The sequence below is a fragment of the Mycolicibacterium bacteremicum genome (assembly GCF_002086115.1).
GTDB classification, from domain to species: domain Bacteria; phylum Actinomycetota; class Actinomycetes; order Mycobacteriales; family Mycobacteriaceae; genus Mycobacterium; species Mycobacterium bacteremicum.
The window spans coordinates 55140-111247 of the sequence record NZ_MVHJ01000002.1 but is presented as its reverse complement, the minus strand read 5'-3'; the positions used below and the strand labels follow the sequence as shown (position 1 = coordinate 111247).

59 protein-coding genes and 1 tRNA gene (2 of these 60 cut by a window edge) are annotated in these 56108 nt (G+C 68.1%); 24 read left to right on the top strand and 36 right to left on the bottom strand.

Features of this window, described 5'->3' with window-relative positions; translation table 11 throughout:
• Positions 1-411 carry the 3' portion of a cutinase family protein gene (locus BST17_RS02890; RefSeq protein ID WP_083055438.1) on the top strand. Its footprint begins 357 nt before the window's first position, so 411 of the gene's 768 nt are visible here — the last part of the coding sequence; its start codon lies off the left edge, out of view; it ends in the stop codon at positions 409-411.
• A 56-nt stretch (positions 412-467) separates the two neighbouring features.
• On the opposite strand, the gene BST17_RS02885 is transcribed toward BST17_RS02890, so the two are convergent.
• Both BST17_RS02885 and BST17_RS02880 read right to left on the bottom strand, forming a co-directional pair.
• Positions 468-1880 carry a PE-PPE domain-containing protein gene (locus BST17_RS02885; protein ID WP_165762197.1) on the bottom strand — a complete coding sequence of 471 codons (1413 nt, stop codon included), beginning with the start codon at positions 1878-1880 and terminating at the stop codon, positions 468-470.
• Between the two features lie 605 nt (positions 1881-2485).
• Positions 2486-2568, bottom strand: a tRNA-Tyr gene (locus BST17_RS02880).
• Between the two features lie 72 nt (positions 2569-2640).
• Here BST17_RS02880 and BST17_RS02875 point away from each other — a divergent pair.
• A complete protein-coding gene (locus BST17_RS02875) occupies positions 2641-3132 on the top strand; it encodes a YajQ family cyclic di-GMP-binding protein (RefSeq protein ID WP_083055436.1) in 492 nt (163 codons plus the stop codon).
• A gap of 82 nt (positions 3133-3214) precedes the next feature.
• On the opposite strand, the gene BST17_RS02870 is transcribed toward BST17_RS02875, so the two are convergent.
• The 10 genes from BST17_RS02870 to BST17_RS02825 are packed head-to-tail and all read right to left on the bottom strand — an operon-like array spanning position 3215 to position 13594.
• Complete coding sequence (locus BST17_RS02870) at positions 3215-3982, bottom strand: DUF3298 domain-containing protein (RefSeq protein WP_407937725.1); 768 nt, start codon at positions 3980-3982, stop codon at positions 3215-3217.
• 5 nt (positions 3983-3987) lie between these two features.
• Positions 3988-4620 (bottom strand): Rv1363c family protein, encoded by a 633-nt coding sequence (locus BST17_RS02865; RefSeq protein WP_083055435.1) that lies wholly within the window; start codon positions 4618-4620, stop codon positions 3988-3990.
• 12 nt (positions 4621-4632) lie between these two features.
• Positions 4633-5883, bottom strand: a complete 1251-nt coding sequence (locus BST17_RS02860) for an MlaD family protein (RefSeq protein ID WP_083055434.1) — start codon at positions 5881-5883, stop codon at positions 4633-4635.
• The gene (locus BST17_RS02855) at positions 5880-7085 is read right to left on the bottom strand and encodes an MlaD family protein (protein WP_083055433.1); all 1206 of its coding nucleotides are present in this window, start codon (positions 7083-7085) and stop codon (positions 5880-5882) included. Before BST17_RS02855 ends, BST17_RS02860 begins: the two co-directional genes overlap by 4 nt.
• Positions 7085-8197: an MlaD family protein gene (locus BST17_RS02850; protein ID WP_083055432.1), complete on the bottom strand. Its 1113-nt coding sequence runs from the start codon at positions 8195-8197 to the stop codon at positions 7085-7087. Before BST17_RS02850 ends, BST17_RS02855 begins: the two co-directional genes overlap by 1 nt.
• Complete coding sequence (locus tag BST17_RS02845; protein ID WP_083055431.1) at positions 8194-9222, bottom strand: MCE family protein; 1029 nt, start codon at positions 9220-9222, stop codon at positions 8194-8196. The genes BST17_RS02850 and BST17_RS02845 overlap by 4 nt, the downstream gene beginning before the upstream one ends.
• Positions 9215-10270, bottom strand: coding sequence for an MCE family protein (locus BST17_RS02840; RefSeq protein ID WP_083055654.1), 1056 nt, complete (start codon positions 10268-10270; stop codon positions 9215-9217). Before BST17_RS02840 ends, BST17_RS02845 begins: the two co-directional genes overlap by 8 nt.
• Positions 10270-11883 carry an MlaD family protein gene (locus BST17_RS02835; protein ID WP_083055430.1) on the bottom strand — a complete coding sequence of 538 codons (1614 nt, stop codon included), beginning with the start codon at positions 11881-11883 and terminating at the stop codon, positions 10270-10272. The genes BST17_RS02840 and BST17_RS02835 overlap by 1 nt, the downstream gene beginning before the upstream one ends.
• Positions 11884-12741: an ABC transporter permease gene (locus tag BST17_RS02830; protein WP_083055429.1), complete on the bottom strand. Its 858-nt coding sequence runs from the start codon at positions 12739-12741 to the stop codon at positions 11884-11886.
• A gap of 1 nt (position 12742) precedes the next feature.
• Positions 12743-13594: an MlaE family ABC transporter permease gene (locus BST17_RS02825; protein ID WP_083055428.1), complete on the bottom strand. Its 852-nt coding sequence runs from the start codon at positions 13592-13594 to the stop codon at positions 12743-12745.
• Between the two features lie 312 nt (positions 13595-13906).
• Between BST17_RS02825 and BST17_RS02820 the strand changes: the two genes are divergently transcribed.
• A complete protein-coding gene (locus BST17_RS02820) occupies positions 13907-14932 on the top strand; it encodes an NAD(P)H-dependent glycerol-3-phosphate dehydrogenase (RefSeq protein WP_083055427.1) in 1026 nt (341 codons plus the stop codon).
• A gap of 12 nt (positions 14933-14944) precedes the next feature.
• On the opposite strand, the gene BST17_RS02815 is transcribed toward BST17_RS02820, so the two are convergent.
• The gene (locus BST17_RS02815) at positions 14945-15481 is read right to left on the bottom strand and encodes a hypothetical protein (protein ID WP_083055426.1); all 537 of its coding nucleotides are present in this window, start codon (positions 15479-15481) and stop codon (positions 14945-14947) included.
• A 117-nt stretch (positions 15482-15598) separates the two neighbouring features.
• Here BST17_RS02815 and BST17_RS02810 point away from each other — a divergent pair, with 117 nt between their 5' ends.
• A complete protein-coding gene (locus BST17_RS02810; RefSeq protein ID WP_083055425.1) occupies positions 15599-16459 on the top strand; it encodes a type IV toxin-antitoxin system AbiEi family antitoxin domain-containing protein in 861 nt (286 codons plus the stop codon).
• 38 nt (positions 16460-16497) lie between these two features.
• Here the strand turns inward: BST17_RS02810 and htpX are convergent, their stop codons facing one another.
• Positions 16498-17364 (bottom strand): zinc metalloprotease HtpX, encoded by an 867-nt coding sequence (gene htpX, locus BST17_RS02805; RefSeq protein ID WP_083055424.1) that lies wholly within the window; start codon positions 17362-17364, stop codon positions 16498-16500.
• A 63-nt stretch (positions 17365-17427) separates the two neighbouring features.
• A complete protein-coding gene (grcC1, locus tag BST17_RS02800; protein WP_083055423.1) occupies positions 17428-18435 on the bottom strand; it encodes a nonaprenyl/(2E,6E)-farnesyl/geranylgeranyl diphosphat synthase in 1008 nt (335 codons plus the stop codon).
• Between the two features lie 20 nt (positions 18436-18455).
• Here grcC1 and menJ point away from each other — a divergent pair, with 20 nt between their 5' ends.
• A complete protein-coding gene (menJ, locus tag BST17_RS02795) occupies positions 18456-19676 on the top strand; it encodes a menaquinone reductase MenJ (RefSeq protein WP_083055422.1) in 1221 nt (406 codons plus the stop codon).
• Here the strand turns inward: menJ and BST17_RS02790 are convergent.
• The gene (locus BST17_RS02790) at positions 19669-20892 is read right to left on the bottom strand and encodes a TetR/AcrR family transcriptional regulator (protein WP_083055421.1); all 1224 of its coding nucleotides are present in this window, start codon (positions 20890-20892) and stop codon (positions 19669-19671) included. The two genes, menJ and BST17_RS02790, sit on opposite strands and share 8 nt — an antisense overlap.
• A gap of 185 nt (positions 20893-21077) precedes the next feature.
• Between BST17_RS02790 and BST17_RS02785 the strand changes: the two genes are divergently transcribed.
• Positions 21078-21980 carry an oxygenase MpaB family protein gene (locus BST17_RS02785; RefSeq protein ID WP_083055420.1) on the top strand — a complete coding sequence of 301 codons (903 nt, stop codon included), beginning with the start codon at positions 21078-21080 and terminating at the stop codon, positions 21978-21980.
• Here the strand turns inward: BST17_RS02785 and ppnP are convergent.
• From ppnP to BST17_RS02770, 3 genes are read right to left on the bottom strand one after another with little or no spacing between them, the layout of a single operon-like run.
• The gene (ppnP, locus tag BST17_RS02780; RefSeq protein ID WP_083055419.1) at positions 21977-22258 is read right to left on the bottom strand and encodes a pyrimidine/purine nucleoside phosphorylase; all 282 of its coding nucleotides are present in this window, start codon (positions 22256-22258) and stop codon (positions 21977-21979) included. The two genes, BST17_RS02785 and ppnP, sit on opposite strands and share 4 nt — an antisense overlap.
• 35 nt (positions 22259-22293) lie before the next feature.
• Positions 22294-23172, bottom strand: a complete 879-nt coding sequence (locus tag BST17_RS02775; RefSeq protein ID WP_083055418.1) for a dihydrodipicolinate synthase family protein — start codon at positions 23170-23172, stop codon at positions 22294-22296.
• An 11-nt stretch (positions 23173-23183) separates the two neighbouring features.
• Positions 23184-23969 (bottom strand): aldolase, encoded by a 786-nt coding sequence (locus tag BST17_RS02770; RefSeq protein ID WP_083055417.1) that lies wholly within the window; start codon positions 23967-23969, stop codon positions 23184-23186.
• 79 nt (positions 23970-24048) lie between these two features.
• Between BST17_RS02770 and BST17_RS02765 the strand changes: the two genes are divergently transcribed.
• Both BST17_RS02765 and BST17_RS02760 read left to right on the top strand, forming a co-directional pair.
• On the top strand, positions 24049-24576 hold the full coding sequence (locus BST17_RS02765) for a helix-turn-helix domain-containing protein (protein ID WP_083055416.1): 528 nt from the start codon (positions 24049-24051) through the stop codon (positions 24574-24576).
• 93 nt (positions 24577-24669) lie between these two features.
• Positions 24670-25530: a lysophospholipid acyltransferase family protein gene (locus tag BST17_RS02760; protein ID WP_083055415.1), complete on the top strand. Its 861-nt coding sequence runs from the start codon at positions 24670-24672 to the stop codon at positions 25528-25530.
• A gap of 4 nt (positions 25531-25534) precedes the next feature.
• Here BST17_RS02760 and BST17_RS02755 read toward each other — a convergent pair whose 3' ends face one another.
• From BST17_RS02755 to BST17_RS02745, 3 genes are all read right to left on the bottom strand, one after another.
• Positions 25535-26278 carry an SDR family oxidoreductase gene (locus tag BST17_RS02755; RefSeq protein WP_083055653.1) on the bottom strand — a complete coding sequence of 248 codons (744 nt, stop codon included), beginning with the start codon at positions 26276-26278 and terminating at the stop codon, positions 25535-25537.
• 72 nt (positions 26279-26350) lie between these two features.
• Positions 26351-27286 carry a CobW family GTP-binding protein gene (locus BST17_RS02750; RefSeq protein ID WP_083055414.1) on the bottom strand — a complete coding sequence of 312 codons (936 nt, stop codon included), beginning with the start codon at positions 27284-27286 and terminating at the stop codon, positions 26351-26353.
• Positions 27287-27311: 25 nt separating this feature from the next.
• Positions 27312-27998 carry a demethylmenaquinone methyltransferase gene (locus BST17_RS02745; protein WP_083055413.1) on the bottom strand — a complete coding sequence of 229 codons (687 nt, stop codon included), beginning with the start codon at positions 27996-27998 and terminating at the stop codon, positions 27312-27314.
• 160 nt (positions 27999-28158) lie between these two features.
• Here BST17_RS02745 and BST17_RS02740 point away from each other — a divergent pair, with 160 nt between their 5' ends.
• Together BST17_RS02740 and BST17_RS02735 are read left to right on the top strand one after the other, a co-directional pair.
• Positions 28159-28983 carry an SDR family oxidoreductase gene (locus BST17_RS02740; RefSeq protein WP_083055412.1) on the top strand — a complete coding sequence of 275 codons (825 nt, stop codon included), beginning with the start codon at positions 28159-28161 and terminating at the stop codon, positions 28981-28983.
• 47 nt (positions 28984-29030) lie between these two features.
• Entirely contained in the window at positions 29031-30587 is a 1557-nt protein-coding gene (locus tag BST17_RS02735) for a Na+/H+ antiporter (RefSeq protein WP_083055411.1), read from the top strand.
• A gap of 5 nt (positions 30588-30592) precedes the next feature.
• Here BST17_RS02735 and BST17_RS02730 read toward each other — a convergent pair whose 3' ends face one another.
• From BST17_RS02730 to BST17_RS02715, 4 genes are all read right to left on the bottom strand, one after another.
• On the bottom strand, positions 30593-31078 hold the full coding sequence (locus tag BST17_RS02730) for an Hsp20/alpha crystallin family protein (RefSeq protein ID WP_083055410.1): 486 nt from the start codon (positions 31076-31078) through the stop codon (positions 30593-30595).
• Positions 31079-31093: 15 nt separating this feature from the next.
• A complete protein-coding gene (locus tag BST17_RS02725) occupies positions 31094-32011 on the bottom strand; it encodes an ABC transporter substrate-binding protein (protein ID WP_083055409.1) in 918 nt (305 codons plus the stop codon).
• Entirely contained in the window at positions 32008-33585 is a 1578-nt protein-coding gene (locus tag BST17_RS02720; RefSeq protein ID WP_083055408.1) for a BCCT family transporter, read from the bottom strand. The genes BST17_RS02725 and BST17_RS02720 overlap by 4 nt, the downstream gene beginning before the upstream one ends.
• 157 nt (positions 33586-33742) lie before the next feature.
• On the bottom strand, positions 33743-34870 hold the full coding sequence (locus BST17_RS02715) for a glycosyltransferase family 4 protein (protein ID WP_083055652.1): 1128 nt from the start codon (positions 34868-34870) through the stop codon (positions 33743-33745).
• A gap of 95 nt (positions 34871-34965) precedes the next feature.
• On the opposite strand from BST17_RS02715, the gene BST17_RS02710 reads away from it, so the two are divergent.
• Entirely contained in the window at positions 34966-35628 is a 663-nt protein-coding gene (locus BST17_RS02710) for a DsbA family protein (protein ID WP_083055407.1), read from the top strand.
• Here the strand turns inward: BST17_RS02710 and BST17_RS02705 are convergent.
• The 5 genes from BST17_RS02705 to BST17_RS02685 are packed head-to-tail and all read right to left on the bottom strand — an operon-like array spanning position 35586 to position 40297.
• Positions 35586-36104: a DUF3592 domain-containing protein gene (locus BST17_RS02705; protein WP_083055406.1), complete on the bottom strand. Its 519-nt coding sequence runs from the start codon at positions 36102-36104 to the stop codon at positions 35586-35588. The genes BST17_RS02710 and BST17_RS02705 overlap by 43 nt on opposite strands.
• Positions 36105-36139: 35 nt before the next feature.
• Positions 36140-37804, bottom strand: coding sequence for a 2-succinyl-5-enolpyruvyl-6-hydroxy-3-cyclohexene-1-carboxylic-acid synthase (menD, locus tag BST17_RS02700; protein WP_083055405.1), 1665 nt, complete (start codon positions 37802-37804; stop codon positions 36140-36142).
• Positions 37805-37813: 9 nt separating this feature from the next.
• Complete coding sequence (locus tag BST17_RS02695; protein ID WP_083055404.1) at positions 37814-38602, bottom strand: alpha/beta fold hydrolase; 789 nt, start codon at positions 38600-38602, stop codon at positions 37814-37816.
• A 10-nt stretch (positions 38603-38612) separates the two neighbouring features.
• Positions 38613-39326 (bottom strand): DJ-1/PfpI family protein, encoded by a 714-nt coding sequence (locus tag BST17_RS02690; protein ID WP_083055403.1) that lies wholly within the window; start codon positions 39324-39326, stop codon positions 38613-38615.
• An 8-nt stretch (positions 39327-39334) separates the two neighbouring features.
• The gene (locus BST17_RS02685) at positions 39335-40297 is read right to left on the bottom strand and encodes a GlxA family transcriptional regulator (protein ID WP_083055402.1); all 963 of its coding nucleotides are present in this window, start codon (positions 40295-40297) and stop codon (positions 39335-39337) included.
• 90 nt (positions 40298-40387) lie between these two features.
• Here BST17_RS02685 and BST17_RS02680 point away from each other — a divergent pair, with 90 nt between their 5' ends.
• A complete protein-coding gene (locus BST17_RS02680; RefSeq protein WP_083055651.1) occupies positions 40388-40726 on the top strand; it encodes a type II toxin-antitoxin system HicB family antitoxin in 339 nt (112 codons plus the stop codon).
• 316 nt (positions 40727-41042) lie between these two features.
• Here BST17_RS02680 and BST17_RS02675 read toward each other — a convergent pair whose 3' ends face one another.
• The 4 genes from BST17_RS02675 to BST17_RS02660 form a co-directional block, all read right to left on the bottom strand.
• Complete coding sequence (locus BST17_RS02675; protein ID WP_109749967.1) at positions 41043-41993, bottom strand: o-succinylbenzoate synthase; 951 nt, start codon at positions 41991-41993, stop codon at positions 41043-41045.
• 1 nt (position 41994) lies between these two features.
• On the bottom strand, positions 41995-43569 hold the full coding sequence (locus tag BST17_RS02670; protein ID WP_083055400.1) for a long-chain-fatty-acid--CoA ligase: 1575 nt from the start codon (positions 43567-43569) through the stop codon (positions 41995-41997).
• Between the two features lie 30 nt (positions 43570-43599).
• Positions 43600-45222 (bottom strand): amidohydrolase, encoded by a 1623-nt coding sequence (locus tag BST17_RS02665; protein WP_083055399.1) that lies wholly within the window; start codon positions 45220-45222, stop codon positions 43600-43602.
• Between the two features lie 66 nt (positions 45223-45288).
• The gene (locus BST17_RS02660) at positions 45289-45540 is read right to left on the bottom strand and encodes a DUF3253 domain-containing protein (RefSeq protein WP_083055398.1); all 252 of its coding nucleotides are present in this window, start codon (positions 45538-45540) and stop codon (positions 45289-45291) included.
• A gap of 58 nt (positions 45541-45598) precedes the next feature.
• Between BST17_RS02660 and fadD8 the strand changes: the two genes are divergently transcribed.
• The 6 genes from fadD8 to BST17_RS02630 all read left to right on the top strand — a co-directional run bounded on the left by fadD8 (position 45599) and on the right by BST17_RS02630 (position 50755).
• The gene (gene fadD8 / locus BST17_RS02655) at positions 45599-47209 is read left to right on the top strand and encodes a fatty-acid--CoA ligase FadD8 (protein WP_083055397.1); all 1611 of its coding nucleotides are present in this window, start codon (positions 45599-45601) and stop codon (positions 47207-47209) included.
• Between the two features lie 182 nt (positions 47210-47391).
• Positions 47392-47619, top strand: a complete 228-nt coding sequence (locus tag BST17_RS02650; protein WP_083055396.1) for a hypothetical protein — start codon at positions 47392-47394, stop codon at positions 47617-47619.
• Positions 47620-47682: 63 nt separating this feature from the next.
• Positions 47683-48300, top strand: coding sequence for an SOUL family heme-binding protein (locus BST17_RS02645; protein WP_083055395.1), 618 nt, complete (start codon positions 47683-47685; stop codon positions 48298-48300).
• A gap of 66 nt (positions 48301-48366) precedes the next feature.
• A complete protein-coding gene (locus tag BST17_RS02640) occupies positions 48367-49605 on the top strand; it encodes a GNAT family N-acetyltransferase (RefSeq protein ID WP_083055394.1) in 1239 nt (412 codons plus the stop codon).
• A 15-nt stretch (positions 49606-49620) separates the two neighbouring features.
• The gene (locus tag BST17_RS02635) at positions 49621-50295 is read left to right on the top strand and encodes an HAD family hydrolase (RefSeq protein WP_083055393.1); all 675 of its coding nucleotides are present in this window, start codon (positions 49621-49623) and stop codon (positions 50293-50295) included.
• 10 nt (positions 50296-50305) lie between these two features.
• Positions 50306-50755: a nitroreductase family deazaflavin-dependent oxidoreductase gene (locus BST17_RS02630; RefSeq protein WP_083055392.1), complete on the top strand. Its 450-nt coding sequence runs from the start codon at positions 50306-50308 to the stop codon at positions 50753-50755.
• Between the two features lie 24 nt (positions 50756-50779).
• Here the strand turns inward: BST17_RS02630 and BST17_RS02625 are convergent, their stop codons facing one another.
• Positions 50780-51055 (bottom strand): hypothetical protein, encoded by a 276-nt coding sequence (locus BST17_RS02625; protein WP_083055391.1) that lies wholly within the window; start codon positions 51053-51055, stop codon positions 50780-50782.
• A gap of 91 nt (positions 51056-51146) precedes the next feature.
• Here BST17_RS02625 and BST17_RS02620 point away from each other — a divergent pair, with 91 nt between their 5' ends.
• The 6 genes from BST17_RS02620 to BST17_RS02595 all read left to right on the top strand — a co-directional run.
• On the top strand, positions 51147-52049 hold the full coding sequence (locus tag BST17_RS02620; RefSeq protein WP_083055390.1) for a 1,4-dihydroxy-2-naphthoyl-CoA synthase: 903 nt from the start codon (positions 51147-51149) through the stop codon (positions 52047-52049).
• Positions 52050-52123: 74 nt separating this feature from the next.
• Entirely contained in the window at positions 52124-52993 is an 870-nt protein-coding gene (locus BST17_RS02615; protein WP_083055389.1) for an SDR family oxidoreductase, read from the top strand.
• 9 nt (positions 52994-53002) lie between these two features.
• Positions 53003-55090 carry an FUSC family protein gene (locus BST17_RS02610; protein ID WP_083055388.1) on the top strand — a complete coding sequence of 696 codons (2088 nt, stop codon included), beginning with the start codon at positions 53003-53005 and terminating at the stop codon, positions 55088-55090.
• A 111-nt stretch (positions 55091-55201) separates the two neighbouring features.
• A complete protein-coding gene (locus BST17_RS29550; protein WP_234807507.1) occupies positions 55202-55630 on the top strand; it encodes an SAV_915 family protein in 429 nt (142 codons plus the stop codon).
• The gene (locus tag BST17_RS02600; RefSeq protein ID WP_083055387.1) at positions 55627-55911 is read left to right on the top strand and encodes a hypothetical protein; all 285 of its coding nucleotides are present in this window, start codon (positions 55627-55629) and stop codon (positions 55909-55911) included. Before BST17_RS29550 ends, BST17_RS02600 begins: the two co-directional genes overlap by 4 nt.
• Before the next feature lie 5 nt (positions 55912-55916).
• Positions 55917-56108 carry the beginning of a WXG100 family type VII secretion target gene (locus BST17_RS02595; RefSeq protein ID WP_133053500.1) on the top strand. Its footprint extends 876 nt past the window's final position, so 192 of the gene's 1068 nt are visible here — the first part of the coding sequence; its start codon is at positions 55917-55919; the stop codon falls past the right edge of the window.

Sequence of the window (56108 nt, the reverse complement as noted above, 5' to 3'; positions counted from 1 at the left end):
AAGATCGTGCTGGGCGGTTACTCGCAGGGCGCGGCGGTCGCCGGTTACAGCACCAGCAGCAGCGTTCCGGCCGGGTTCGTGTTGCCCGCCGGGCTGTCCGGGCCGATGCCCGCCGACGTTGCCTCCCACGTCTCGGCCGTCGTCCTGTTCGGCACCCCCAGCAGCTGGTTCCTGGGCCTGGCCGATCGCAGCGCTCCCCCGATCGTGATCGGCGACCTGTACGCAGGTAAGACCCTGCAGCTGTGCGCCGTCGGTGACCCGATCTGCTACCCCGGCGGGCTGGACCGCTCCGCGCACAGCTCCTACAAGAGCAACGGGATGGCCGTACAGGCAGCCGATTTCGTGGCCGGCCGACTGGGCGTGCCCGCCCCGTCCGCGACCATGGTGCAGGCCGCCGCCCAGGTCGGCTGACCCTCACGAACACGATCAGGCCCCCTCATGGCGAGGGGGCCTGATGTCGTTCAGGTCTATTCGGAGTCGTTTCCCTTGTCGTCGCCGGCCGTATCACCGGGGTCGGAGGACGCAGGCTTCTCATCCTTGTCGGTCTCGGAATCGTCCTTGACCGTGCCGCCGTCCTGCTTCGGCGTGCTGTCCGGAGTCTCGATCTCGACGTCGTCATCCTTCTCGAGGTCGGCCTTCAGCTGCTCCCGCGGCTCCGACTTCTTCTCGTCGACCGCCTCCTCTTCTTCCCGGACGGAAAGCGTTGTCGTGAGCGGCTTTTCGGGCTTCTGTGCGGCAGTGCGCGTGGCCGATGCGACGATCGGATCCGGGCCGTTGAGTTCCTCGTCGCGGTCCTCCATCGCGTCGATGATCTCCGAGGTCGTGTCGGGCGCGGTGACGACGGGCGGCTCAGCCGGCTCTTCGGGTTCGGAGTAGGTGCCCGCCAGGATCCGACCCGCCTTCTCGAAACCTGCAGCGACGGCCTGCAACTGCGCGAACAGCTTCTGCGGTGACGGCAGGAAGCCCACCTTGCCCGTCTCGTACATGCCGGTGCTCTCGACCATCGGCTGCAGGATCGCCTGGAACGCGTCGATGATCCGGGTGGGCACGCCGAGGATCTTCAGCGGCATCAGCAGCGGCATCACCGGGCTGTTGACCCGCACCGTCACGACATTGCCCTCGACGGTGACGACGTTCTCCGGGTCTTCGAAGTCGAAGTCCTGCAGCCGCGAGTGCTCGAAGATGAACCCGGCCGCCAACTGGATCCAGCTCATCGGGTTCAGCAGGTACTTCGGGAAGTACGCGATCGGGTCGTACTCGCGGTTCACCCGGAGATAGGTTCCGTCGGGCAGGGCGATCGCGCCGCCCGGCACGTCGGACCCGAAGGTGGGCTCGTCCGGGCCGTAGCGGGCGAAGATACCGGTGCCCGGGGTGTTGGAGTCGCCGTAGAAGACGCCGAACACGCTGGACATGTCGTATCCGGTGGCGGCCACCCGGTTCAGTGCCTCGGCGGCGACCCGGCCGCCGAACGACCCGGTGTTGATACCGCTGACGATGGCCGCCGGGTCCCGCGCCAACAGCAGTTCGGTGAGCCAGGTGGCGCCGGCGTCGACCGAGGCCGCGGTGACGGTTCCGGGGTAGCGCGCCGGGTCATTGAGGACGGTGATGTCCTGGATACGGCGCCAGATCCCGCCGTCCTGTGTGTCCAGTGCGCCCGCCGGGAACTGCACCCCCGCACCCGGCACCGCGAACAACGCCAGTGCGGCCAGCGCGACGGCGTCGGTGGAGACGGTCCGGTGCTGCTGCGCGATGGCCGGCGGCTGCGGGGCAGCGGGCTCCGAGTGATCGACGACACCACCGGCGAGCAGCACGGCCGCGGCCGGCACCGCGACGGCCGTGGCGACACGGTTGCGCTTCTTGACTCGGTGACGTCCGCTCACCCTGGCTCCCTCTCCCGCTGTATTCTTCGGCTGCATTCGGCAGGCGATGGCTGAAAAGCCGCTCAGGGGAGCACCTTTGAAGCTCCCCCGGCACATCCGCCCACCCGTTCGTGGGGATCGTACGACGGCTCCGCCCGAGGGCGCTCCTGCCGTTTCCCGGACCGATACGGCCGACGACGGGGGCCGAGTTCGCTACCGGTGCAGCGTGATCGACCCAGTCGCCGATGGTCTCTCCGCGCGACCGGATAGCTCGACCCCGCTTCGCGATGGACCGGTCGGCCGTGTCCGCAACACCGGCCGCCCGCCTCCGGCGCAGGTTCGCGCCACGGCGGCCGCGGGTCAGCGACGGCGGGCCGGCGGACGCCGGAATTGACACAGCGGTTAGCCGAAATGCGCAGCCGCCCTCGACGGCGTCCGGTCCGCGGCCTGATTGCTGTGATCCATCACTCGGCTTGACGGGCGTCGAGAAGTTCACCCGATCGGCGGACGCCGGAGGTAACAGCAGGCAGAGCGGCCGGCGCGGACTCGCCGGGGCATTGCCGTCGCGGTGGAGCCGTTGCCCCCACAAACACGTCAGGCCCCCTCGAAAGGGGGCCTGACCAGTGTGGCAGGTACAGGATTCGAACCTGTGTAGGCGTTAGCCGACGGATTTACAGTCCGCTCCCATTGGCCGCTCGGGCAACCTGCCGGAATTTGGTGCGAGTAGCAGGGTACAACGAGGATGTACCGAAGACGAAAACGGCACTATGAGGAGGGTCCGATGGCGGATTCAAGCTTCGACATCGTCAGCAAGGCCGACCGCCAGGAGGTCGACAACGCGCTCAATCAGGCGGCGAAGGAGCTGACCACCCGGTTCGACTTCCGCGGCACCGACACGACCATCGAGTGGCAGGGCGAGGAGGGCATCATCCTGGTGTCCTCGACCGAGGAGCGGGTGAAGGCCGCGGTCGACGTGTTCAAGGAGAAGCTGATCCGTCGTGACATCTCGATGAAGGCGTTCGAGGCCGGCGAGGCGCAGCCGTCGGGGAAGACGTACAAGATCATCGGCAGCATCAAGCAGGGCATCGACAGCGAGAACGCCAAGAAGATCACCAAGCTGATCCGCGACGAGGGCCCCAAGGGCGTCAAGGCGCAGATCCAGGGCGAGGAGATCCGGGTCAGCTCGAAGAAGCGGGATGACCTGCAGGCCGTGCAGGCGCTGCTGCGCGGGGCGGATCTGCCGGTCGCGCTGCAGTTCGTCAACTACCGGTAGTAGGTGTTCTCCGCGAGAGTGACGTTTCTGCGGTCCTGAGGCCCCGTGGACCGCAGAAACGTCACTCTCGCGGCGAATGGGCTCAGGTGCCGCCGTACTCCGGACGCAGGATCGGGCTCAGCACCGCAAGCGGGATGTGCGCCTGCACCGTGCCGCCGTCCATCGACCACTGCATGACGCCGGTCGTGAAATCCACCGGGGTGTCGTGGCCGACCGGGTAGTCCGGCATGTACAGGATCAGCTCGTCCGGCGTCAGCGCCCAGGCCTTGTAGCCGCCGGAGTACATCTTGTCCGGGGTCCAGCGCTCGGCGATGAAGGGATAGCTGCCGGGCTGATGCGCCGGTGGCGCGGCGTCCAGCGCGCGGACGACGAACGGGCGCGCCAGCGGCTCGATGGCGGACAGCGGATCCGTCCCGGGCTTCACCAGATCGGCCAGTTGCAGCTGCCGGCCCCCGCCGAATGTGAACGTGCGGTAGGCATTGTTGAAGTCCGGACCGTCGGCATGGTAGGTCTCGCGGAACACCACCGACACCGTGCCCGGGCGTCCGACCACCTCAAAGTTGGCCTCGCCGAAGCTGTCTGCCACCATGTTCTGCCCGAACCGCCGCCAGTTACCGACCAGCGTGCCCAGGTAGTCGCGTAGCACCGGTCCGGCCACCGGGTCGTCGATCAGATCGGGGATGGCAACCTTGATGTCGCGCAGCGCTTTCCGCTGCGACTCGACCGAGGTGTGGCAGTACGCTCCGCTCTGCTGCCCGCCCAGCTCGGTGCAGAACGACTGCGGGGAGGCCGTCGCCGTGGGAGCGGTCACCAGACCGACCGCGACGAGCGCGCCGAGCACCGATCGCACGGCGCTCAGGGCAGTTCGACGTTGGCGGCGCGCCACTGGCCGTCGACCTTCTGCATGGTCATCTTGATGCGGCTGCGATCGATCCGTGGATCCGGGACCGCCGCATTGGTCACCGACTGGTCGACGAACAGCAGGACGACGACCTGATCCGGGGTGGCGGACTGGACGGCGGATTCGACCACCACACCGTGCGCAGCCGCCTTGTTGTCGATGAGCAATTGGCGCAACTGCATACTCGATTGCGAGTACATGTCCTTGAATTCGCCGGTCGCCCCGGCGAGCACCTGGTCGAAGTTCTCGTCCACCTTGTCGGCGTCGATACTGGTCAGGGTCTGCGCGTAGGACGCGGCGGCGTCACGGGCCTGCTGCGCGGCCTGGTCGACCCGGTGATCCTGCCACACCAGCCAGCCGAGGAAGCCCGAGAGTCCCAGCAGCGCAACGATCACCACCGCGATGACGGCGCCGACCCAGCGTCGCCGGCTACCGGCCGGCTCGGTCGTCCGGCCCAGCGCCTCGGCCACCTGGGCATCGGAGACGGCCTCGGCCTTCTCCTCGCCCCCGGCATCGGCGACCGCCTCGGGCTCCTCGACGCCCGGGGCATCTTCGCTGTCGCGTGTCTTGTCCGTCGTCACCGGCACGGTGTTTCCTCTCTATCGCGGCGGATCGATGGGCAGCACCGGTCCCCCGTACGGAGTGGGGATCGTGAAGCGGCCCTTCGGTGTCGGATCGGTGGTGCGCCCGAGATCGGCGCCGGGCGGGGGGCCTGCCGTGTCGTCTCCGGCGGGCCGGGGCGCATTCTTGGCCCCGCGAACCAGCACACCGGGGTGGTCGTCGCGGCAGTAGGTGTACATGAAGGGTTCGGGATAGTCGGCATTCGACGGTGGCCGGCGCGGCGTCCCGTAATCGCAGGAGTATCGCGGGTAGATGTCACCGGTCACCCACAACCCGTTGTCGTGCATGATGCTGCCCAACGCGTCGAGCACCGAGGTGCGGTAGGACGGGAACAGCGCGTTCAGCGCGGGCACCCGCAGATAGAGCAGCTCCGCGGTGGTGGTGAGGTCCCCGAGCAGTTGCACCATGGTGTCGGAGTTGTCGGCGAAGAGGTTGTCGACTGCGGTCAATGTGCCGGGCGCACGGTCGGTGAGCCGGCGGAACCCGTCCTGCATGCGGTTCACGCCGTCGAACGTCGCACCCAGGTTGTCCGACGCCACGGCGATGCCGTCGCTCTTGTCGGCAGCCAGATCGAACACGACGCGGCTGGTGCGCAGCATGCTCGCGGTCTCCGGCAGCACCGAATCCAGCGTGGACAGCAGGAACGTCCCGCCGTCGATGATGTCCTTGAGCTTGCCGGGGCCGGCCGCAGTCATGCTCAGCTCACGGCGGATGACATCGAGCTTGGCGACATCGACCTGCGCCAGCGCGCCGTCGGCGTCGGCGAGCAGTTCGGCCAGGCTGACCGGCACGGTGGCCCGGCCGAGCGCCACGGTGCTGCCGTCCTGCAGGAACGGTCCGGCGTCGGTATCGGCGGAGAAGTCGATGTACTGCTCACCGGCCGGTGACAGTCCCGAAACCCGGACGTCGCTGGACTGCGGGATCGGCACCGATGAGCTGATGTTCACCACGGCGTTCACCCCGGCGGCGGTGATGTCGAGTCGTTCCACCCGGCCGATGGGCACCCCACGCAGGGTGACGTCCTGGTTGGGCAGCAGGCCCGCCGAGTCCGGGAGTTCCACCGTGACGCGGTAATCCGAGGCGAAGGGGCGCACCCGCAAAGCACCGACCAACAGGTACCCGGTGGCGATCACCAGCACGGCCACCAAGGCGAGGGCCGACAGCCAGGCCCGCTTGCGGTGGCCGAACCGGACCACGTCGACGACGGTGTCCGCGACGGTGTTGATCATCGGGGTGCCTCCGCGGGCAGCGGGGCAGCTGGTGTCGCGGGCTGCACCTGGCCGGGTTCGGTCGGGCTCGGGATGACCGGCAGCTGGGGCACGCCCGGGCCGCGGCCGACCACCCGCTCCTGCAGCCGCAGCAAGGTGTACTGCAGGCTCCCGACGAGCTTGTGCCAGTCATACCGTTTGGGACCGTGCAGGCCCGGGTCGCCGGCGAAGCCGATGTCCGGGATGGAGCCCAACACCAGTCGGTCGATGCTCGCGCGGGTCGAGATCGAATTACTGGCAGTTGATTTGACGAACGGCGGCATCAGCTTGTTCAGCTTGTAGAGGGTGGCGTCGGGGGTGAGGGCGACATCGTTCCACGCCCCGGCGACCGTGTTCGCATCGCCGATCACGCTGCGGCCGCTGGTATCGGTGCCCGCGATGGAGGGGAACTTGCGCAGCTGGGCGGTGGTGTCACCGATCTGCACGATCAGGTCGGCGATGTCGGTGGTGTGCTCGGCGAGGGTCTCGGTGGCCGGCGCAGCCGCGTCCATCAGCTCGCCGAGCGCATCATTCTTCTCGGCCAGCCGGTCGACCAGCTGCGAGGTCGCCGTCATGGCCTCGGACAGCTGGTCCGCGCGGCCGTTGAGCGTTCCCAGGGTGTGATTGGTCTTGGCGATCAGCGTGCCGAAGGCCTGGCCCTGATCACCGGTCGCCTTGCCGAGACCGTTGATGATGTTGGTGAAATTGCGGACCGCGCCGCCGTTGACCAGGACCGCAGCCGAACTGAGCAGCGACTCGACCGTCGCGGCGGCCTGCGTCGACCCCAGTCCGATGGTGTCGCCGTCACGCAGCAGCCCAGTGGCGGCGTCGACGTCGACAGGCGGACGGATCGAGACGAACACATCACCCAGTGGTGTGGCGGAACGTAATTCGGCGGTGCTACCGCGCGGCAGCTGAACCCCGTCCATGATCCGCAGGGTGGTGACGGCCGTGTAGTTGCGCGCGACCATCGACTCCATTTCCCCGATGTCGGCTCCGGCGAGTTTGACCTTCGCGTTGGCGGGCAGGTTCAGCGCGTTGGAGAACACCGCGGTGATGGCGTAGCCACCGGCACCCGACCCGGGTGCGGGCAGCGGCAGGCTGGCCAAACCCTCGGTGGCACAGCCGGTGGCCAGCCACCCCGCCAGCGCCAGCGGCAGCACCCGCCCGGTCAGCCTGTTCATCAGCGTTGCCCCATCGCCGTCATGCCGTCGAGGATGTGGGACAACCCGAAGTCGGGTCCGAAATCCTGTAATGTGCCCGTGCTGCAACCCAACTGGCGCAGACCCATCATGTTGCACACCTCCTTGACGGTCTGGGTGTCGAAGAGCACCTTGTCCACCAACACGTGTGCGCGCGCCGAACCGTTGGTCCGGTCCACGATGTTGTAGAGGTTGTCCAGCGTCATCGGGGTGAGGTCGAGGAACTCGGCGAGATCGCGCTGGTGTTCGGTCAGGGTAGTCATGGCCGTGTCACCGTTGGCGACGATCGCTCTGATGGCTTCCCGGTGGGTCTGCAGCACCTCACCGACCTGGGCGAGCACCTCGTCGATCTTCTTGCCGGTGGTGCCGTTGCCGAAGTGCTCATCCGCCAGCACCTGGCTGAGTTGGCGCACGCCGGAGCCGAATTCGCGCAGGGTGGCATCGTTGTCGGCGGCGGCCTGCATGAGCGAGCTGAGATTGCCGATGATGGTGGTGAGCTGGTCGCCGGTGACCTCACCGCGGTCCGAGCTCATCCGCAGCGCATCCGAGAGCGCGCCCAGCGCGTCCTTCATCTGTTGGCCGTTGCCGTCGGCGATGGCGGCACTGGCGTTGACCACGTCGGCGAGCGGTCCGTGGCCCTGTCCGTCGCCGCGCAGCGAGGCCGACAGTTTGTCCAGTACGTCGAGCACCCTGGCGAACTCGATCGGGGTCTTCGTCCGGTTCAGCCCGATGGTGTCACCCTCGGCCAGCACCGGGCCTTCCCGGTAGGCCGGGGTGAGTTCGATCTGGCGGTCGGTGAGGATCGAATTCGAGATCGTCACGGCTTGGGCGTCTGCCGGGATCTTGACTTCGTCATCGACGGTGAACTGGACCTCGACGTAACTTCCCTTCGGCGTGATGGCGGTGACCTGTCCGACCGGCATGCCCAGCACGGCAACCGTATTGCCGACGTAAAGGCCTGCGGCGCTGTCGAACTGAGCCGTCAGCGTGATGGTGTTGAACCGGCCACCGAGCTGGGACCAGCCCACGACGCCCGCGGCCAGGGCCAGCACCGCAGCGAAGGTGGCGAGCAGCACGAGTCGACGGCGCGTCATTTGCAGTCCTGGAAGTACTCGATCATGCCGAATTGTTCTGCCCGGCCACTGATGGCGCACATCCACGAATCGATCAGCAGCCCATTGCTCACGTTGATATCGGCGGCGTTCCCGTTGCCGGTGGCGTTGGCCAGCCCGCGCAGCGCGACCGGCCCGGACTGCAGGATGCTGCGTAGCAGGTCGTCATGCTTGCCCAGCAGGTCGGACAGTTCGCGCAGGTTGACCAATGTCTTTTCCAGTTCGGGTCGGTCGTCGATGATGATGCCGCTCAGCGTCTCGACCAGACTGGTGAGTGCGGCCAGCATCGCCTGGAAGGACGCGCGGCGTGCGACGAACTCGCCGACCAGCGTGTTGCCCTGGCGGACCAGGCTGCCGACGGTCGACTGCTGGGCCCGCAGCGTGTTGGCCACCGTCTCGGTGGTCTGTAGCAGGTTGCCCAGCTGGTCACGCCTGGTCGCGATGATGTTGGCCAGCTTCTGGGTGTTGGCCAATGCCTGGGGCACCACCGCGGGCAGCCCCGCCATCTGCTTGCCGAGCACGCTCAGCGTCTGGGCGAACTTGTCCGAGTCGACCTGCTCATAGGTGGTGGTGACATCGGCCAGCGCCTCCTGCAGGTCGTAGGGCACCTCGGTGCGGTTCAGCGCGAAGGTCCGGTCGGGCAGCGACCCCGACCCGGCGGGTTCCAGGGCCAGGTACCGCGACCCGAGGATCGTCGTGATCTTGATGACCGCACGTGACTCCGCGCCCAGGGAGACGTCATTGCGCACCGCGAGTTTCGCCTCGACGTGGTCGCCCATCAGCTTCATGCTCTTGACTTCGCCCACCGGGATACCGGCGACCGTGATCGGATTGCCCACCTTCAGCGCGGCGGCCTGGAGGAAGCGCGCGGTGTAGCTGGTGTACCCGACATCGGCGACCCTGACGATCATGAGGACGCCCACCAGGACCGACACCACGGCGATCGCGATGACACCGAGCCACAGTCGGCTGTAGCTCTCCAGGATGCGCCTGTTCGCCCTACCCATTGGCCATGTTCCTGCAGCGGGGGGTGTAGGCCGTCTTGTTCCCGGGGGTGGCCGCCGCGACGATGATCGGGGTCACGTCGTTGAGGCCCGGGAAGAATCCGGTGGCGTTGAGGTCACAGGCGTAGGTGTTCGCATAGGAGCCTTCGTTGGTGATCCGGGCGAAACCCTTGAGCAGCAACGGCAGATTCGCTCCGGTGAACGCCAGTTGCGGCTCGATGGTCACCAGGTGCGCGGCGAAACCTGGTTGGCGGACCACCAGCTCGTTCAGCGACGGGTAGACGTCGTCGGCGACCACGGAGAGTTGTCGGACGACACGGGAGATGGAGCCCATCGAGTCGATGAGTTCGGGCCTGCGGGCATCGAAGGTGCTGACCAGGGTGCGGGCCTGACCGATCACGTGGTCGAGCTCGGCGTTGTGGGCGGCCAGATTGGAGGCCACCAGATTCAGGTCGGTGATGACGTCGCCGAGTTCTTCGTCCCGGCCGGCGAACGCCTCTGTCAGCTGGGCCGTCTGGTCGACCAGCGCGACGATCGACGCGTCGTCGCCCTGCAGCGATGCGATGACGCCCTTGGTCAGGTTGTCCGCATCGCGCGGGTTGAGCACGCTGAACAGCGGCTCGTACCCGTTGAGCAGCGTGCCCACGTCGAACGACGGATCGGTGCGCTCGACGGGGATGGTGCTGCCGGCCGGCAGCGGACCGGGATCACCGACGGCACCGAGCGACAGGCCGAGGTAGCGCTGTCCGACGATGTTCTGGTAGGTCACCGACGCGACGGTGTTGCCCAGCACCTGTTGGTCTGCCTGCACGACGAAGGCCACCCGGGCGTTGCTGCCCTGCAGTTCGACCTTCTCGACCCGGCCGACGCGGACGCCGGCCATCCGGACGTCATCGCCTTCCCGCAGACCGAACACGTCGGTGAAGACCGCCGCGTAGGGCACCGTCTGCCCGGCCACATCGCGGCGCAGGGTCACGTACACCAGCCAGGTCAGTGTCACTGAGACCACCATGAACAGCGACAATCCGATCAGCGCGCCGCGGTACCGGATCATGATCCTCCTCCCACCGAGATCGTGGTGCCCCGCGCGACCGGGCCGAGCAGCAGTTGCGTTGCCGTACTGGCGGGTTGGCCGATGGCTGCGCTCAGGATGTCGCGCTCCTGCGTGCTGCCGACCGGACCGACATTGCCGCCGAACGAGGCCGGTGCAGCCTCGGCAGCACCGGGCGGCGCTGGTGACGGGCCGCCGGCCGGCGGTGGCGCGGTGCGGCCGTCACCGGTCGATCCCTGCGGCGGTGGCGCACCCGCGACCGGGGCCAGCGGTGACTGCAGCACCGGCGGCGGAGGTACCGGCACCAGTGCGGGATTCGCGGTCAGCGGCACCGGTGGTGACGGTGCCATCCACGGCGGCAACGGCGGATTGGGGTCCGCGAGATTCGGGTCGGTGTTGATCAGCGGCGGTCCGACGGCCATCAGATTGCCGTTCGGACCGACCGCCGTGCCCGCGGGCGGGGCCAGGTCCGCGGGTGGCTGGTAGTTCTGGGGCAGCAGCACATCGGGTAGTTCGGGCCGGGTGGGCACCAGCGGCGCGGTGAAGCAGCTGGGACCTTTGAGCCCGGCGTACTGCGGGCAGTCGGCGCGGGTGTAGGTGTGACTCGGCGTAAAGGACAGGTTGATCCGCATGTTGCCGAAATCGTGCTCACCCAGCCACGCATGCTCGAAGAACTTGTCGGACAGCTGATTCAGCTTGACGAACGCGGGCACCCAGTGCTGGGAGGTCTCGGCGAGCTGCCCCAGCACCGGCGTCAGGTCCTTGGTGATCTCGACGAGTCGGTCGGTGTGGTTGTTCAGCGCGGTGTGGGTGGTGCCGACGGTATGGATTCCGCCGTTGATCAGCGAGGTGAGTTGGGCACGCTGTTCCACCAGGGTCTGCATGGGCGCCACGGCCTTGTGCAGTGAGTCCACCAGTTCCGGTGCGGTCTGCGCCAACCCGTTCGCGGCATCGATCAGCGCGGAGACCGTGGTGTCGTCGGGTTCGGTGTCGACGATCGCGTCGAGCTGGTCGATCAGCCTGTTGAGTTGGGCACCACCGGCCAGCAGTTCGGTGCGCCGGTTCTCCGTCGCCGCGTTGACCGCCGCCAGCACGCCGATGGTCTTGTCCTCCCGGCCGCGCCCGGTCGCGGCCAGGATGTCGCGCAGCTTGCTGATGGTGGTCTGGAACAGCACCGTCGGCAGTTCGGTGTCCTCGGCGATCTCCGCACCGGCCCTTATCGCCGGCCCGGGTCCGTTGTCGACGAGTTGCACGGAGGACACCGCGAACACGTTGCTCGGGACGACCCGTGCGGTCACGGTGCCGGGGATGGCCCCGGCGTAGGTCGGATCCAGGTTGATGTCAACGTAATTGGGCCGGCCGTGGGTGGCCGGAGTGACGGCCTCGACCATGCCGACGAGCAGCCCGTGGTACTTCACGTCGGAGCGCTGCGGCAGGCCGTCACCGACATTCTGCAGCGCGGCGACGACACGGACATAGGGCTCGAGCCGTCCGGTCGATTTGATCAGCAGGAGGCCGGCCACCAGTGCGCCGACCACCGCCACCGCGATCCCGCAGACCAACAGTTGGGTGTCCGACGGGCCGCGGCCGTCCATGTCCAGGGAGTTGCTCACCTAACCTCCGAACCGTGCGCCGGAATCGACCGTCCACAGCGCCATGGTCAGCAGCATGTTGACCAGGATCACCACGGTGATGGCGGCCCGCATGGCGTGTCCGGCGGCGACGCCGACGCCGACCGGGCCGCCGGATGCGTAAAAGCCGAAGTAGCACTGGATCGTCGAGGCGATCCAGACGAAGATCACCGCCTTGATCAGCGAGTAGACGATGTCCTGCCCGGACAGCATGAGCGAGAAGTAGTGCATGTAGGAGCCGTCGGACCCGCCGCTGATCACCAGCACCACGATCTGGGTCGTCAGGTAACTCACCGCCAGGCAGGCGACATACAGCGGAACCGTGGCCACCGTGGCGGCCATCAACCGGGTGGTGACCAGGTACGGGATCGGCCGGATCGCGATGGCGTTGAGGGCGTCAATCTCCTCGGCGATCCGCATGGCGCCCAGCTGTGCGGTGAACCGGCACCCCGCCTGGGTGGCGAACGCCAATGACAGTGCGATGGGTGCCAATTCGCGGGTGTTGACCAGTGACGAGATGATGCCGGTTGCCGGGCCGAGGCCGAGCAGGTCCAGGAAGTTGTAGCCCTCGATACCGACCAGCGCGCCGACGGTGACACCGAGCACGACGGCCACCCCGACGGTTCCGCCGCCGACCACCAGAGATCCGTTGCCCCAGGTGACATCCGAGAGCAGCCGCACGAATTCCTTGCGGTAGTGCCGCAGTACGAGGGGAACGGCGGCGATCGCCTGGCAGAAGAAGACCACCATGTGGCCGAGCCGCAGGAACGGCGTCGCGGTCCGCCGGCCCATCGTCTTCCACGGTGCCAACAGCTTCGGGACATAGGTCGTGGCCGCCATGTCAGAGACCGACCCTGGGGAACAGCATGATGTAGAGCTGGCTGATGACGACGTTGACCACCATCAGCAGCAGGATGGACTCGACGACCGCCGCGTTGACCGAGTTGGCCACCCCGGTCGGTCCGCCCGCGGTCGACAATCCCTTCTGGCAGGACACCACGGCGACGATGGCACCGAAGATCACCGCCTTCACCAGCGCCACCACCATGTCGCCGGTGGTGGCGAAGGAGGCGAACGTCGCCACGAAGCTGCCCGGCGCGCCGTTCTGGAAGTACACGTTGAACAGGAAGCTGGCGAGGAAGCCGACGAAGCACACGACACCGGTCAGCGCGACGCCGATCATGACGGCGGCGGCGAACCTCGGGACCACGAGCCGGCGGATCACCGAGACGCCCATGACCTCCATGGCGTCGGTTTCCTCGCGCATGGTGCGCGAGCCGAGGTCGGCGGTGATCGCCGAGCCGACCGCGGCCGCCATCAGGATGGCGGCCGTCAGCGAGGCGGCCTGCCGGATGACCGCGAGACCGCTGGCCGCACCGGCCAGCGATGTCGCGCCGACCTGGCCGGCCAGCAACGCGAACTGGATGGACAGCGTGACCCCGATGGGCAGGGCCACCAGCACGGTGGGCACCACGGCGGTGCCGGCCATGAACGCACCCTGCCGGACGAACTCCTGCCACTGGAACTGCCCGGTGAACAGGTCGACGAACAGGTGCTGGATGGTGCGGACGCCGAGGACGAACTGATCGCCCACCGTCTGCAGTGATGCGATCGGGTGGCGCTTGACGTACCCACCGGCCCAGTCCCCGGCCTCGCCGAGTCCGTTGCCCGCACCGGTGACGCGCTCGCGCAAAGTTGATCCCTCCCCGACACCGCTGCACGGCCACGCCCTGACCCATCACCAGCGGTGGTTGGCACGGTATAGCCGACGTTTCATCGTCGTCAATGATTTGAAGAATTTTCATTCACATATTTCGTGTCGGCAGCGTAGCAGGGCCCAGCAAATAGTGTTCTGAGTCCCCTCATAGCGTCGGAATGCCGATCCTGCGGAAACCGCCACGCCACCGCACAGTCATTAACTTATCGATGGCGGTGACCGAGCCGCCGGCCAGGCGAGTTGCGCAAGTCGCGGTCAGCGGTACCGCCACCGCAATACGCTGACCGGATGGCACCTGCACAGCGCGAACCGAACGTCGTTGTCCTCGGCGGCGGCTCCTGGGGAACCACCGTCGCCTCCATCTGCGCGCGGCGCGGGCCGACCCTGCAGTGGGTCCGCTCCGAGGAGACCGCCAAGGACATCAACGACAACCACCGCAACACGCGGTACCTCGGCGACGAGTGCGTGCTACCCGACGGATTGCAGGCGACCACCGACTTCTCCGAGGCCGCCCAGCGCGCGGACGTCATCGTGATGGGCGTGCCGTCGCACGGTTTCCGTGGGGTGCTGATCGAACTGGCCCGCGAGCTGCGTCCGTGGGTGCCGGTGGTGTCCCTGGTGAAGGGCCTCGAACAGGGCACCAACATGCGGATGAGCCAGATCGTCGACGAGGTGCTGCCGGGCCACCCGGCCGGAATCCTGGCCGGGCCCAACATCGCCCGCGAGGTCGCCGAAGGGTATGCCGCGGCGGCCGTGCTGGCCATGCCCGACCAGCATCTGGCGGCGAACCTGGCCGGGCTGTTCCGGACCCGGCGCTTCCGCACCTACACCACCGACGATGTCGTCGGCGTCGAGATGGCAGGTGCCCTCAAGAACGTCTACGCCATCGCCGTGGGTATGGGCTATTCGCTGGGCATCGGCGAGAACACCCGCGCCATGGTGATGGCCCGCGCGGTCGCGGAGATGTCCAAGCTCGGGGTCGCGATGGGCGGGCACCGCGACACCTTCGGCGGGCTGGCGGGTATGGGCGACCTCATCGTCACCTGCACCTCGCAGCGCAGCCGTAATCGGCACGTCGGTGAGCAACTCGGCTCGGGCAAGACCGTCGAGGAGATCATCGCGGCGATGAATCAGGTCGCCGAGGGGGTCAAGGCCGCCTCGGTGATCATGGAGTTCGCCGAGAAGTACGGGCTGAACATGCCGATCGCCCGCGAGGTCGACGGGGTCATCAACCACGGGCACACGGTCGAGGATGCCTACCGCGGGTTGATGGTGGAGAACCCGGGCCACGAGGTGCACGGCTCCGGGTTCTGAGACACTCGGCGCTCAGTTGAAGTACGGGTTGCGCCCCTCGGGCCGGTCCAGCAGCGGGTTGGTCGGGTTGACGATCCAACTGCCACCCGGGCCGACCACGAAGCCGGACTGGTCGAACGAGTTCTGGCAGGTGACCAGCGCGCCGTCGGTGCCGCAGGTGACGTGCTGGAAGCTGATGCGCGAGTTGGCCGGCAGCGGCAGCGCCGGCTTGTCCCCGGCGTACACCGCATTGGCCGCCGTCGCGAAGCCCGGCGCACCGACCTGGCCACCGCTGACGACATTGGCGCCGCCGGGTGCACCCGGGAAAACTCCGCTGCAGCCGTAGCTACCGTTGGTCCGGCTCAGCACGCAGGTGATGCCCGCGCCGGCGGTGAACGCGTACATGCTGCCGTCGTTGACCGCGTACTCCGAGGGCTTCACCAGCGCGTAGCCGCCGATGTTCGGTGCGGGCGGAGGGGGCGGCGGAGGAGGCGGTTCGGCCGCCGCCACCGCGGGGACGCTCAGCGCAGCGGCGGCGGCCACCGCAAACAGCAGACCTCGGGTACGCATGCGCCACACCCTATCTCTTCTTGCGATTTCGGTGAGGATACGTGCGGTGAGCGCACGTATCCTCACCGAATCCGCGAAGTGTGGAACCGGTCGATACGCTGCCGCGTCCAAACACGTGTGTTGAACGATCATCTGCGGTGCAACGACGGCGTCATCACGCTGTCTCAGGCCCGAGCGCTGGGACTGAGTCCAGACGCGGTTCGTCGGCGCGTGCGTTCCGGTATGTGGCGAAGGTGCGCACCGAGCGTGTACTTCGCCGAGGACCGACCGTTCGACGACGCCGCACGCATCCGGGCTGCGGTCTGGTCCTACGGACACACCGCCTGCGCCAGCGGCTTGGCTGCGGCTTGGTGGCATGGTCTCACCCGGTTCGCACCCAGAGTGGTGGAAGTGACGCTGGCGCGCAACGGATACGGCCGTCCCCGGCCCGGTTGCCGCCCCCGACGGCGCGATCTCGATTCCCGCGACATCGTCGATATGCGCGGCCTGCGCGTCACCACGCTGGCCCTGACGGCAGTGGAAGCCGCTGCCCGCCGCGGCGGCGGCCCGAAGATCATGGACACCGCGCTTCAAGGCGACGGCACGTTGCCCGAACTGTGGCGGGCGCATATGCGGAACAAGGGCCGGTACGGGTCACCGGCCGCGCGACGCTTGCTCCGTGCTGCCGAGAGCGGCGCGCAATCCGAGGCGGAACGGCTGCTGATCAAGCTGCTCGAAGAACACGGCATCACCGGGTGGGTGGCCAACCTTCCGGTCGGCCCGTACAAGGTCGACGTCGCTTTCCGGGGTCTCACGGTGGCCATCGAGGTCGACGGCTGGGCCTTTCACAGTGATCCGGACAGGTTCGCGAGCGACCGCCGGCGGCAGAACTATCTCGTCCTCAACGGCTGGACGGTGCTGCGATTCACCTGGCTGGACCTCGTCGAGTATCCGGAGCGGGTCATATCGGTCATCCGCACCGCGATTTCGGTGAGATAACGTGCGCTCACCGCACGTATCCTCACCGAAATCACAACTCAGCGGCCGGCCATCTGCTCCAGCCGACGGATGCGGTCTTCGATCGGCGGGTGGGTGGAGAACAACTTGCCGATCTTCTCCCCCGCCCGGAACGGGTTGGCGATCATCAGGTGCGCCTGGTCGGCCAGCTGCGGCTCCGGCGGCAACGGCGCGGCCTGAACACCGTAGGCAATCTTGCGCAGCGCGCTGGCCAGTGCGAGCGGGTCGCCGGTCAGCTCGGCACCGGACTGGTCGGCCTGGTACTCCCGCGACCGCGACACCGCAAGTTTGACGACGGTGGCCGCAATCGGGCCCAGCAGCGAAACCAGCAGCATCGCAAAGGGATTCGCGCCGCCCTCGCGGTTCCCGCCGAACATCGAGGCGAACACCGCGATATTGGCCAGCGCGGTGATCACCGAGGCCAGCGCACCGGCCACACACGAGATCAGGATGTCGCGGTTGTAGACGTGGGACAGCTCATGGCCCAGCACCGCACGCAGTTCGCGCTCGTCGAGGATTCCCAGGATGCCGGTGGTGCAGCACACCGCGGCGTTGCGCGGGTTGCGGCCGGTGGCGAAGGCGTTGGGCGCGGCGGTGTCACTGATGTAGAGCCGCGGCATCGGTTGGCGGGCGGTGGTGGCGAGCTCCCGCACGATCCGGTACATCGCGGGCGCCTGCATCTCGTTGACCGGCTGCGCGTGCATCGCACGCAGCGCCATCTTGTCGCTGTTGAAGTAGACGTAGGCGTTCATGCCGACGGCGAACAGCACCGCCAGCCATAGGATCGACTGGTTCTGGAACAGGGCACCGATGAAGACGATCAGCGCGGACATGCCGACCAGCAGCACGAACGTCTTCAATCGGTTGGCATGGGGATGCCAGGTCATCAGCTTTTCTCCTCCGAGAGTCTTCGCTTGGCTAACGTTCGACTGACCCCCGTAGGTTCCGGCTCACCCGTGCCTGTTGACGGTGTAGTCGACCAGCGTCGCCAACGCGTCCCGCCCGGGCCCGGCCGGCAGGTTGTCCAGTTCGTCACGGGCCCGCGTGGCGTACTCGCGGACCTTCTCCTTGGCCTTGGCCATGCCCGCCGACCGGCGCAGCAGCGTCAGCGCCTCGGCGACCTCGGCGTCATCGGTCAGCGGCCGGGCCAGCAGCACCCGCAGCCGGTCGCCGTCGGCACCGTCTTCGCGCAGCGCGTACAGCACCGGCAGGGTGTGCACCCCTTCGCGCAGATCGGTGCCGGGAAGCTTGCCCGATTCGTCGGGGTCGCTGTCGATGTCGATGATGTCGTCGGAGATCTGGAACACCGTCCCGACGATGCCGCCCAGCCGTGACAGCCGCTCGACCTGCTCGGTGTCGGCACCCGAGAACGTCGCACCGAACCGGCCGGACGCCTCGATCAGGCAGGCGGTCTTCTCGTAGACGACCTTGAGGTAGTGCTCGATCTCGTCGGTGCCGTCGGCGGCGCCCCGGGTCTCGCGCATCTGGCCGGTGACCAGTTGGGCGAATGTGTCGGCAATCACGCGCACCGCATCCGGGCCGAGCCGCGACACCAGCCGGGACGCGGTGGCGAAGAGGTAGTCGCCGGCCAGGATGGCGATGTTGTTGCCCCAGCGGGCATTGGCGCTGTCGGCCCCGCGCCGCACCTGCGCCTCGTCCATGACGTCGTCGTGGTAGAGCGTGGCCAGGTGCACCAGCTCGATGACGGCGCCGGCGATGATGACCTCAGGATCCTCCGGCCGTGGGCCCAGCGACCCCGACAGCACCGTGAACAGTGGCCGGAACCGCTTGCCGCCGGCCTGGAAGAGATGCTGGACGGCCTCGGCCATCAGCACGTCGGCCTTGCCCAGTTCGGTGGACATCAGATCTTCGACGCGTTCCACGCCGTCACGCACCCGCGCAGCGAATTCGGGGTTCCCGAAATCCACGCCCGCCACCACGCTCGCCGGTGTCCTCATTGTTCCAACATACTGGGAGGGTGCCGAGTCCAGCAGATGTGGTTGTTGTAGGTGCCGGGCCCGCCGGTTCGGCGGCGGGCGCCTGGGCCGCCCGGGCAGGTCGCGACGTCCTGGTGATCGATTCGGCGCAGTTCCCGCGTGACAAGGCCTGCGGTGACGGTCTGACCCCGCGCGCGATCGCCGAACTGCGCCTGCTGGGGTTGGGCGACTGGCTGGCGGGCAGGGTCAGCCACCACGGGTTGCGGATGTCGGGGTTCGGCGCCGACGTCGAGGTGCGCTGGCCCGGCCCGTCGTTCCCGGCGTCCAGCAGCGCCGTCCCGCGCACCGAACTCGACGACCGGATCCGCATGGTGGCCGCCGACGACGGGGCCAAGATGCTGCTCGGCGTCAAAGCCGTTGACGTCCGCCATGATCCATCGGGGCGGGTGTCGGAGGTGATCCTCGACGACGGGTCCGAGGTCCGGGTGGGTGAGCTGATCGTCGCCGACGGGGCCCGGTCCACCCTGGGCCGGGTACTGGGCCGGACGTGGCACCGCGAAACCGTCTACGGCACCGCCATTCGCGGCTACATCGCGACCCCGCGCGCCGACGAACCGTGGATCACCTCGCATCTGGAACTGCGCTCGCCGCAGGGTGAGGTGCTGCCCGGCTACGGCTGGATCTTCCCGCTGGGCAACGGGGAGGTGAACATCGGCGTCGGCGCGCTCGCGACGGCCAAGCGTCCCGCCGATGCCGCGCTGCGACCGCTGTTGTCCTACTACTGCGGCCTGCGCCGCGACGAGTGGGGATTCGACGGGGAGCCCCGGGCGGGACTCTCGGCGCTGCTGCCGATGGGCGGCGCGGTCAGCGGGGTGGCCGGGCCGAACTGGATGCTGATCGGAGACGCCGCGGCATGCGTGAACCCCCTCAACGGTGAGGGCATCGACTACGGCCTGGAGACCGGGCGGCTGGCCGCCGAACTGCTGGGGTCCGGGGATCTGACGGCGGCCTGGCCGGCGATCCTGACCGAGCATTACGCCCGTGGGTTCTCGGCCGCGCGACGGCTGGCGCTGTTGCTGACACTGCCCCGGTTCCTACCCGCCGTCGGCCCGGTGGCGCTGCGCTCGCATTTCCTCATGACGGTGGCGGTCCGGATGATGGGCAACCTGGTCACCGAGGAGGACGAGGACTGGATCGCCCGGGCGTGGCGCTCGGCCGGCCTGGTGTCGCGGCGGTTCGACCAGCGGGCGCCGTTCAGCTGACCCCGCGCGACGGGCGACCCAACAGGGTGAGCTCCATCATCAACCGGACGCTGGCCCGGGAGTGTTCGGTGTCTTCGTAATGCACCAGCCGGCCCAGGTCGACCACCAGCCCGAACGCCGCGTGCACCGCGAAACGCGCCTGGGCGTGGCTGAATTCGGGTCGGGCCTGCGACAGCAGGCGGGCCCACTCGTCGACCGTGGCGCGCTGGATGTTACGCAGCACCATGCGGTCCGCCTCGGGCACGTTGCCTCGCTCGGTGTAATACACGTAGGCCAGTTCCGGGTCGCGGAAGGATCGGTCGACGTAAAGGTCGATCAGCTTGGCCAGTGCGCGTTCCGGATTCGATTCCGTCGCAAGCACACTGGAGATGTCCCCGGACACCCGGTCGGCGCTGCGCCGGTAGGACGCCGCGAGGATATCGGCCTTGCCGGGGAAGAACCGGTAGATACCCGAGGGCTGCATGCCAGCCGCCGCGGCGATGTCTTCCATACTGGTCTCCCGAAAACCCTTGCTGTGAAACAACAACAGGGACTCGTGCAGCAGGATCTCGTACTTGCCGCCGACGCCGGCACCGCTCTTGAGCGCTCGCGGCGGGTCGCTCGATTCGGCGGGCGCGGGCAACTCGGCCCACAGCACTGCCGATGCCAGACCCGCCAGCAGTGCCCGCATCTCGGCCGACGGCAGGGCGGCCCGGTGGTCGGTCACGCTGCCGATCACGCTGAGCGCCGCCGAGGTCAGCGTCCAGCGCTCCCGCGAGGTGAGCTGCGGGCGCAGCTGCATCAAGGGTTGCTGCAGGCGCCGGTTCACCAGTTCGATCTGGCCGTTCAGCACGGCCTGGTCATCGTTGTTGAGGTAGCGACCCTCCCAGCGGTACAGGCCGCCGGAGCTGCGGTTGGCGATGGCGGTGTCGACGAGCGCGTCGACCAGATCGTCGAGCTGGGTCGCCGGATCGGCATCGGGGTCGGCGATCTCGGTGCCGTCCACCAGCTGCTGACCGAGCGCCACGACCGCGTCGCGGAACAGTTCGTATTTGCCCGGAGAGTGTCGATAGAGCGCGGCGGCGGAGATACCGACCCGGGAGGCGATGTCCTCCATGCTGACGGCGTGGTACCCGAGCGCGCTGAAGGCATCGGCGGAAGCCTTGACGATCTGGGCCTTGCGGTCCCGCGGCCGCTTGCGCACAGCGGGTTGCGCCGCGCGGCCGACTGTTGACATGTACCCACGGTAACGCATTCGATAGCCATCCGCGGTGGTGGCGAATGACGCTTCACCTCTCGGGGTGTAGAACCACCATTTGACGCTCTCTCATGGCTGACGTTGTCAGGAATGGCGATTCACATAAAGCCTTGCGCGTGCGTCAATCCCTGTGCCAGGCTGGATAGGGACGAGGGAGGACGGCCATGCCTGCGCAACAGTACGATTCCGAGCCGGGATCGCAGCTCACCGTCGCCGACACCCGGATCACCATCCTGACGCGCACCGCGCGCTGGGATCGCGGCGAGGTCGACATCCGCGATGCCGTCGATTTCTGGTCCTTTGCCGGCGCGGCGGCCAACGTCATCATGCAGATGGCCCGCCCCGAGGTCGGTTATGGCGTGGCCGAGAGCCGGGTCCCGTCCGGCAGTCTGATGGAGCACCCGTGGAAACGCGCGCGCACCACGACCCAGTACCTGGCCGTCGCGATCCTGGGCACCGATGCGGACCGGGCGGCCTACCGCGCTGCCGTCGATGTCGCCCACCGGCAGGTGCACTCCACCGAGACCAGCCCGGTGCGCTACAACGCGTTCAACCGCGAGCTCCAGCTGTGGGTGGCGGCCTGCCTGTTCGTCGGGTTCGAGGACACCTACCAGCTGTTGCACGGCGCGATGTCGGCCGAACAGGCCGAACAGTTCTACCAGTCGGCCAAACCGCTGGGCACCACCTTGCAGGTCACCGCGGATCAGTGGCCACCCACCCGGGCGGCGTTCGACGACTACTGGAACACCGCGTGCGGGCGGGTCGTGATCGACTCGCACATCCGCGACTACCTGATGGCGCTGATCGACCTGAAGATGATCAACTGGCCGTTGCGCGTCACCTTCGCCCCGCTGCTGCGCTTCCTGACCATCGGGTCACTGGCACCGGTGTTCCGCGACGCCATGGGATTGCAGTGGTCGGCCGCCGAGCGTCGCCGGTTCGAGAACCTGTTCGTGTTCGTCGCGTTCGTGAACCGCTTCATCCCACGGTTCATCCGGCACGGCGGCAGTCACCTGCTGCTGGGTGATGTGCGACGCCGGATCCGCGGCAAGAAGGCGCTGATCTAGCGGTACTCGCAGAGGTAGGCGGTCTCGACCTCAGCCCGCACCCGGAACGTGCTGTCCGCGGGCACGGTGAAGTGCGTTCCCGCAGAGAAGGTTTCCCACTCATCGCGGCCGGGCAGCTGCACTGTCAGCGCGCCACTGACCACATGCATGATCTCCAGCTGAGAGGTCCCGAACTCGTACTCCCCGACCGCCATGACGCCGACGGTCGCCGGGCCGTCGGTGGGGCTGAAGGCGATCGAGGCGACCGCGCCGTCGAAGTACTCGTTGACTTTGAACATGCGCGCAGACTAACGAGTGCTCCCTCGCCGGTGGCTCACACCCCGGTCAGCATCGCCCGCAGCTCGGCACGCCCCTCGGCATCCAGCGGCAACAGCGGTGCCCGCGGGTCGCCCACATCGGTACCGAGCAGCTCCAGGCCGGCCTTGACCGTCGTGGGCAGACCACCGGCGACGATGAAGCGCAGCAGCGGCGCGAGGTCCTCGTAGATCTGTCGGGCGCGGTCGGAATCACCGGCGCGTACCGCGTCATAAAGGTCCAGGCAGGGCTGGGGTCGCAGGTTGGGTGCTGCGGTGCACCAGCCCGACGCGCCCTCGGTGAGCGCGTCGAGCACCAGCGGGTTGCTGCCGTTATAGAAGGGCAGCTCGCCGCCGGAGAGCTCCTTGATGCGTCGCATCCGGCTCAGGTCACCGGTGGACTCCTTGACCATCGTGACGTTGTCAATCTCACGGAACATCCGCACCAACAGCTCCGGGCTCATGTCGATGCCGCTGGTGGCGGGGTTGTTGTACACCATGATCGGCAGGTCGACGGCGGACGCGACGGCGGCGTAGTGGGCCATGATCTCGCGGTCGGTGAGCTTCCAGTAGGACACCGGCAGGATCATCAGCGCGTCGGCGCCGGCCTGCTGTGCATACCGGGCGCGGCGGATGGTGTTGGCCGTGGTCAGATCCGACGCGCCGACGATGACCGGGACGCGACCGGCGACCGTGCGCACGGTGACATCGACGACGGTGTCGAACTCCGCCTCGGTCAGGTAGGCGGACTCCCCCGTGCTGCCGGTCGGTGCGATCGCGTGGGCGCCGGAGCCGACCAGGTGCTCGACGAGCCCGGCCAGTCGGGCGGTGTCGACACCGGTTCCGTCGGCGGTGAACGGCGTGATGGGGTAGGCGATGATGCCGTGGATGTTCGTCATGGTCTGACCTTTCAGGCGGTGAGGGTGTCGGGATGGTTGGCGAGCGCGCGGCGCGCGTAGTAGGCGAAGTTGGCCTGGCTGCGTTTGGGGGTCAGGGTCCAGTCGTGCGCCTCGCGGGCGAGTCGATCAGGCAGGGGCGCAATGGTTCCCGCCGCCATCGCGGCCAGTTGCAATTTGGCAGCCCGTTCGATGAGCATGGCCAGCGAGCATGCCTCCTCGATGCCGGCACCGGCGACGACATGTCCGTGGTGGGCCAGCAAGATGGCCTTCTTGTCGCCGAGCGCGGCCGAGATGATCTCGCCCTCCTCGTTGCCGACCGGCACGCCCGGCCAGTCCGGCAGGAACGCACAGTCGTCGTAGAGGGGCGCGATGTCCATCTGTGACACCACCAGCGGCACTTCGAGCATGGACAGCGCCGCGACGTGGAAGGGATGGGTGTGCACGATGCACCCGACGTCGGGTCGGGCGCGGTAGATCCAGGAGTGGAACCGGTTGGCCGGGTTGGCCATTCCGTCGCCGTCGAGCACGTTGAGGTCCTCGTCGACCACCAGCAGGTTGCCCGCGGTGATCTCGTCGAAGCCGAGCCCGAGGCGCTGGGTGTAGTAGGTGCCGGGCTCCTCGGCGCGGGCGGTGATCTGACCGGCCAGCCCGGAGTCGTGACCGGCGTCGAACAGGGCGCGGCATGTCAGCGCGACCTTCTCGCGGGCGCTCAGCCCGGACTCGCCGATGTTGCGGTTCAGGCCGTCCAGTGCGCGGCGCATCAGATCGGCTTTCGAGTCGTGCAGTGTGCTCGTCATCGATTTCCCTTTCCGTGATGACACGTTGGTAACTTTAGGACACTTTGTGTCATATCGTCAATGCGGTATTCTCTGGCTCGTGAGTGGCTTGTTACGCGCCGTGCGCCAGCAGCGGGGCATGACGCTGGACGAGGTGTCGGCGGCGACAGGTCTGACCAAGAGTTATCTGTCCAAGGTGGAGCGCGGCCAGAGCGTGCCGTCGATCGCCGCTGCCCTGAAGATCTCCCGCGCCCTCGATGTCGATGTGGCGCAACTGTTCTCCGACGACGCCGAGGTGTCGTCACTGAACGTCGACCGGGCCGGTGACCGGGGCACCGAGCGTCATCACGCGGTGGCCGCCGCCATGCTCGGCAAGGCCATGTCGCCGTTCGTGGTGCGTCCAGGCCGTCAGTTCGCCGCGCACCCGCACCCGTCGCACCCTGGCCAGGAGTTCGTCTTCGTGCACGCCGGTGCCGTCGAGTTGAACCTCGACGGCAGGGTGGTGCCGCTGCAGACCGGGGACTGCGCCTACTTCGACGCGTCGGTGTCACACAAGCTACGGCAGATCGGTGAGATTCCCGCCGAGGTCGTGGTGGTGGCCTACAGCACGCCGGGACGACGGACCTAGCCGGCGGTCCGGATTCAGCGAATCGACGGACGCCGGCAACTCGGTGCGGCAGCATCGGAGACCAGATCGCGACCGGGAATCGAGGAGGCAGCCATGCCCACGCCGGAATCGCCGGACCGGTCCGAAGCCGAGGAACTCGCCGACGCCGCGCTCGATGCCATCGAGGGCACCGTCTCCGATGCCGCACCGGAGATACTACGGGCCACCGTCGCGTCGTTCCGCAAGCTCGGTATCGAGTTCGTCCGCAAGTACAACCGGCTGGAAATCGACACCGCCGAGCACAGATTCGACGAGCCGGTGCTGTTCGTCGCCAATCACGGTTTCGGGGGGATCTTCGACCTCAATGTCTTCGCGACGAGCGCCGCACTGGAACAGTTGCAGCTCGATCGCGATGTGACGATCCTGACCCATCAGCTCGCCTGGACGCTGGGCGTCGGCCGCTTCATCGAACCCATCGGCGCCCGGCCCGCCAGTGTGGAGTCCGCCCAGGATGCCTTCGCCCGCGGCGAGCATGTCGCGGTGTATCCGGGCGGCGACATCGACGCCGCCAAGTCCTGGGAGGACCGTAACCGGATCATGTTCGGCGGTCGGACCGGCTTCGCCCGGCTCGCGATCGATAACGGGGTACCCATCGTCCCGATCGTGACCGCCGGCGCCGGCGAATCGTTGTTCGTCATCTCCAGCGGGGAACGCCTGGCCCGGGCCACCCGGCTCGACAGGTTGCTACGCCTGAAGTCGGCGCCGATCAGCGTTTCGCTGCCGTGGGGACTCAACATCGGTGCGGTCGGGTTGCTGCCCTACCTGCCGCTGCCCTCGAAACTGCAGACCCGGGTGTTGCCGGCGATGCCCGCGGCGCCCGGCGAGGAGCCGGAAGACTATGCGGCCCGGGTGGAGTCGGCCATGCAGACCGCGCTGACCGAGATGACCGACGGCCGCACCCCGCTGCTGGGCTGACGCGTCAGCGCCGCGCCAGCCAGTCCGCCAATCCGGTGTCGCACAGCTGGGCGCCGGCACCGGTCACCAGCGTCGTCTCGTCGACCGGGATGCCGTGGTAGGTCGCTGCCGGATCATCGATGACGGTCAGCTCGCGCCCCTGCCGGCGCAACACCAGGCGGGCCATATCGGCGAACGACATCTGCTGTGGCCCGCCGACTTCCAACACACCGTCGCGCGCCGCACCGGTCGCGATCGCGGCCAGGACCGCGGTCACCTCAGCCGAGTCGGCGGTCTGGATGGCGGCCACCGGTGCCCGCAGCTGATCACCGTGGATCATCGACTCGGTGATTGGCTCGGCCAGTTCGTGGAACTGGGTCGCCCGCACCACCGTCCACGGTGCGCCGGAGTCCGCGGCCGCCGCCTCCTGGGCCAACTTGCCGCGCAGGTAGCCCGCATGGGGAGCCATGACGTCGGCACCGACGATGGACAGCACGACGTAGTGCCGGATCGATGCCTTCCGCACCGCGGCGGCGAGATTCGTCGAGGTCTGCTCGAAGAACCCCTGCGCCGAGTCCTCGGGTGTGGCGGAGTTGATGACATCGATCACCACATCGGCGCCCGCGAGCGCGTCGGCCAGCCCGTCGCCGCTGAGCAGGTCCACGCCCGTCGCACGGGACACCGGCACGATGTCGTGCCCGCCGGCCCGCAGCGCCGGTACGAGTTGGTGTCCGATCAGGCCGGTGGCCCCGACGACGGTGATCTTCAGGTTCGACGTGTTCACAGATCCAGGCTGGCAGTTCGGCCGGGTACGCGGCGTCCCGGAAAACCCGTAGTCACCTCACACCACGTACTTGCCCAGCCCCAGCATCGCGTTCTCGTCGGCCGGTTCCCGGGTGCAGTCCGCCAGGCCCGTCTCCAGCGCTGCGACGTCCATCCCGGTCCCGATCAGCACCAGCTCGGTGCCGCGGCCCCGCTTCTTCTGCAATCGCAGGGAGCTACCGACCAGCTGCACCAGGTACCGCCCGTTCGGGCCGAAATCGACGAAACCCTTGGCCCGGTACAGCCCCGGCGGCCGGACCTGCAGGAACTGCAGGAAGTGGCGCGGGTTGACCGTATCGGCGGTGCTGAACTGCACGCTCTGATACTCGGGATGGTGATGCTCGTGGTGCTCGTGCAGCAGTTCGTCGAAGGACAACTGTGCCTGCGGTTTCCGCGCCGTCGGCGGGTCGATGAGCAGCTCGGGATCGACGCGCGCGAAGTCGGTGGGCAGCACCGGAACCCGCGGATTGAGCTCGCGGATGCGGGCCGCCACGTCCACGCCGGGCGCCTCGCTGATCTTGTTGAGCACCACCAGATCCGCCACCGCGACGCCGTGTCCCAGATCGGCCGGTTGCACCGCATCGACCACCAGCACCAGACCGGCGTAGTGGAAGCGGTCATCCTCGGCGGTGGCGATGGTGCGGGCCAACACCGGCGGCTCGGCGACACCGCTGGCCTCCACCACGATGAGATCCAACGCGGGCCGCACCGCCGCCAGCTTGCCCAGCATCTCGGCCGCCTCCGAGGCATCCACCGCACAGCAGATGCAGCCGTTGGACAGCGAGGCCATCGCGTCGACCTGCCCGGCCACCAGCATTGCGTCGATGTTGACCGCACCGAAGTCGTTGACCAGCGCGCCGATTCGCACCCCGCGGCTGTTGCGCAACAGATGGTTGAGCAGCGTCGTCTTTCCGGCACCGAGGAAACCGGCAATCGCCAGGACGGGAGTGCTCATCGCTCGACCCCGCCTCGCGGGCTGCTCACGGCTTGACGGCGGCGTGCAGCGCGACAATCCCTCCGGTCAGGTTGCGCCAGCGCACCGAATCCCAGCCGGCTTCCCGGATGCGCACGGCCAGCTCGGCCTGCGTCGGCCACGCCCGGATCGATTCGGCCAGATAGACATAGGCATCCGGATTGCTCGACACCGCGCTGGCCATCCGCGGCAGCGCCTGCATCAGGTACTCCTTGTAGGCGGTGGCGAACAGCGTGTTGGTCGGCGTGGAGAACTCGCACACCACCAGCCGGCCGCCCGGGCGGGTCACCCGCGCCATCTCGCGCAGGCCGGCCACATGATCGACGACATTGCGCAGCCCGAAGCTGATCGTCACCGCATCGAAGGAGTTGTCGGCGAACGGCAGCCTGGTGGCGTCCGCACCGACCTTGGGCACCCGGCGTGCGGCCCCGGCCGCCAGCATCCCCACCGAGAAGTCCGCGGCCACACACCATGCGCCGGAGGTGGCCAGCTCGACCGTCGACACCGCCGTCCCGGCAGCCAGGTCCAGCACCTTGTCGCCCGGGCCGATGCCCAGCGCGGCGCGCGTCTCCCGTCGCCAGAAGCGGTCCTGGCCCAGCGACATCACCGTATTGGTGATGTCGTAGCGACGAGCCACGGCGTCGAACATCGACGCCACCTCATGTGGGTCCTTCTCCAGCGACGCCCTGTTCACCGCATCAAAACTACCTGTGAGTCCAAGGGTGGCCGGAATGGGCCGCGTCTGGTGACGTTGAACCTTGGCGTGAGCAGACGCGTGCGCCCCTGGTTTCGGCCTGTCATGGGGGTACACGCGTCTGCTCGCGGGAAGAACACGCCCCGAGGAAGGCACGGATATGGCTGAAAAAGTGTGGTTCATCACCGGCGCATCCCGCGGTTTCGGCCGCGAGTGGACGATCGCCGCGTTGGAGCGTGGCGACAAGGTGGCCGCGACCGCCCGCGATACCGCCACCCTGGACGACCTGGCGACCAAGTACGGCACGGCACTGCTGCCGCTGCAGCTCGATGTCACGGATCGCGCGGCCGACTTCGCCGCGGTGGCGCAGGCCCATGAGCACTTCGGCCGACTCGACATCGTCGTCAACAACGCCGGGTACGGGCAGTTCGGCTTCATCGAGGAGCTCACCGAGGCCGAGGCGCGCGACCAGATCGAGACGAACGTCTTCGGTGCGCTCTGGGTCACCCAGGCCGCGTTGCCATTCCTGCGGGCCCAGCGCAGCGGGCACATCCTGCAGGTGTCCTCGATCGGCGGCATCACCGCGTTCCAGAACGTCGGCATCTACCACGCGTCCAAATGGGCGCTGGAGGGGTTCTCCCAGTCGCTGGCTCAGGAGGTGGCCGACTTCGGCATCCACGTCACGCTGATCGAACCGGGCGGTTTCTCGACCGACTGGGCGGGCTCGTCGGCCAAGCGGGCCACCCCGCTGCCCGATTACGCCGAGGCGCACGCCGCCGCCGACGAGGCCCGCGCGAAGCGCACCGCCAAGTCCGGTGACCCGACGGCGTCCGCGGCCGCGGTGCTCAAGATCGTCGACGCCGAGCAGCCGCCGCTGCGGGTGTTCTTCGGTGAGATCCCGCTGCAGCTCGCAGAGGCCGATTACGCCCAACGCCTGGCCACCTGGCGGGAATGGCAACCGGTGTCGATCGAGGCGCAGGGCTAGTTTGCCGGTGGTCCTACCGGGTACCTCGCCCGGATGGACCGGTGCCCATGGAGCAGCTGACGCTTCTCTTGGCGCTGTTCGTCGCCACCGTCTTCCTCACGCCCGTGGCGATGCGCCTGAAGCTGCCGTATCCGGTCGTGCTGCTGGTCGGCGGGCTGGCCGTCGCCTACCTGCCGGGGCTGCCGGCGCCGTCGATCAACCCGGAGTTGATCCTCCCGCTGGTGCTGCCGCCGCTGCTGTTCGCGGCGGCACGCCGGACATCGTGGCGGGAATTCCTCGACAACCGCAGGGCGATTGGCCTTCTCGCGATCGCGCTGGTACTGGTGACGGCGTTCACCGTCGGGGTGCTGGTCAACTGGCTGGTGCCAGGGGCTCCGCTGATCGCCGCGCTGGCCCTGGGCGCGGCGGTGGCACCGCCGGATCCGGTGGCCGCCACCTCCGCGGTGCGCGAGCTCGATCTGCCCCGCAGGCTGCGGACAACGCTGGAAGGCGAGGGCCTGTCCAACGACGCCACCGCCCTGGTCCTCTACGAGGTCGCCATCAGCGGTGTCGTCGCCGGCACGCTGTCGCCGTGGGGCGCGCTGGGCAGTCTCACCCTGTCGATCGTGCTGGGCATCACGATCGGGCTGGTGCTGGCCGTCGGTGCGCGCTGGCTGATCGGGAAGCTGCCCGGGCACCCGGTGGGCAGTGCGTTCGTCCTGCTGATGCCGTTCGCGGCGTACGGGATCGCCGATGTCGCCCACGGCAGTGGGGTGCTCGCCGTGGTGACCCTGGCCCTGGCGTTGAGCAGGCATCCCGACAGCGAGTCCGCACAGACCCGGCTGGTCTCCGAGACCACGTGGGACATCCTCGAACTCCTGGTCACCGGCGCCGCGTTCGCCTTTGTGGGGCTGGAATTGCGCGTGCTCGCCGCCGCGGTGCCCGGCGACCTCAGCGAGCTGATCACCCAGGCGCTGGCGGTGACCGCCGTCGTCATCGTGATCCGGTTCGTGTGGATCTTCGTGGTCGGAACCATCGATCAGCGGTTGGCCGCTCGGCGACACCCCGAGGACGAGCCGGTCGGCTGGCGGGAGCGGTTGATCGCATCGTGGTCAGGGATGCGGGGTGTGGTCACGCTGGCCGCCGTGCTGGCGTTTCCGCTCGACTTCCCCGAACGTGACCGGCTGATCTTCATCGCGTTCGTGGTCATCGTCGTCACGCTGACGGTGCAGGGCACGACCTTGCCGTGGCTGGTCCGCCGACTCGGTGTCACGGTGCCGCCGGAGCAGACCGCGGAGCTGGAGCGGAACCTGACAGACCGGGCCAGGCGCGCCGGGATGCAACGCCTGGACGACATCACCCAACGCGGTGACATCGACGATGCCACCGCCCGCCGGGCCGGCCACGATATCGAGCGGGTGTGGCAGCGCCTGGGATTCCAGGGGCACGACCCCGCCGACGGCGAGAATGCCGCGCGCCGCGAACAGGCCGCCCGACTGGAGACCGAGGTGCTGGCCGCCGCCCGCCACGCGATCCTGTCGGCCCGCGCCGAGCAGGGCGTCGACCCGACCGTGGCCGACAGCCTGCTGCGCAGGCTCGACGGTCATGGCAGCACCCCGGAATGACCGCGCTACTCTTCGGCGCGGACCGCCGGTGCGCTCGGCTCCTGGGAACGCTCAACCACCTCGATCAGCTGGGCGGCGTCCTGCGCGAGCGCACCCTGCACGGTGATCTCCAGCAGTCCGCGGTCCAGCACCGAGGAGACCTGGTCGGCCCGGGTGTCCTCGGGTAGCGTGATCAGCCGCCGGAACTCGCCGTAAAACCGTTCCTGAGTATGGAATTCGACGTCCTCGTCCAGATCGCGGCGGCGCGTCCCGGAGATGGCCAGTGCACCGCGGCCGAAGCTCAGTGCGACGTCGTCGGGGTTGACGCCGGCCAGTTCGACCCGGATCACCAGATCGTCACCCACGGCGAAGATGTCGGTGACGGGCACCCACGCGGACGCGTGGGTGCGCTCGGCGTCGGCCGACCCGTGCATGCCGACGGTGCGCATCCGGGTGAGCTCGGTGAAGTAGTCTGTGACGCCGTCGAAGATGTTGGGGCGTGATCCGGGCATGGGCTTCTCCTGAACTCAGTTCCGCAGGGGTGTCGACAGGTTGACGCTGCGCAGATGGTCGCGGGCCACGTCGGAATCTTCGCGTCCCGCGGTCACTTCGGCGTTGAGTCGGACGATCACGTCGGTGGTGAGCGTCGCGTTGACGGCGTCGATCACCGCGAGGAAATCCTCGGCGTCGATGCGCGCGAGCTTGTCCTTGGAGACCACCAGCGCGACGTTCTGCGAGCCGAACAGGTTCTTCGGATCACCCAGTAGGACGTAGGCGCCGGTGTCGAGTTGGGGATCGGTGGTGTAGGAGTTCGCGGTGTCGATCTCGCCCCGATCCAGGGCCGTGTACTGCTCGCCGAGCGGAACCGGGCGGAACCGGCCGTTCGTCAGGCCGTACTCCTCCTGGAGTCCCTTGAACCCCAGCTGCAGATCCTGCAGCGCGGGCTGCGCACCGAAGGTGAAGGCTCCGACCGAACGCAGATCCCCGATCTGGGCCAGTTTGTGCTCGGCGGCGTACTCGCGGGTGACCGCGACAGCGTCCTTGTTCTCGAACGGGGTCATGGCACTGGTGAACATGTCCTGCGAGTCGTAGTACTCCTGGACCCGCTGATAGGTCTGCTGCGCATCGAGACCGGAGACCTGCTGGCCGGCCACCACCGAGAGCACCGTGCCGGTGTAGGCGACGTAACCGTCGATCAGACCGCCGCGCAGCGCGGTGTCCAGTTCCTCGGCAGGTCCGACACCCTTGCGCAGATCCACCGCGTAACCGTTGACGGCCAGCGCCTGCTTCCACAGTTCTCCGAGGATCCTGGCCTCCGGGAAAGCCGGTGTGCCCAGGGTGATCCGCAGCGCGGCCCCCTGGGGCTGCTGGGAGGCGTCGCGTTCGGAGTTGGCACCGCACCCGGCCAACACCACCATCAGCAGCAGCGCGAGCAGTCGCCTCACGACGGACGCTCGCCGGAGGTGACCACCTCGGGATCGGCGTCACCGGATCTGTCCACCAGGTCCACTTCCAGCACCGCGGTGCCGTCCTCGGCACGCAGCGCCTTGAACCACGCGAAGGTCACCGCGATCAACACGAAGGTGAACGGGACGGCGCCCAGGATCGCCGCCTGCTGCAAGGCATTCAGGCCACCGACCAGCAGCATCGCGCAGGCGATACCACCCATCAGCACCCCGAAGATGACCGTCACGATCCGCGACGGAGCGATCGAGCCCTTGCTGGCCATCGTCGCCATCACCACCGCGGCCGCGTCGGCACCGCTGATGAAGAACAGCGCGATCAGCAGGATGCACAGGAACGACACGATTCCGGCCAGCGGCAGCGCATCCAGTGCGGTGAACAGCACCAGCTCCGGCGTCGAGAGCGAGCCGACGATATCGGCCGCGCCGCTGCGCTGCAGTTCGATTCCGGTGCCACCGACGATTGCGAACCACACGAACCCGAATCCGGTGGGCGCCACCGCGACACCGAGCACGAACTCTCGGATGGTGCGGCCCCGCGAGATGCGCGCGACGAACATCCCGACGAACGGGCCCCACGAAATCCACCACGCCCAATAGAAGATCGTCCAACTGGCCATCCAGGCCTCGTCGCCGACGCCCATCTGCAACGACATCGGCAGTACCTCGATGATGTAGTTGCCGATCGACTCGATCCCGTTGGACACCACCAGCACGGTGCTGCCACCGAGCACCAGAAAGAACAAAAACAGCACGATGGTCGCCACCGCGCCCAGGTTGGCCAGGAAGTTGATGCCCTTCTCCACACCGGAGGTCGCCGACAGGATGAACATGGTGGTGACGGCCAGGATGATCAGCACCGCAACGATATTCGACTTGGGCACCCCGAACAGATAGTCCAGCCCGCTGTTGAGTTGAAGGCCGTTGAGGCCCAGCGCGGTGGCGGTGCCGAACAGGGTGGCCACGATGGCCAGCCCGTCGACCAGCCGGCCCAGTGGCCGCGACGGTGCGTTGCGGCCGAGGAACGGTGACAGCGTGGAGCTGACCAGGACCGGCATGTTCTTCCGGTAGGCGAAATAGGCCATCGCGCCGCCCATCACGGCGTACATCGCCCATCCGTTGAAGCCCCAGTGAAAGTACGTATAGCGCAAGGCAACCAGGGCTGCGGCTTCGCTTTCCGGCTCGGCGAGCGCGTGCGGTGGGGCGGTCCAGTGCGTAACCGGCTCGGCCACACCGAAGAAGAGCAGGCCCGCACCCAGGCCCGCGGCGAACATCATCGACACCCAGGAGAAGGTCCTGAACTCCGGCCGCGAATCGTCAGGCCCCAGCCGGATCCTGCCCCACCGGCTGAAGACCAGGACCACGCAGACGATCAGCACGGCGGTCGCGATCAGCACGAACGCCCAGCTGAAGTTGCCGATGATCCAATTCAGCGTCGAGGTCATCACCGCGCCGAGGCTTTTCGGGGCGAGCAGTCCCCAGCCGACGAAACCGGCGATGACCACCGCCGATCCCCACAGCACGGCCGGGTCCACACCCTTGAGAAAACGATTCACTCGTCGGCACCCCCTCGCAGCTACCTTGGTAGCCGCCGATGGGCAGTGTCAACCGTTTCGATCGCGGCGAACGTGCGCATACTCCCGCGCGGCGCCGCGTGTCAGGCCGCAGACACGCACGCTCGCCGGGAACTGACCGGGAACTGGTGGGGGGAGGTCAGGCTGCTCGGAGGCGGCGCATACCGATCACGTCCTCGTAATGCCCGAGCAGCTGATCGCAGAGCGCAGGCCAGGTGCGCGACAGCACACTGCGCCGGGCCGCCGCCGAGTAGCGGGCGCGTTCGGCGATCAGGTGATCGACCGAGCCGGACAGCCGGCTCTCGAACTCGTCGACGTTGAGCAGCAGTCCGGTGTGCATCGGGGTCACCAGATCCCGTGGTCCACCGGCGTTGGGGGCCACCACCGGCAGACCCGAGGCCATGGCCTCCTGTACCGCCTGGCAGAACGTCTCGTGTTCACCGGGGTGAACGAACACGTCCATGCTCGCGTACGCGGCCGCCAGTGCCGGGCCCCGCAGCTCACCGGTGAAAACCGCTGTGGGCATGAGGCTCTGGAGCTTTCCGCGGTCGACACCGTCCCCGACGACGACCACCTGCAGATCATCACGGGCGGCCAGCACGGCGAGCCGTTCGACATGCTTCTCGGGGGCCAACCGGCCGACGAACCCGATGACCGGTTTACCGGCCGGCGACCACGCCCGATGCAGGACCTGGTCGCGCGCAGACGGCACGAAGCCGGTGATGTCCACCCCGCGACCCCATTTGTGCAGCCGCGGAACACCGTGGGCGGCAAGATTTTCCATTGCCGACGTGGACGGCGCCAGGGTACGGTCGGCCTTGCTGTGCAACCGGCGGGTCCATGCCCACGAGGCGCGGGAGAGTACACCGACACCGTAGCTCTCGGCGAAGCCGGCGACATCGGTCTGGAACACCGCAACCGAAGGCACCCCGAGGTGGCGGGCGGCGTGCACACCACCCCACCCGAGCAGCGCCGGCGAGGCCAGATGAATCACGTCGGGGTCGAATCCGCGCAGCACACCGACGATGCGGGGCCGGGGCACGCCCAGCGGCAGTGAGGTCACCTTCGGGAACATGTGCGACGGCACACGATGGACGCGCACCCCGTCGTGCACCCGGTCGGCGGGCGGCTGACCGCGCGGCGTGTCCGGCGCGATGACCAACACCTCGTGTCCGGTGCGGCGGAGATGCTCGATCACCCGAAGCACCGAGTTGGTGACGCCGTTGACATTCGGGAGGAAGGATTCGGCAACGATTGCAACGCGCACGCCCTGACTGTCGCAGCGGCGGTTGTCCAGTCGGTTGCGTACGGGCATATGGCATGCGAACACCACGACAGCGGTACGGTGGTCGCGTGCGTCGAATGCTGGCTGTGCTCACCGGATTGACCCTGCTGGTGGGCGTCGGCTGCACCAAGCAGATCCAGGGCAGCGCCCAACCCGATCCGAACGCGCCGTTGACGCAGGTGAGCGACGACGGCTACGGCCTGATCGCCGGATTCCCCGAGGCGCCGGTACAGATCGAGATCTTCGCCGAACCGCAATGCTCGCACTGTGCGGATCTGCAGCGTGACGTCGGGGATGACCTGCGGCACTACATCGGTCTGGGTCAGCTGGCGGTCACCTATCGCCCGATGACGTTCCTGGAGACCGCCGACTACCACTACTCCGAACGGGTCAGCAATGCGCTGTTCGTGGCGGCCTCCGAGGGCAACTCACCGGCCGTGGACTTCCAGAGCTTCGTCGAGGACCTGTGGGCCGACCAAGACCCGTCCGGCCGCGGCCCCAGCGACGACGAGATGGCCGAAAAGGCCCGCGCCGCGGGACTACCCGATGATGTGGCGCAACGCATCGCCGATGGCGAGGGTGCGGTCGATGCCGTCGAGATGGACGCTGCGAACTACGACCTGCTCTATCTCGTCGACCCGGTGAACACCGGGACACCAACGGTTTACGACCTGACCAACGACGAGGTGGTCGACATCTACGACGACGACTGGCTCGACAAGCTGATGTCGTCGGCCTGATCGGCGGAACGATCGGCGGACTCCGCCACGGACCGGCGCGCCACGACCGCGACCACCAGTAGCGCGGCCCCGGCCACCAGCCAACCGAGCACCGCGATCGAGGCCGCCGGGATGATCGCCAGCGCGGCGTTGCGGTCCTGCACCCGCACCAGATCTGGATCGCTGCGGTCATATTCGACGTAGATGCGCATCCCGGTGTCCAGTTCGGACGGATAGAGCACGCCGAGTTCGGGACGATAGGTGACCCGGTCCGGTGTCACGAACTCGATCGTCGACCGGCGCGGGCCCGCGTCGAGCACCTCGGCGGCGGCCACCCCCATATCGCTCTCGATCCGGCGGTCGTTCTCCCACGCACCCAGCACCAGCAGCACTGACTGGAAGGTGACCAGACAGGCCGCCAGCACGATTCCTACCCGAACCCGCCGGATGATCCGCTCGCCGCGGGTCTCGCTGCCGTCACCGAACATCCGCGGCATCCGGTGCCACAACGCGCGCAACGCCGGGGGCAGTCTCACTGCAGCGCCGCCCGGATGGACGCGTGCAGCGCGCGCAGCGAGGACCGGTCGGCCTTCACCTCCAGCACCCGCATGCCCTCGAAGGGCTGATGCAGTACTTCGGTCAGTGCGTCGACCTCGACCTGCTGGGTGGGGACGTGATAGGCCCGGCAGAGCGCGGCGATATCGACATCATGCGGGGTACCGAAGACGCGCGAGGACACATCCGAGAACCGCGGGTCGCCCTGCTCCAGCAACTCGAAGATGCCGCCACCGTTGTCGTTGGACACCACGATGGTCAGGTTGCGCGGGGTCGGTTCCGTCGGCCCGATGAGCAGCCCGGAGCTGTCGTGCACGAAGGTCAGATCGCCCACCAGCGCCGTGGTCGACCCGCCGGTGCGCTCATGGGCCAGCGCGGCGCCGATGGCGGTCGAGATGGTGCCGTCGATGCCGGCGACGCCCCGGTTGGACCGCACCTTCACGCCGGCCTGGTTGAAGCCGACCAGCGCGATGTCGCGGACCGGGTTGGACGCTCCCAGCACCAGTTGATCGCCGTCGCGTAGACCGGCCGCTACCGCCGCGGCGACGTGCAGGCCGGTGGTGTGCGGGTGCTGGTCCAGCTGGGCCCGCACCGCGCCGAGCGTGCGCTGGTGCAGGTCCGCGCTGCGGCGCAGCCAGTCCGGGTCGGGTGCGCCGCTGGTGACCGCGCGGGTGCCGGTGGCCTGCGAGTTGCCCGAGACGTCGGGCCAGCGCGGCCCGGTGGTCAGCGCGAAGACCGGCACCGCCGGGTCGGCCAGCAGAGCTGACACCGTGCGGTGCAGGGTCGGCCGGCCCAGCATGATGACCTGCTCGGGCCGCAGCTGGGGCAGCGCGAGCGGATGCAGCGGGTTCACGGCTGCCGGCGCGGTCGGTTCGGCGACGGTGGGCAGTGCGGCCAGGTTGGGGTGCACCCCGGCGCCGTGCCCGGCGATCACGACCGTGTCGGCGGTCAGGTCGATGTCGAGCGGCTGGTCGAAGGTGACGGGCGGGGTGTGGGTCCAGGAGCGGCCGTCCGGCCGGCCGTCTGGGGTCTGTTCTGTTCCTCCCGCGTCGGTGGCGTCGGGGACCAGTGGTTCGCGCAGCGGGATGTCGAACTGCACCGGGCCCGCGTTGGCACTGCGAGATCCCATGGCCGCCACCAGGACCCGGCAGGTCGCCGACCGCCACTGGGCGTTCATCGCGGCCCAGTCGCCGGCGCTGCCCCCGTCGCTCCGCCCGGGATCTTCGGCGAGCCCGAGGCTGATGCTGGCCCGCACCTGGGAACCGAAATAGCCGAGCTGCTCCATCGTCTGGTTGGCCCCGGTGCCGAGCAGTTCGTAGGGTCGGTTGGCGCTCAGCACGATCAGCGGGACGCGTGCGTAGTTGGCCTCCACCACGGCCGGTCCCAGGTTGGCCACCGCCGTACCCGAGGTCATCGCGATGGGAACCGGGGCCTGACCGGAGATCGCCAGCCCGATCGCCAGGAATCCGGCGGTGCGCTCGTCGATGCGCACATGCAGCCGGATCCGGCCGGCCCGGTCGGCGTCGTGCAGGGCGAAGGCCAGCGGCGCGTTGCGCGACCCGGGGCACAGCACCACGTCGCGGACGCCGCCGCGGATCAGTTCGTCGACGACGATGCGGGCCTGGATCGTCGAGGGGTTCACTTCGACAGCCTAAAGCTTGGCTTCGCCGAAGAATTCCAGGATGGCGTCGTTGACGGCCTGGGGGTGCTCGATGAAGCCCAGGTGGCCGGCATCGGGAATCTCCAGGTAGCGGCCGTTGGGGATGGCGTCGGCGACCTCCCGGCTCAGGTGGGGGGCCATCAGGACGTCATCGCCGAAACCGATCACCAGCACCGGGACCTTGATGTGCTGGTAGGCGGGCAACCGATTGCCCTCCGGGGAGATCGCGAGCTGGCTTTTGAGGCCGGGGGTGTACTTGGTGGGCCACATGGTGAACATCTCGGCCCAGTCCAGGACCGCGCGGTCGTCGTTCAGGGTCTTGGGCGAGAAGTTCTCCATCAACCGGATCTTCGCGTCATAGCTGGGCGGCAGGGTGATGCCCGACTCGTGGAAGTCCCGTTCGGCCCTGTTGAAGAAATCGCGCGCCTTGTCGTGCCGGCCCCGGGTGGCCATCAGCACCGCCTGGCTGACCAGCTCGGGGCGGGCGACCATCAGCTCCTGGGCGATGAACGAGCCCATCGAGACACCGACCACCCGCACCGGGCCGCCGACGACCTTGGTGATCAGGTTGGCGGTGTCCGCGACGACCTGGTCGGTGGTGAATCCGCTGGCGTTCTCGGTGGCGCCGACGCCCCGGTTGTCGAAGGTGATCACGCGGTAGCCGGCCCGCTGGAAGGCCGGGACCTGGTGCAGGTGCCAGGTGCGGCCTGCGCCGCCGCGGCCCGCTATGAAGAGCACCGGTTCGCCGGTGCCGCCCTTGTCGACATACGCGAGATTCATTTGCTCGAGCCTACTTGCGACTGCGAACCCGCCGGATCGCGTGGTCCCAGAGCAAACCCACGGTCGCCTTGAGCGCAGGTGGGCTGGCAAGTTCGCGGGCCATCAGCGCGGTGGCCGCGGCCTTGGTGGCTGCCGACGCCTTGGACATGTGTCCGGAATCGAACGGCGGCTGCGGGTCGTACTCCATCGACAGCTGGATGGCCTTGGCCTTGGCTTCCCCGCCGATCTCCCCGGCCAGCCACAACCCGAGGTCGATGCCGGCCGACACACCGGCGCAGGTGACGAGGCGCTCGTCGGACCGCACGATCCGCTCGTCGGCCACCGGCGTCACGCCGAAGGCGCGCAGCGACTGCACGGCCGCCCAATGTGAGGTGGCCCGCTTGCCCTCCAGCAGGCCGGCCGCGGCCAGCAACACCGAACCCGAGCACACCGAGGCGGTCCAGGTGGTCGTCTCGTGGGTGCGGCGCAGCCAGTCGAGGACCCGTTCGTCACGGGCATGCTCCATCGTCGAGAAGCCGCCCGGAACCAGCACGACGTCCGGGGCGGGCGTCTCGTCGAATGAGTGGGTGGCGCCCACGACGAGGACGCCGGAGTCGGCGACGACGGGTCCGGGTTCGTGCCAGACGAAGCGCACCTCGGCCTCGGGCAGCCAGCGCAGCGTCTCGTATGGACCGATGAAGTCCAGGGCGGTGAATCCGGGGTAGAGCACGATGGCGATCTGCATGGTTCCTCCTAGGCGAATGACTTGCGGTACTGATCGGGTGAAATGCCAAGGCGCCGGACAAAGTTGCGGCGCAAGGTTTCGGCGCTGCCGAAGCCGCACCGGGCGGCGATGACCGTGACGGTGTCATCGGTCTCCTCGAGTTGGCGGCGCGCCGCCTCGGTGCGGATACGTTCCACGTAGCTGCCGGGTGCCTCCCCCACCTCCTCGGTGAAGACCCGGGTGAAGTGTCGAGAGCTCATGGCCGCCCGCCGCGCGAGTTCGCCGATGCTGTGCATTGCGCCGGGTTCGGCCTCGATGAACTCCTGCACGTCCCGGATCGGGGCGCGTCTGGCCCGCGGCGCCCACACCGGTGCCGCGAACTGGGTCTGACCACCGGGGCGGCGCAGATAGAGCACCAGCCAGCGGGCCACCGTCTGCGCGACATCGGTGCCGAGGTCCTCCTCGACCAGATGCAGGGCGAGGTCGATGCCGGCGGTGACACCCGCGGCGGTCCACACCCGTTCCGAACTGCGCACGAAGATGGGTTCGGGGTCGACCGTCACGTCGGGGTACTCGGCGGCGAGGTGCCCGGCGGCGGCCCAGTGGGTGGTGGCCCGGCATCCGTCGAGCAGGCCCGCCTCGGCTGCGAGAAACGCACCCGAGCACACCGTGACGACACGGCGCGCGGTCGCGGCCACGGTGCGGATCCATTCCACCGTGGCGGCGTGCTTGCGCACCGTCTCGGTGCCGAAGCCGCCCGGGATGATCAACGTGTCGATGGTGTCGGGATCCGGCAGTGCCGCCGCGGCGAATTCGAGGCCCGTCATGGTGCTGACCGGCGCCCCGTCCAGGGACACCAGCCGCACGTCGTAGCGGTTCGTCCGGCCCAGCGCGATCAGCTGCAGGTTGGCGCCGGTGAAGACGTCGAACGGCCCGGCGATGTCCAATGCCTGTACACCGCCGAAGCCGAGGATCACCACCGATCGCGTCACGCCACCATCGTGTCTGGCGCGGCTCGTGGCGTCTACGCCATGGATCCCACAGATCAGGACATGTCGGACACGGGGGCCATGCTGCTGCAGATGAAGGAATACACGTATCGGGCGATGTGGTCACCCAGCACGAAGTCCTATGTGGGGACCTGCCTGGAGTTTCCCGGGCTGCGGCGGCACGGGGAGACAGCCGGCGAGGCCATCACCGCGATCGAGAAGATGGTCCGAGAGGACGTCGAGGCCGCGACGGCCGACGGTTGGATCGCACCCGAGTCACTCACCGACCGCGAATACAGCGGCCGGTTCGTGCTGCGCGTCTCCCGCGAACTGCATGCCCTGCTCGCGGTCGAGGCCACTGAACAACGGGTGTCGCTGAATCAGTGGGTGGTGCAGAAGCTGGTCGGCCGCACCGATTCCCGGAGTTTCTGAGCCAGGGTCTTCGAACCGGGCTTGTGAGCCGGGGTCTCTGAGCCAGGGCCTCTAGGCCGGGGTCTCTGATCCGACTCTCTGATCCGACAACGGGTCCGCGAAAGTAGTACTGCCAGTGGTACTACCGTTGCGCGCAGTACTACCGGTAGTACTGCTTCTGCAGGGCTATTGTTCGGGCGCACACCGCAGCGCGTGACGGCCGCGTGGACGGCGGTCGTTCCGGGCCGCACACGGCCGTGCGCGTCATGCCCCCGCGGACGACTGATGCGCCCGGCCGCACACCGCGGCGCGTCATGCCCGCGCGGACGGCGGTCGACTACTCGGATAAGACCGCATGGCAGGCGCGCACCCGGTCGATCCACCACTGCCGCCGATCCGCCGGCGCCGCCAGCGCGGTCAGCCGCGCGGGGTCCGGAACCACCGGGCCGACCGGCAGGAAGCCATCGACCGGGGCCACCGCCTCCACCACGTCCTCGACGAACAATCCACCGGTCCCGAGCCCGCAGGCATACGGCAGCTCGGGCAGGCACCCGGCGGCCAGCAGCCCACGCGACATGCCGACCGCACTGTCCAACGCACTGGAGACCACCACCGGGATGCCGATGCGCGCCGCGATCACCAACAGCGGCCCCACCCCGCCCAGCGGCGCCACCTTGACCACCGCGACATCCGCCGCACCCAGCGCGACGACCCGGAACGGATCGGCGGCTTTGCGAATCGATTCGTCGGCCGCGATCGGCGTCGAGATCCGCCGACGCAGCAGCGCCAGCTCCTCGACCGTGGCGCAGGGCTGTTCGAGATACTCCAGCTCGCCCAGCGCGCCGGCGGCCACGACCGCCTCGTCGACGCTCCACCCACCGTTGGCGTCGACACGCACCCGGGGCACCACCGCACGCACCGCCTCGACCCGCGCGACGTCGTCGGCGAGGGTCTGACCGGGTTCGGCGACCTTCACCTTCGCGGTCCGGGCACCGGGGAACCGGGCCAGCACCTCCGGCACCCGGTGGGGTTCGACGGCAGGCACGGTGGCGTTGACCGGGATCTGGTCGCGTGCGGCCACCGGAGGCGCACTGAAGGCCGCCTCGATCGCCGACAGCAGCCACTGGGATGCCTCGGCGGGACCGTATTCGGTGAACGCCCCGAATTCTCCCCAGCCGGCCGGGCCGTCGAACAACGCCAGCTCGCGCACCGTGACGCCGCGGAAGCGCACCCGCATCGGCAGCGCGACGACGTGCAACCGGTCCAGCAGGTCCTCGACGGGCGGTATGTCAGACCGTGGCTCGATCTCGACCCTCCCAATGTGGTTGCCGCAGATCCTTCTTCAGGATCTTGCCGGTCGGGTTCCGCGGCAGGGCGTCGACGATGTCGACGGTCTTGGGACACTTGTACGCCGCGAGATGTGTCCGGGCCCATGCGATCAGATCGTGCTCGGCGACCTCGTCGCCCTGCACGGCCACAACGGCTTTGACCGCCTCGCCCCACTTCTCGTCGGGCACCCCGAACACCGCGACCTCGACCACGGCCGGGTGCTCGGCCAGGATGCGCTCCACCTCGATCGAGTACACGTTCTCGCCACCGGTGATGATCATGTCCTTGAGCCGATCCTCGACGAACAGGTAACCGTCGGCGTCGAGGCGGCCGATGTCTCCGGTGCGGAACCAGCCGTCGGGTGTGATCGCCTCGGCGGTGGCCTCCGGCTTGTTGTGGTAGCCCTTCATCAACTGCCGTGTCCGGAACCAGATCTCGCCCTGCCTGCTGGTCGGGACGTCCTGCAGCGTGTCGGTATCGACGATGCGGACCTCGACACCGTTGATCGGCCGGCCGGCACTGACCAGCCGCTCCTGATTGTCACCACGGTGATCCTCGGGCTCCAACCGGGTCGCCACCCCGCACACCTCGGTCAATCCGTACACCTGGATGAAATCGGTGTCCGGCCAGGCCTTGAGCGCATCCCGCAACAGCGGTAACGGCATCGGTGACGCACCGTACGAGAAAATCTTGAGCGCCCCGAACAGCTGCACCGCCTCCGGACCGGTCTGCAGCACGGTGGCCAGCACCGCGGGCACCAGGAACGTGCGGTTCGCACCGGCCAGGATGCCGGCGGCGAGCGCACCACCCTCGATGTCTCGCGTCATATAACTCGGCGCGCCGTAGAAGAACCCGAACTGCATGTAGGAGGTGCCGCCCACGTGGAACAGCGGCATGGAAACCAGGTTCTTGTCCCCCGGCTGGAACGGCCACCGGTCGAAGGCATTGACGGTGTGCGCGATCAGGTTCGCGTGACTGATCGTCACCCCTTTGGGGCGGCCGGTGGTGCCCGAGGAGTACATCACCACCACGGTGTCGTCGGTGTGCGCCTGCGCCGACCGGCCGACGGGCTCGGCGGCGGCCAGCACGGCCTCGTACTCGTCGTCGCCCTCGGGACCGACCTCGATGATGTCGGCGACCCCGGGAATCCGATCCCGGATGGACTGCACCGTCGGGAGGAACTCGGCGCCGACGAAGGCCACCTTGGCGCCGGAATCGTTGAGCACGTAGTCGATCTCGTCGGCTGCCAACCGGAAGTTGATGATGGTGGTCGCCGCACCCAGCGACGCCGCCGCCAGCGTCACCTCCACGCAGGCGGGGTGATTCTTGTCCAGGAAGGCCACCACGTCACCGCGGCCGACTCCCCGGCCGGCCAGTGCACCGGCGACCCGCTGGATGCGGTCGTACACCTGACTCCAGGTCCAGGTGCGGCTCAGGTAGGTGATCGCCTCGTCGTCGGGCTTGACCTGCGCCCAGTGCGCGACGCGCTCGTCGAGGAACTGCGGCTCGGGCAGCACCGGATCTGACTCACACATGCCCGACAGCCTGCCATGACACCTGTCGGGTCATGCGGGTTTCGGATGAACCTGACGGCCCGCCAGATAGGTCGCCCTGACGTCCAGACCGGCCACCTCCTCCGGGTCTACCGCACGCGGATCTGCCGACAGCACAACGAGATCGGCGTACTTGCCGACCTCGATCGAACCGATCCGGTCGTCGGCGAAAAGCTGATAGGCCGCGTCCAGGGTCTGCGCGCGGATGGCCTGCTCCACCGTCAAACGCTCCTGTGGGGCGAGCACCCGCCCGCTCGGCGCCTTGCGGGTCGCGGCGACGCTGATGTTGCGCAGCGGCTCCTCCGGGGTGACCGGCGGATCGTTGTGCAGCGAGATGCGCATGCCGGTGGCCGCGGCCGAGCCGCACGGCATCCACCGCTCCCCGCGCTGCGGACCGAAGAGACCGTCGACGATGACGTCACCCCAGTAGTGCAGCTGATCGACGAACAGGCTGCAGGTGACCCCGAGCGCGTGCGCGCGGGCCAGCTGCTCGTCGGTGATCGCACCGACGTGTTCCAGGCGCAACCGGTGATCGTCGCGCGGATGGGCGCGCAACGCCTCCTCGTAGACGTCGAGGATGGTGTCCACGCCGCGGTCGCCCTGCACATGGCAGGCCATCTGCCAGCCCTGCGGATAGAAGGTGTGCACGATCTCGGCCAGCTGCTCGCGGGTGTAGTTCGCATGTCCGCAGGAACCGGGCACCACGCCGATGGTGCGGGTGGCCTCGGTGTCCAGATAGGGGAAGCTCAGGTCGATGTTGCCGATCCACGGCGAACCGTCCACCCAGATCTTGATGCCGACCTGGCGCACCACATCATCGCCGTCGAATGGCCGGGCCTCGGTGCGCAATTCGGCGGTGGACATCTCGTAGGTGCGCAGCCGGACCGTCAGCTGGTCGTGCAGGGCGTCGAGCAACGGCCGGAACATCGGGTCGAATGCCATCTCCGAGCACGTGGTCAGACCCGCCTGGTTGAGCCGATGGCATTCGGCCAGCAACAGCGCGGGGTAGTCGCCCACCGAGAGTGCTCCCCCGATGAACGGGAACACCGCGGCCGACTCCTCGGCCGTGCCGTCGAGATCGCCGTTTGCGTCCCGGCCGTAGCGGGCCCCCTTGGGATCCGGGGTGTCGCGGGTCACCCCGACCGCCCGGGCGGCGGCGGAGTTGAAGAACGCCTTGTGCCCGGAGTTGTGCATGATCACCAGCGGGGTGTCGGCCACGCCGTCCAGCCACTGTAGGGTCGGCTCGGGTAACCCCTTCTGCAGCAGGGCATCCCACCCGTTGAGGTAGGCGCCGTCGGCACCGCGGCGGGCCACCTCGGCATGCACGGCGGCCACCACCTCCTCCGCGGTGGGCAGGGTGACCGGGCGGATGTCGACCATGCGGTCCGACAGTGCGACCGCCTCCATCAACGGATGACCGTGCGCCTCAACGAAACCGGGCAGCACACAACCGTCCCCGACGGACAGCACCGTGGTGTCCGGCCCGATCCAGGACTTCAGTTCGTCCTCGGACAGGTCGATCGCTGCGATGCGACCATGAGCGACCGCGAGATTCTGCGCGGTCGGGCGGGAATCGTCGACGGTGAGGATCGTTCCGGTGATGACGAGGTCGGCTGGCTGCGCGGGGCCTGGCATGAGGGTAAGGCTAGAGGCTCAGCCGGCTTCCACCGATGAGAAACGGCCAGACCGGCGCCCCACTGATCACGACGTGGTGCGGATCCTGATCGGACCGCGCCAGGTGCCGTCGGGATCGAGCACCTCGCCGCGCTGGCTGATCTCCACCTCGCCGCGGCGAGCCAGGTCGCGGGCGATATCGCGGGCCTGGTCCATCAGATCGCGCCAGTCCTGACCGCCGACGGAGCGGGCCGCATCCGAGGGGCAGATCGTCTTGTCCGAGCCACGCTCCCGGGTAAGCGACAGGATGGCCCGGCGCAACTCGGCGTTCTCGCTCACCCCTCCAGTGAACACCCATCCTTGAAACTAAATCTGTAACACGTTCTAATCTGATGTCATGAGTGACGCGCAGCTCCGCCATTTCCTGCACTCCGGACATCTCACGGTCGGCGCCCTGAAGCGTCACAAGGACCGTCCCGTGCTGTTCCTCGGGGACACCACGCTGACCGGCGGCGAGCTCGCCGACCGGATCAGCCAGTACATTCAGGCCTTCGAGGCGCTCGGCGCCGGCACCGGCGCGGCCGTCGGCCTGCTCTCCCTTAACCGCCCCGAGGTGCTGATGATCATCGGCGCCGGGCAGACCCAGGGCTACCGCCGCACCGCACTACACCCTCTCGGTTCGCTGGACGATCACGCCTATGTGCTGTCCGATGCCGGGGTGACCTCGCTGATCATTGATCCCAACCCGATGTTCGTCGAGCGGGCGCTGGGCCTCGTGCAGAAGGTCCCCTCGCTGGAACAGGTCCTCACCATCGGTCCCGTGCCCGCCGAGCTGACCGAGGCCGGCGTGAAGGCGGTCGACCTGAGCGCCGAGGCCGCCAAGTACGACCCGAAGCCCCTGGTCGCCGCGGACCTGCCCGCCGACCACATCGGCGGTCTCACCTACACCGGCGGCACCACCGGCAAGCCCAAGGGCGTCATCGGCACCACCCAGTCGATCACCACCATGACGACGGTGCAGTTGGCCGAGTGGGAGTGGCCGGAGAACCCGCGCTTCCTGATGTGCACCCCGCTGTCGCATGCCGGCGCGGCGTTCTTCACCCCCGTCATCGTCAAGGGCGGCGAGTTGATCGTGCTGACCAAGTTCGACCCGGCTGAGGTGCTGCGCGTCATCGAGGAGCAGAAGATCACCGCGACCATGCTGGTGCCGTCGATGATCTACGCGCTGATGGACCACCCGGACAGCCACACCCGTGACCTGTCCTCGCTGGAGACGGTGTACTACGGTGCCTCGGCGATGAACCCGGTGCGCCTCGCCGAGGCGATCCGCCGGTTCGGCCCGATCTTCGCCCAGTACTACGGGCAGTCCGAGGCGCCGATGGTGATCACCTATCTGTCCAAGAAGGATCACGACGAGAAGCGCCTCACCTCGTGCGGCCGGCCCACGCTGTTCGCGAAGGTGGCGCTGCTCGGTGACGACGGCCGGCCGGTGGCCCAGGGCGAGGTCGGGGAGATCTGCGTGGCCGGGCCGCTGCTGTCCGGTGGCTATTGGAACCTGCCGGACGCCACCGCGGACACCTTCAAGGACGGCTGGATGCACACCGGCGACCTGGCCCGCGAGGACGAGGACGGTTTCTACTTCATCGTCGACCGCACCAAGGACATGATCGTCACCGGTGGTTTCAACGTGTTCCCGCGCGAGGTCGAAGACGTGGTGGCCGAACATCCCGCGGTGGCCCAGGTGTGCGTGATCGGTACGCCGGACGAGAAGTGGGGCGAGGCGGTGACCGCGGTCGTGGTGCTGCGGCCCGACGCCGCATCCGACGAGTCCGCGGTGGACGCGATGATCGCCGAGATCCAGGCCTCGGTGAAGGACCGCAAGGGTTCGGTGCACGTGCCCAAGCAGGTGGTCGTGGTCGACTCGGTGCCGGTAACCGCGCTGGGCAAGCCGGACAAGAAGGCGGTGCGCGCACAGTTCTGGGAGGGCGCGGGCCGGTCGGTCGGCTGAGGCGCTCGCTGCAGCTGCTGCTGCGCTTCCGGCTGACCGGGCCGTCACGAGCGTGCGTCTTCTCGGTGGCACCGCGGCGTGTCGACCCGCAGACACGCACGCTCGCCGGGAGGGGTTAGAGGCGCGACATCCGGGGTACAGAAGCGTCGACAACGCAGGTATCCCGAGATAGGACCCCGACGATGGACGACCGCACCGCAGTCGCCTCCCGCACCGCCTCCTCCGAGTTCCTCAGCACCGGAGCACTGTTCCTGTCGATGATCGGGATCATCGGATTCGCGCTCACCATCGGCGCGTTCGGCCTGGAACGCATCGGGCTGACATTCGGTGTCGGCCTGCTCTCCCTGACCAGCTTCGTGGTCAGCATGTTCTTCTTCCGCGCCGAGGCCGACGATCTCGGCGAAAGCTGACCCCGGCGCCACCCATCCGGCGCGCGATCGGCCCCGAATACCTTCATCGGAGGGAGCGTGGCCATGACTCGTCTTGCGAAACTCGCCGGTCAGATCGGCGAATCGGTATTGTCCGTCGCCGGCATCCGCACTGTCGAAGAACCGCGCCACATCAGCCGCGCGCTGACCGGCGGCGTGGAGATCCGGCGGTACGGCCGGCGCATCGCCGCGGAGACCACCGTCGTCGGAGAACGCGACGACGCCCTCAACGCCGGCTTCCGCACCCTGGCCGGTTACATCTTCGGCGGGAACCGGAGCCGGACCGAGATTGCGATGACCGCACCGGTGAGCCAGCAGTCCGGCGCGCAGAAGATTGCGATGACCGCCCCGGTGTCGCAGTCCGGCAGCGGTGAAGACGGCTGGACCATCCGCTTCTTCATGCCGTCGCAGTGGACGCTGCAGACCCTGCCCGAACCGGACGACGACGATGTCCGCCTGGTGAGCGTCCCGGCCGAGACGGTGGCCGTGCTCCGCTTCACCGGGGACCGCGGGCCGGCCGCCGTCGCGCGGCGCACCGGCGATCTCCTGGAAACACTCGACGCGCACGGAATCGAACCGGCCGGCGAGGCGGTGGCGTGGTTCTACGATCCGCCCTGGACCCTGCCCTTCCTGCGTCGCAACGAGGTCGTCGTCCCGATATAGGCAGGTGCCGGCGTTGGCGGGAAAATCAGGCGCGCCACACCGGGCCGGCACGGTAGACATGGGTATGTGGCTGAGCTGACCCTGCGTGCCGTACGCGACGATTCCGACTTCGAGGCCTTCAACTCGGCGCTCTACTCGGTGTTCCTGGAGGATCCGCAGACCGACAACATCCGGTTGTCCCGCCGGTTCACCGATCTTGACCGGATGTTCGGCTTTCATGACGGAACCCGCTGGGTGTCCACGGCCGGTGATTACCGCAAGCAGGTGATGCTGCCCGGCGGCGTCGCGGCCGATGTCCCCGCCGTCACGGCCGTGACCGTCTCGCCCGGATATCGCCGCCGCGGACTGCTGACGCAGATGATGCGTCATCAACTCGACACCATCCGCGACCGCGGCACCGAGGCGCTGGCCATGCTGTTCGCCTCGGAGACCGCGATCTACGGTCGGTTCGGCTACGGCATGGCCAGCCAGAACGCGGTGCTCTTCGGTCAGGTGCGCGATCTCGATTTCCGTTCCGACGTCGACCTCGGCGCGGGCACCGTCACCGAGACCGACGCCGCGACGGTGCTGGCCGAGGGGCCGGCCATCCACGAGCGGGCGGTGACCGGTCTGCCCGGCCGGATGGACCGTCCGCGCACCTGGTGGGACTACCAGATCTTCGACAACGACGAACGGCGCAAGGACAGCGGCAGCATCCGGTTCGCCCTGCACCGCGAACCGGACGGCACGCCGAGCGCCATCGCGATCTACCGGCCGAAATCGGAGTGGAACGCCACCGGTCCCAACGGCGAACTGCACATCGAGGAGGTGCGTGCCACCAATCCCCGTGCCTACGCCCGGATCTGGCGCTTTTTGCTGGAGATCGACCTGGTGCGGCGCATCAAGTTCAACGGTGCCGCTGTCGACGAGCCGCTGCGTCTGCTGGTGGCCGACTCCCGTGCGCTGCAGTGCGAGGTCAACGACGGCATCTTCGTGCGGCTCGTCGACGTGGCGCGGGCGCTGGCGCTGCGCCGGTATGCCACACCGATCGACATGGTGCTCGATGTGCATGACGAGTTCTGTCCGTGGAATACCGGACGGTACCGGTTGCGCGGTGACACCGATGGCGCGCAGTGCGAAAAGACCGACGGGACAGCGGATATCGCCATCTCGGTGCGAGACCTCGGGGCCGGCTACCTGGGCGGGACCAGCATCGCCCAGCTTGCCGCCGCAGGTCTGGTCGCCGAGTTGACCCCGGGTGCGGCGCACCGCGCCGCCGTCGCCTTCGGCTGGCCCGTCGCGCCCGCCATCCCCGACCACTTCTGAGAAAGGACTCCGCCCGTGACACGCGCAGTGCTCTTCGACTTCTCCGGCACCCTGTTCCGCCTGGAGGGCCACGACAGCTGGTTCGACGGCATCACCGTCGACGAACAGGCGGTGCAGGGGCACGTGAAGGCCGAGTTGATGCGCCGCGTCACCGCGCCCACCGGCAGCTCGGTGCCCATGAACGCCGAGCAGCAACACAATTGGGCCAATCGCGACCTCGAACCGCATCTGCACCGCGAGGCATATCTGCACGTACTACGTGAGTCCGGGCTGACCGGTGCAGATGCAGCGGCGCTGTATCCGAAGCTGGTCGATCCAGCGTCCTGGACGCCCTACCCGGATACCGCCGCCGCGTTGAACGGGTTGCGCGCCAACGGGATCAAGACAGCGGTGGTGTCCAACATCGCCTTCGATCTGCGGCCCGCCCTGGCGGCGGCCGGCACCGGCGTCGACGAGTACGTGCTGTCGTTCGAGGTGGGCGCCGTCAAACCCGACCCGGCAATCTTCCGTACCGCGCTCGACCGTCTCGGCGTCGACGCGGCGGACGCCCTGATGGTCGGTGACAGCGAGGAAGCCGACGGCGGCGCGCGGGCGCTGGGATGTGCATTCGCACTTGTCGATCCGCTGCCGACCGCGCAACGTCCGGACGGGCTGATCTCGGCGCTGCGAACCCACGGACTGGCGGTCTAGGCTCGACGGTATGGCTGAACAGCGGGTGCGGCCGCCCTGGTGGCTCAAATACGTCAACAAGGTCTTCATCGGGCTGTCCGCGCTCGGCCTCGGCGGCGAGAAGGGCCCGGCGGTGCTGACGGTGGTCGGCCGCAGATCCGGTAAACCGCGGTCCACCCCGGTGACGCCGTTCGTCGTCGACGGGGCCCGCTATGTGGTGGGCGGGCTGCCCGGCGCGGACTGGGTGGCCAACCTCCGGGCAGCAGGAACGGCGACCCTGAAACAGGGCCGCCGTTCCCACTCGGTGCGGGTGGTCGAAATGCCTGCCGAGCAGGCTCGTCCGCTGCTGCGCCAGTTCCCGACCCTGGTACCCACCGGGGTCAGCTTCATCCGCAACGCCGGACTGGTCACCGAGGGCACGCCCGACGAGTTCGAAGCGCTCGCCGGGCGCATCCCGGTGTTCCGCTTCGACCCGGCCTGATCGCGTTCCCGGTCGCTGCGCCCGTCAGAGGTGCGGAGCTTCCTTGATCTTGGAATCCGGTGTGCCCAGCGTCTGGCACCAGGTCTGGACGGCCAGACGTGTTCCGGAGATCTCCACCTGCTGGGGATCGGTCCCCTTCTCGTCCTTGAGCATCTTGGTGATGGCTTCGTTCTGTGTCTGCTCGTCGGCACCGGTGAAGTCCTTGCACGGGGTGTCGCCACCGGTGACCGACGGTGAACAGCCGACCAACACGGCACTCGCCGCACCAGCCGCCAGTAGCGCCGCTGCTGTACGCCTCATCGTGTCCTCCTCGTCATGCGTCCCTTACGCATCGTCGCGCGCTTTGTACCCCGCACTGTGCGGGGCGAAACAAGCTGAATACAGTCGGGGAATGACTTTCGACCCTGCGTTGTGGCAGCCGGTCGCCGGCTTCGAGCTGACCGATATCACCTATCACCGGCACGTCGTCGACGGTGTGCCGCAGCCGACGGTCCGCGTCGCGTTCGACCGGCCCGAGGTGCGAAACGCGTTCCGGCCGCACACCGTCGACGAGCTGTACCGGGTGCTCGACCACGCCCGGATGTCCCCCGATGTCGGGGTGATCCTGCTGACCGGGAACGGGCCGTCGCCCAAGGACGGTGGCTGGGCGTTCTGTTCCGGCGGCGACCAGCGGATCCGGGGCCGCAGCGGCTACCAGTACGCAAGCGGAGAGACCGGTGACACTGTTGATGCCGCACGGGCCGGGAGACTGCACATCCTGGAGGTGCAACGCCTCATCCGATTCATGCCCAAGGTGGTCATCTGTCTGGTCAACGGGTGGGCTGCCGGCGGTGGACACAGCCTGCACGTCACCTGTGATCTGACGCTGGCCAGCCGCGAGCACGCCCGGTTCAAGCAGACCGATGCCGATGTGGGCAGCTTCGACGGGGGGTTCGGCAGCGCCTATCTGGCCCGCCAGACCGGCCAGAAGTTCGCCCGCGAGATCTTCTTCCTCGGCCGCGCGTACGACGCCGAGACGATGTATCAGATGGGCGCGGTCAACGAGGTCGTCGACCACGACGAGTTGGAGACCGTCGGGCTGCAGTGGGCGGCCGAGATCAACGGCAAGTCCCCGCAGGCGATCCGGATGCTCAAGTTCGGGTTCAACCTGATCGACGACGGGCTGGTCGGCCAGCAGGTGTTCGCCGGTGAGGCAACCCGTTTGGCGTACATGACCGATGAGGCCGTCGAGGGGCGCGATGCGTTCCTGGAGAAGCGCGACCCCGACTGGAGCGGATTCCCCCGCTACTTCTGAACCGCGATTTCGGCGAGGATACGTGCGGTAGGCGCACGTATCCTCACCGAAATCGCAGTCCCTAGACTGTCGCGGTGAGCAAGAACCCCCTGCGGCGACTGGCCGATCAGGTCGTGTTGACCAGCATGCGGCCCCCACTGACCGAATATCTGGGCCGCGGCCCCGAGGTCGAACTGCGCGGTAAGCGCATCCTGATCACCGGGGCGTCCTCGGGCATCGGTGAGGCCTCCGCGGTCAAGCTGGCCAAGCTCGGCGCCAGCGTGATCGTGGCGGCCCGCCGCGCCGAACTGCTCGACGCCGTCACCGCCAAGATCCGGGACAACGGCGGCATCGCCGAGGCCGTCACCGCCGACCTGTCCGACCTGGACGCCGTCGACGCGCTGGCCGCCCGCGCCCTGGACAGCCACGGCGGCATCGACATCCTGATCAACAACGCCGGCCGGTCGATCCGGCGTCCGCTGATCGAGTCGCTGGACCGCTGGCACGATCTGGAGCGCACCATGACGCTCAACTACTACGCGCCACTGCGGCTGATGCGCGCCCTGGTGCCGGGCATGATCGAGCGCGGCGACGGACACGTCATCAACGTCTCCACCTGGGGCGTCATGAACGAGTCCTCCCCGCTGTTCGGCGCGTACCAGGCCTCCAAGGCGGCGCTGACGGCGATCAGCCGGGTCGCCGAGACCGAATGGTCGGGCAAGGGCGTGCACTCCACGACGCTGTACTACCCACTGGTGAAGACCCCGATGATCGAGCCGACCAAGGAGTTCGTGGCGATGCCCGGCCTGTCCGCCGAAGAGGCCGCCGACTGGATGGTCACCGCGGCCCGCACCCGACCGGTGCGCATCGCACCGCGGATGGCGGTCACCGCCAAGGCGATCGACAGCGTCGCGCCGGGGTTGCTGGGCGTCATCATGAAGCGCGGCGTCACCGAGACGTCCTAGCCACCCCCGATGCCGATCCTGGACTGGATTGCCCAGCGCGACCCCGAGTACGACGCGCTGCGCCGGGCCGCCAGGGCCGCGATCGTGGTGCCCATCGCGGCGGGAATCAGCTTCCTCGTGGCGGGCGACACCCAGGCACCGATGATCGCCATCTTCGGCTCGGTCGCGCTGCTGATCATCGCCGACTTCCCCGGCAACCGCGAGGCCCGAGCCCTGGCCTATGCCGGTCTCGGGTTCAACGGCGCCGTGCTGATCACCATCGGCACGCTGGTCGCCCCGTATCCGTGGCTCAGTGTCGGGCTGATGTTCGTCCTCGGCGTCACGGTGATGTTCAGTGGGGTGCTCAGCGAAACCGTCGCCGCCGGGCAACGCGCAACCCTGCTGACCTTCGTGCTGCCGGCCTGCACGCCGCCCGGGCCGATCGCCGAACGCCTGGCCGGCTGGGGTATCGCGCTGGTGGTCTGCGTGCCCGCGGCGTTGTTCCTGCTGTCTCCGCGCCACCATGACGACCTGCGCCGGCACGCGGCCGGGGTGTGCCGGGCGCTGACCGACTGCCTGGAAGGCGTCGGATCGACCCGGGATGTCACCCGGGCGATGAATGCGCTGTGGGCCAACTTCGTCAACGCCGACTTCCGGCCGGTCGCCCTGACAGCGGGCAGCCGCGCGCTGGTCCGGGTGGTCGACGACCTCGGCTGGCTGTCCGACCGGATCACCGATCGCACCGGCGCGGCCCTCGGTGAGCTGCTGCCGCCGATCGTCGCCGTGCTGCGGGACTGTGAGGCGGTGCTCAGCATCCCCGACCCCCGGCTGCGCGCCACCCGTGGCGCCGAGCTGAACGAGGCGCTGGGCCGGCTGCGCGCGATCGCGCAGGGCAGCTACCGCGACGATATCGAGCTCATCCTGGGTGTGCCCGATGACGATACCGCCGTACAGGTCGGCCGAACGTTGTTGGGGCGGCGCACCTTCTCGGCCACCGCCGGGGTGACCGGGCGCATCATCCGCAACGCCGCGATGGCCGACGCGCGGCCGGTGTGGGCCCGGGTGCTGGGCCGCCGGTTACCGCAGACCGGCGCCGCGGACTGGGTGATGCCCGAGACCACGGCCGTCGCGCAGATCACCAAGGGCTTCCTGGCCACCCGGGCCCTGGTGCTGCGCAACAGCCTGCGCACCGGGCTGGGGCTGGCGCTGGCCGTCGCGGTCACCCACCTCTTCCCGGTGGAACACGGGTTCTGGGTCGTACTCGGGGCGCTGTCGGTATTGCGCAGCAGCGCGCTCACCACCGGCACCCGGGTGCTGCGGGCCGTGGCCGGCACCGCACTGGGTTTCGGGCTCGGTGTCGCGGTGATCGAGTTGGTCGGCGTGGACCCGGTGGTGATGTGGGTGCTGTTGCCGGTGGTCGCCTTCGGGTCGGCGTTCGTGCCCGAGGTCGCGTCGTTCATCGCCGGTCAGGCCGCGTTCACGATGATGGTGCTGATCATCTTCAACCTCATCCAGCCCTCGGGCTGGGCCGTCGGACTGATCCGCGTCGAGGATGTGGTGGTCGGCGCGCTGGTCGGCATCACGGTGTCGGTGCTGTTGTGGCCGCGGGGCGCCTCGACGCAGGTGTCCTCGGCCGTCGACAACGCCCATACCGCGGGTGCCGCACTCCTGAAAGCCGGTGTGCTGCGTGTCATCCGGGGTGCGTCCGAGGCTGCCGACAACCGGGTGTTCACCCTAAGTCGCAGCGCCCTGGAGGCCAGCCGGATCCTGGATGACGCATTGCGGCAATATCTTTCGGAGAACGGTGGGCAGAACGACGTGCGGGCACCGATCGTGCGGGCGGCCAACCGGGCCGTGCGACTGCGGGCCGCCGCGGAACTGATCGCCGATGTGATGCCACCCCCGCTCGGGGTGTATCCGCGGGCGCGCGAACTGCTGCAGGAGCACGCCGATGCGGTGTGCGCCCAGGGTGCCTCGCGTCAGCCGATCAGCGATGACTTCGTGCTGGCACTGCGCGCCGAGGCCGGGGACAACGATCTCGCGGTGTCCGCGGCGCTGCCGCTGCTGACCGTTGCGGCGCATCTGGGTGAGCTGGAACTGCTGTACCCGCGGGGGTGAGGGGGCGGGCGAGAAATGGTGCGACGTGATGTCCGCGTGGTGCATTAATGTCATTTTCCGGGGTCGGGTTGGCCTGTCTGTCTTGATTCGCGGGGAGGAGAATGGGCAGAAATGACTAACATGCAGGTACAGAACACCGCGAGCGGTGTCCAGCACATGCACCCCAGGGAAAGCTCCACCGGAGAGGCGATGAGCGCCGCTCCGATCGGTGCGAATGCAGCCAGCGGCGTCGGACACGGCATACCAGGCACCGACCCCAAACCAATCCCTGGTAACTTTCCCCCCGCCGTCTACCTGCCCTGCGCCGAATCGGTTAATGATCCGATGGCAGCTCGGATTGACATGCGTCAGACCCGTGACGGTAGAACCGCGTTGCTCGCCTACTCCGCTCTGGATCGACTACACACGTGCTGCGGCATCGACCAAGCCTGGATATTGATGCCGACCGCCGACTTAGCGCATCTTCAGCTCGCGCAACCATTCCAGCTGTTGCTGCTTGACGTCGTCATTCCTCCTGATCGACGGCGGCGTTTCTCATGACGTTGGCGTTCAATCATGATGCTCTGGCGAACATCTCGAGGTCACTGGCAGATGCGGGGATAAGCCTTGACGATGCGGGCAATTCCATGCCCTCCGCGGTGGACGGAGGCTGCGGAACACCCGCCATCCTCGGAATCTTGGCGAAGTTAGCCGACAACACCGGACAGCTCGTCGTAGGTGTGAAGGCTGTGAGCGAAGCGGTCGCGAAGGCGAACACGGCCTATTTGGAACAAGATGCAACTGCTGCCGAATCGGTGCAAAACGAAATAGGTGCCAGGTAGCCCAAGTGCCCATTGACACGTACATCGAAGGAAGTCCGGGGTCCGTCCGCGCAGCCGCCGAATGGCTTCGCTCAACACTGGCCGGAAAAGTCTCGCAAACCGTCGATCAAATCCACAGCGCACGAACGGCTGCAAGTGGCGACTGGAAAGGTGATGCGGGAAGCGCCTTCGTTGCGCGAATGACCACTGGTGCCAGT

Excerpts from the sequence above, each read along its gene's own strand:
- BST17_RS02875 (WP_083055436.1), top strand. The coding sequence starts at position 2,641 with ATGGCGGATTCAAGCTTCGACATCGTCAGCAAGGCCGACCGCCAGGAG.
- BST17_RS02860 (WP_083055434.1), bottom strand. The coding sequence starts at position 5,883 with ATGATCAACACCGTCGCGGACACCGTCGTCGACGTGGTCCGGTTCGGC.
- BST17_RS02855 (WP_083055433.1), bottom strand. The coding sequence starts at position 7,085 with ATGAACAGGCTGACCGGGCGGGTGCTGCCGCTGGCGCTGGCGGGGTGG.
- BST17_RS02850 (WP_083055432.1), bottom strand. The coding sequence starts at position 8,197 with ATGACGCGCCGTCGACTCGTGCTGCTCGCCACCTTCGCTGCGGTGCTG.
- BST17_RS02845 (WP_083055431.1), bottom strand. The coding sequence starts at position 9,222 with ATGGGTAGGGCGAACAGGCGCATCCTGGAGAGCTACAGCCGACTGTGG.
- BST17_RS02830 (WP_083055429.1), bottom strand. The coding sequence starts at position 12,741 with ATGGCGGCCACGACCTATGTCCCGAAGCTGTTGGCACCGTGGAAGACG.
- BST17_RS02820 (WP_083055427.1), top strand. The coding sequence starts at position 13,907 with ATGGCACCTGCACAGCGCGAACCGAACGTCGTTGTCCTCGGCGGCGGC.
- BST17_RS02815 (WP_083055426.1), bottom strand. The coding sequence starts at position 15,481 with ATGCGTACCCGAGGTCTGCTGTTTGCGGTGGCCGCCGCCGCTGCGCTG.
- htpX (WP_083055424.1), bottom strand. The coding sequence starts at position 17,364 with ATGACCTGGCATCCCCATGCCAACCGATTGAAGACGTTCGTGCTGCTG.
- grcC1 (WP_083055423.1), bottom strand. The coding sequence starts at position 18,435 with ATGAGGACACCGGCGAGCGTGGTGGCGGGCGTGGATTTCGGGAACCCC.
- BST17_RS02790 (WP_083055421.1), bottom strand. The coding sequence starts at position 20,892 with ATGTCAACAGTCGGCCGCGCGGCGCAACCCGCTGTGCGCAAGCGGCCG.
- BST17_RS02785 (WP_083055420.1), top strand. The coding sequence starts at position 21,078 with ATGCCTGCGCAACAGTACGATTCCGAGCCGGGATCGCAGCTCACCGTC.
- ppnP (WP_083055419.1), bottom strand. The coding sequence starts at position 22,258 with ATGTTCAAAGTCAACGAGTACTTCGACGGCGCGGTCGCCTCGATCGCC.
- BST17_RS02775 (WP_083055418.1), bottom strand. The coding sequence starts at position 23,172 with ATGACGAACATCCACGGCATCATCGCCTACCCCATCACGCCGTTCACC.
- BST17_RS02770 (WP_083055417.1), bottom strand. The coding sequence starts at position 23,969 with ATGACGAGCACACTGCACGACTCGAAAGCCGATCTGATGCGCCGCGCA.
- BST17_RS02760 (WP_083055415.1), top strand. The coding sequence starts at position 24,670 with ATGCCCACGCCGGAATCGCCGGACCGGTCCGAAGCCGAGGAACTCGCC.
- BST17_RS02750 (WP_083055414.1), bottom strand. The coding sequence starts at position 27,286 with ATGAGCACTCCCGTCCTGGCGATTGCCGGTTTCCTCGGTGCCGGAAAG.
- BST17_RS02740 (WP_083055412.1), top strand. The coding sequence starts at position 28,159 with ATGGCTGAAAAAGTGTGGTTCATCACCGGCGCATCCCGCGGTTTCGGC.
- BST17_RS02735 (WP_083055411.1), top strand. The coding sequence starts at position 29,031 with ATGGAGCAGCTGACGCTTCTCTTGGCGCTGTTCGTCGCCACCGTCTTC.
- BST17_RS02730 (WP_083055410.1), bottom strand. The coding sequence starts at position 31,078 with ATGCCCGGATCACGCCCCAACATCTTCGACGGCGTCACAGACTACTTC.
- BST17_RS02710 (WP_083055407.1), top strand. The coding sequence starts at position 34,966 with ATGCTGGCTGTGCTCACCGGATTGACCCTGCTGGTGGGCGTCGGCTGC.
- BST17_RS02705 (WP_083055406.1), bottom strand. The coding sequence starts at position 36,104 with ATGCCGCGGATGTTCGGTGACGGCAGCGAGACCCGCGGCGAGCGGATC.
- BST17_RS02695 (WP_083055404.1), bottom strand. The coding sequence starts at position 38,602 with ATGAATCTCGCGTATGTCGACAAGGGCGGCACCGGCGAACCGGTGCTC.
- BST17_RS02690 (WP_083055403.1), bottom strand. The coding sequence starts at position 39,326 with ATGCAGATCGCCATCGTGCTCTACCCCGGATTCACCGCCCTGGACTTC.
- BST17_RS02680 (WP_083055651.1), top strand. The coding sequence starts at position 40,388 with ATGAAGGAATACACGTATCGGGCGATGTGGTCACCCAGCACGAAGTCC.
- BST17_RS02670 (WP_083055400.1), bottom strand. The coding sequence starts at position 43,569 with ATGTGTGAGTCAGATCCGGTGCTGCCCGAGCCGCAGTTCCTCGACGAG.
- BST17_RS02665 (WP_083055399.1), bottom strand. The coding sequence starts at position 45,222 with ATGCCAGGCCCCGCGCAGCCAGCCGACCTCGTCATCACCGGAACGATC.
- fadD8 (WP_083055397.1), top strand. The coding sequence starts at position 45,599 with ATGAGTGACGCGCAGCTCCGCCATTTCCTGCACTCCGGACATCTCACG.
- BST17_RS02650 (WP_083055396.1), top strand. The coding sequence starts at position 47,392 with ATGGACGACCGCACCGCAGTCGCCTCCCGCACCGCCTCCTCCGAGTTC.
- BST17_RS02645 (WP_083055395.1), top strand. The coding sequence starts at position 47,683 with ATGACTCGTCTTGCGAAACTCGCCGGTCAGATCGGCGAATCGGTATTG.
- BST17_RS02630 (WP_083055392.1), top strand. The coding sequence starts at position 50,306 with ATGGCTGAACAGCGGGTGCGGCCGCCCTGGTGGCTCAAATACGTCAAC.
- BST17_RS02625 (WP_083055391.1), bottom strand. The coding sequence starts at position 51,055 with ATGAGGCGTACAGCAGCGGCGCTACTGGCGGCTGGTGCGGCGAGTGCC.
- BST17_RS02620 (WP_083055390.1), top strand. The coding sequence starts at position 51,147 with ATGACTTTCGACCCTGCGTTGTGGCAGCCGGTCGCCGGCTTCGAGCTG.
- BST17_RS02610 (WP_083055388.1), top strand. The coding sequence starts at position 53,003 with ATGCCGATCCTGGACTGGATTGCCCAGCGCGACCCCGAGTACGACGCG.
- BST17_RS29550 (WP_234807507.1), top strand. The coding sequence starts at position 55,202 with ATGACTAACATGCAGGTACAGAACACCGCGAGCGGTGTCCAGCACATG.
- BST17_RS02600 (WP_083055387.1), top strand. The coding sequence starts at position 55,627 with ATGACGTTGGCGTTCAATCATGATGCTCTGGCGAACATCTCGAGGTCA.